This is a genomic window from Neobacillus sp. BF23-41 (assembly GCF_041106275.1).
In genome coordinates this window covers 115,343-173,013 of sequence record NZ_JBGBPR010000001.1, presented here as the reverse complement: position 1 = coordinate 173,013, position 57,671 = coordinate 115,343, and the positions used below count along the sequence as shown (strand labels likewise).

52 protein-coding genes (2 of these 52 running past the window's edge) are annotated in these 57,671 nt (G+C 38.3%); all 52 read left to right on the top strand.

Annotation, left to right across the window (positions count from 1 at the left end; genetic code table 11):
* Positions 1–1,201, top strand: the 3' portion of a protein-coding gene (hslU, locus tag AB7942_RS00720) for an ATP-dependent protease ATPase subunit HslU (RefSeq protein ID WP_369445448.1). It extends 203 nt beyond the left edge of the window; only the last 1,201 of its 1,404 coding nucleotides appear in the window; its start codon lies off the left edge, out of view; it ends in the stop codon at positions 1,199–1,201.
* 122 nt (positions 1,202–1,323) lie between these two features.
* Complete coding sequence (gene codY / locus AB7942_RS00715) at positions 1,324–2,103, top strand: GTP-sensing pleiotropic transcriptional regulator CodY (protein ID WP_335712556.1); 780 nt, start codon at positions 1,324–1,326, stop codon at positions 2,101–2,103.
* 195 nt (positions 2,104–2,298) lie between these two features.
* Positions 2,299–3,003: a 30S ribosomal protein S2 gene (rpsB, locus tag AB7942_RS00710; protein WP_088086379.1), complete on the top strand. Its 705-nt coding sequence runs from the start codon at positions 2,299–2,301 to the stop codon at positions 3,001–3,003.
* Between the two features lie 132 nt (positions 3,004–3,135).
* The gene (gene tsf / locus AB7942_RS00705) at positions 3,136–4,017 is read left to right on the top strand and encodes a translation elongation factor Ts (protein WP_369445447.1); all 882 of its coding nucleotides are present in this window, start codon (positions 3,136–3,138) and stop codon (positions 4,015–4,017) included.
* Between the two features lie 128 nt (positions 4,018–4,145).
* Complete coding sequence (gene pyrH, locus AB7942_RS00700; protein ID WP_088086381.1) at positions 4,146–4,871, top strand: UMP kinase; 726 nt, start codon at positions 4,146–4,148, stop codon at positions 4,869–4,871.
* Positions 4,871–5,428, top strand: a complete 558-nt coding sequence (gene frr / locus AB7942_RS00695; RefSeq protein ID WP_369445446.1) for a ribosome recycling factor — start codon at positions 4,871–4,873, stop codon at positions 5,426–5,428. The genes pyrH and frr overlap by 1 nt, the downstream gene beginning before the upstream one ends.
* A 274-nt stretch (positions 5,429–5,702) precedes the next feature.
* On the top strand, positions 5,703–6,479 hold the full coding sequence (locus AB7942_RS00690) for an undecaprenyl pyrophosphate synthase (RefSeq protein WP_088086383.1): 777 nt from the start codon (positions 5,703–5,705) through the stop codon (positions 6,477–6,479).
* 25 nt (positions 6,480–6,504) lie between these two features.
* Positions 6,505–7,299 carry a phosphatidate cytidylyltransferase gene (locus AB7942_RS00685; protein ID WP_369445445.1) on the top strand — a complete coding sequence of 265 codons (795 nt, stop codon included), beginning with the start codon at positions 6,505–6,507 and terminating at the stop codon, positions 7,297–7,299.
* A 36-nt stretch (positions 7,300–7,335) separates the two neighbouring features.
* Positions 7,336–8,478, top strand: a complete 1,143-nt coding sequence (dxr, locus tag AB7942_RS00680; protein ID WP_369445444.1) for a 1-deoxy-D-xylulose-5-phosphate reductoisomerase — start codon at positions 7,336–7,338, stop codon at positions 8,476–8,478.
* Positions 8,479–8,538: 60 nt separating this feature from the next.
* Positions 8,539–9,798 (top strand): RIP metalloprotease RseP, encoded by a 1,260-nt coding sequence (gene rseP, locus AB7942_RS00675; protein WP_369445443.1) that lies wholly within the window; start codon positions 8,539–8,541, stop codon positions 9,796–9,798.
* A 185-nt stretch (positions 9,799–9,983) separates the two neighbouring features.
* Positions 9,984–14,309 (top strand): PolC-type DNA polymerase III, encoded by a 4,326-nt coding sequence (locus AB7942_RS00670; RefSeq protein ID WP_369445442.1) that lies wholly within the window; start codon positions 9,984–9,986, stop codon positions 14,307–14,309.
* Between the two features lie 318 nt (positions 14,310–14,627).
* Positions 14,628–15,098 (top strand): ribosome maturation factor RimP, encoded by a 471-nt coding sequence (rimP, locus tag AB7942_RS00665; protein ID WP_098933006.1) that lies wholly within the window; start codon positions 14,628–14,630, stop codon positions 15,096–15,098.
* Between the two features lie 36 nt (positions 15,099–15,134).
* A complete protein-coding gene (nusA, locus tag AB7942_RS00660) occupies positions 15,135–16,256 on the top strand; it encodes a transcription termination factor NusA (protein WP_088086389.1) in 1,122 nt (373 codons plus the stop codon).
* 19 nt (positions 16,257–16,275) lie between these two features.
* Positions 16,276–16,548 (top strand): RNase P modulator RnpM, encoded by a 273-nt coding sequence (gene rnpM, locus AB7942_RS00655; protein ID WP_088086390.1) that lies wholly within the window; start codon positions 16,276–16,278, stop codon positions 16,546–16,548.
* An 8-nt stretch (positions 16,549–16,556) separates the two neighbouring features.
* Positions 16,557–16,859: a YlxQ family RNA-binding protein gene (locus AB7942_RS00650; RefSeq protein WP_088086391.1), complete on the top strand. Its 303-nt coding sequence runs from the start codon at positions 16,557–16,559 to the stop codon at positions 16,857–16,859.
* Positions 16,860–16,878: 19 nt separating this feature from the next.
* Positions 16,879–19,203: a translation initiation factor IF-2 gene (gene infB / locus AB7942_RS00645; protein WP_369445441.1), complete on the top strand. Its 2,325-nt coding sequence runs from the start codon at positions 16,879–16,881 to the stop codon at positions 19,201–19,203.
* Entirely contained in the window at positions 19,200–19,481 is a 282-nt protein-coding gene (locus AB7942_RS00640; protein ID WP_088086393.1) for a DUF503 domain-containing protein, read from the top strand. The genes infB and AB7942_RS00640 overlap by 4 nt, the downstream gene beginning before the upstream one ends.
* Before the next feature lie 17 nt (positions 19,482–19,498).
* Complete coding sequence (rbfA, locus tag AB7942_RS00635; protein WP_088086394.1) at positions 19,499–19,870, top strand: 30S ribosome-binding factor RbfA; 372 nt, start codon at positions 19,499–19,501, stop codon at positions 19,868–19,870.
* Positions 19,871–19,927: 57 nt separating this feature from the next.
* On the top strand, positions 19,928–20,863 hold the full coding sequence (gene truB / locus AB7942_RS00630; protein WP_369445440.1) for a tRNA pseudouridine(55) synthase TruB: 936 nt from the start codon (positions 19,928–19,930) through the stop codon (positions 20,861–20,863).
* A gap of 15 nt (positions 20,864–20,878) precedes the next feature.
* Positions 20,879–21,844, top strand: coding sequence for a bifunctional riboflavin kinase/FAD synthetase (ribF, locus tag AB7942_RS00625; RefSeq protein WP_369445439.1), 966 nt, complete (start codon positions 20,879–20,881; stop codon positions 21,842–21,844).
* 159 nt (positions 21,845–22,003) lie between these two features.
* The gene (gene rpsO, locus AB7942_RS00620) at positions 22,004–22,273 is read left to right on the top strand and encodes a 30S ribosomal protein S15 (RefSeq protein ID WP_026566475.1); all 270 of its coding nucleotides are present in this window, start codon (positions 22,004–22,006) and stop codon (positions 22,271–22,273) included.
* 243 nt (positions 22,274–22,516) lie between these two features.
* Positions 22,517–24,631, top strand: a complete 2,115-nt coding sequence (gene pnp / locus AB7942_RS00615; protein ID WP_335711719.1) for a polyribonucleotide nucleotidyltransferase — start codon at positions 22,517–22,519, stop codon at positions 24,629–24,631.
* A 180-nt stretch (positions 24,632–24,811) separates the two neighbouring features.
* Entirely contained in the window at positions 24,812–25,738 is a 927-nt protein-coding gene (locus tag AB7942_RS00610; protein ID WP_369445438.1) for a polysaccharide deacetylase family protein, read from the top strand.
* Positions 25,739–25,840: 102 nt separating this feature from the next.
* Entirely contained in the window at positions 25,841–27,079 is a 1,239-nt protein-coding gene (locus AB7942_RS00605) for a M16 family metallopeptidase (RefSeq protein WP_098933000.1), read from the top strand.
* Between the two features lie 154 nt (positions 27,080–27,233).
* Positions 27,234–27,476 (top strand): YlmC/YmxH family sporulation protein, encoded by a 243-nt coding sequence (locus AB7942_RS00600; protein WP_088086400.1) that lies wholly within the window; start codon positions 27,234–27,236, stop codon positions 27,474–27,476.
* 167 nt (positions 27,477–27,643) lie between these two features.
* Positions 27,644–28,546, top strand: a complete 903-nt coding sequence (gene dpaA, locus AB7942_RS00595) for a dipicolinic acid synthetase subunit A (protein ID WP_335711722.1) — start codon at positions 27,644–27,646, stop codon at positions 28,544–28,546.
* On the top strand, positions 28,543–29,142 hold the full coding sequence (gene dpaB / locus AB7942_RS00590; protein ID WP_026566481.1) for a dipicolinate synthase subunit B: 600 nt from the start codon (positions 28,543–28,545) through the stop codon (positions 29,140–29,142). The genes dpaA and dpaB overlap by 4 nt, the downstream gene beginning before the upstream one ends.
* Positions 29,143–29,337: 195 nt before the next feature.
* The gene (gene asd / locus AB7942_RS00585) at positions 29,338–30,387 is read left to right on the top strand and encodes an aspartate-semialdehyde dehydrogenase (protein WP_369445437.1); all 1,050 of its coding nucleotides are present in this window, start codon (positions 29,338–29,340) and stop codon (positions 30,385–30,387) included.
* Between the two features lie 33 nt (positions 30,388–30,420).
* Positions 30,421–31,665 (top strand): aspartate kinase, encoded by a 1,245-nt coding sequence (gene dapG / locus AB7942_RS00580; protein WP_369445436.1) that lies wholly within the window; start codon positions 30,421–30,423, stop codon positions 31,663–31,665.
* Positions 31,666–31,761: 96 nt separating this feature from the next.
* Positions 31,762–32,637: a 4-hydroxy-tetrahydrodipicolinate synthase gene (gene dapA / locus AB7942_RS00575; RefSeq protein WP_369445435.1), complete on the top strand. Its 876-nt coding sequence runs from the start codon at positions 31,762–31,764 to the stop codon at positions 32,635–32,637.
* A gap of 188 nt (positions 32,638–32,825) precedes the next feature.
* Positions 32,826–34,493, top strand: coding sequence for a ribonuclease J (locus AB7942_RS00570; RefSeq protein ID WP_098932997.1), 1,668 nt, complete (start codon positions 32,826–32,828; stop codon positions 34,491–34,493).
* 138 nt (positions 34,494–34,631) lie between these two features.
* Entirely contained in the window at positions 34,632–35,387 is a 756-nt protein-coding gene (locus tag AB7942_RS00565) for a ClpP family protease (RefSeq protein ID WP_088086406.1), read from the top strand.
* On the top strand, positions 35,384–35,623 hold the full coding sequence (locus AB7942_RS00560) for a YlzJ-like family protein (RefSeq protein WP_335397314.1): 240 nt from the start codon (positions 35,384–35,386) through the stop codon (positions 35,621–35,623). Before AB7942_RS00565 ends, AB7942_RS00560 begins: the two co-directional genes overlap by 4 nt.
* A gap of 116 nt (positions 35,624–35,739) precedes the next feature.
* Entirely contained in the window at positions 35,740–38,088 is a 2,349-nt protein-coding gene (locus tag AB7942_RS00555; RefSeq protein WP_369445434.1) for a DNA translocase FtsK, read from the top strand.
* A 409-nt stretch (positions 38,089–38,497) separates the two neighbouring features.
* Entirely contained in the window at positions 38,498–39,223 is a 726-nt protein-coding gene (locus AB7942_RS00550; RefSeq protein ID WP_335711475.1) for a GntR family transcriptional regulator, read from the top strand.
* 85 nt (positions 39,224–39,308) lie between these two features.
* Complete coding sequence (locus AB7942_RS00545) at positions 39,309–40,391, top strand: BMP family lipoprotein (protein WP_369445433.1); 1,083 nt, start codon at positions 39,309–39,311, stop codon at positions 40,389–40,391.
* A gap of 207 nt (positions 40,392–40,598) precedes the next feature.
* Entirely contained in the window at positions 40,599–42,134 is a 1,536-nt protein-coding gene (locus AB7942_RS00540) for an ABC transporter ATP-binding protein (protein ID WP_098932994.1), read from the top strand.
* Positions 42,127–43,173, top strand: coding sequence for an ABC transporter permease (locus AB7942_RS00535; RefSeq protein ID WP_088086412.1), 1,047 nt, complete (start codon positions 42,127–42,129; stop codon positions 43,171–43,173). The genes AB7942_RS00540 and AB7942_RS00535 overlap by 8 nt, the downstream gene beginning before the upstream one ends.
* A 1-nt stretch (position 43,174) precedes the next feature.
* Positions 43,175–44,134, top strand: coding sequence for an ABC transporter permease (locus AB7942_RS00530; RefSeq protein WP_088086413.1), 960 nt, complete (start codon positions 43,175–43,177; stop codon positions 44,132–44,134).
* A gap of 190 nt (positions 44,135–44,324) precedes the next feature.
* A complete protein-coding gene (yfmF, locus tag AB7942_RS00525) occupies positions 44,325–45,605 on the top strand; it encodes an EF-P 5-aminopentanol modification-associated protein YfmF (RefSeq protein WP_369445432.1) in 1,281 nt (426 codons plus the stop codon).
* Entirely contained in the window at positions 45,606–46,898 is a 1,293-nt protein-coding gene (gene yfmH / locus AB7942_RS00520; RefSeq protein ID WP_369445431.1) for an EF-P 5-aminopentanol modification-associated protein YfmH, read from the top strand.
* Between the two features lie 71 nt (positions 46,899–46,969).
* Complete coding sequence (ymfI, locus tag AB7942_RS00515; RefSeq protein ID WP_369445430.1) at positions 46,970–47,689, top strand: elongation factor P 5-aminopentanone reductase; 720 nt, start codon at positions 46,970–46,972, stop codon at positions 47,687–47,689.
* 78 nt (positions 47,690–47,767) lie between these two features.
* Complete coding sequence (locus tag AB7942_RS00510) at positions 47,768–48,025, top strand: DUF3243 domain-containing protein (RefSeq protein WP_088086417.1); 258 nt, start codon at positions 47,768–47,770, stop codon at positions 48,023–48,025.
* 163 nt (positions 48,026–48,188) lie between these two features.
* A complete protein-coding gene (locus AB7942_RS00505; protein ID WP_088086418.1) occupies positions 48,189–48,980 on the top strand; it encodes a DUF3388 domain-containing protein in 792 nt (263 codons plus the stop codon).
* A gap of 21 nt (positions 48,981–49,001) precedes the next feature.
* Positions 49,002–49,901 carry a helix-turn-helix domain-containing protein gene (locus AB7942_RS00500; RefSeq protein ID WP_369445429.1) on the top strand — a complete coding sequence of 300 codons (900 nt, stop codon included), beginning with the start codon at positions 49,002–49,004 and terminating at the stop codon, positions 49,899–49,901.
* A 51-nt stretch (positions 49,902–49,952) separates the two neighbouring features.
* Positions 49,953–50,537 carry a CDP-diacylglycerol--glycerol-3-phosphate 3-phosphatidyltransferase gene (gene pgsA, locus AB7942_RS00495; RefSeq protein ID WP_088086420.1) on the top strand — a complete coding sequence of 195 codons (585 nt, stop codon included), beginning with the start codon at positions 49,953–49,955 and terminating at the stop codon, positions 50,535–50,537.
* Positions 50,538–50,575: 38 nt separating this feature from the next.
* On the top strand, positions 50,576–51,829 hold the full coding sequence (locus AB7942_RS00490) for a competence/damage-inducible protein A (protein WP_369445428.1): 1,254 nt from the start codon (positions 50,576–50,578) through the stop codon (positions 51,827–51,829).
* Positions 51,830–52,282: 453 nt separating this feature from the next.
* On the top strand, positions 52,283–53,326 hold the full coding sequence (recA, locus tag AB7942_RS00485) for a recombinase RecA (protein WP_088086422.1): 1,044 nt from the start codon (positions 52,283–52,285) through the stop codon (positions 53,324–53,326).
* A 483-nt stretch (positions 53,327–53,809) separates the two neighbouring features.
* Positions 53,810–55,369, top strand: coding sequence for a ribonuclease Y (gene rny / locus AB7942_RS00480; protein ID WP_335439753.1), 1,560 nt, complete (start codon positions 53,810–53,812; stop codon positions 55,367–55,369).
* Positions 55,370–55,478: 109 nt separating this feature from the next.
* The gene (locus AB7942_RS00475; protein WP_088086424.1) at positions 55,479–56,276 is read left to right on the top strand and encodes a TIGR00282 family metallophosphoesterase; all 798 of its coding nucleotides are present in this window, start codon (positions 55,479–55,481) and stop codon (positions 56,274–56,276) included.
* 323 nt (positions 56,277–56,599) lie between these two features.
* A complete protein-coding gene (gene spoVS / locus AB7942_RS00470; RefSeq protein WP_026566505.1) occupies positions 56,600–56,860 on the top strand; it encodes a stage V sporulation protein SpoVS in 261 nt (86 codons plus the stop codon).
* A gap of 495 nt (positions 56,861–57,355) precedes the next feature.
* On the top strand, positions 57,356–57,671 hold the beginning of the coding sequence (locus tag AB7942_RS00465) for a 2-oxoacid:acceptor oxidoreductase subunit alpha (protein WP_369445427.1). Its footprint extends 1,421 nt past the window's final position; the window shows 316 of its 1,737 coding nt (coding positions 1–316); its start codon is at positions 57,356–57,358; the stop codon falls past the right edge of the window.

The window sequence follows — 57,671 nt, the reverse complement described above, 5'->3', positions numbered from 1 at the left end:
AATTGCCAGAAGGATTGCCAAAATTGTGGGTGCCCCTTTTATTAAGGTGGAAGCAACAAAGTTTACTGAAGTAGGCTATGTTGGGCGAGATGTAGAATCCATGGTTAGAGATCTTGCGGAAACCTCTGTTCGTTTAGTAAAAGAGGAACGGATGCAAAGTGTGAAGGAACGTGCAGAAGAGAATGCCAACAGCAGGCTAGTTGATTTACTTGTGCCATCAGCCAAAAAAACGAGTAACTATAAAAACCCGCTTGAAATGTTATTCGGAGGCGGGAATACATCAACTGAACCAGAAACACATCAAGAGGATTTTTCGATTTCTGAAAAACGAAAAATTGTCAAAGAAAAATTAGCACTTAGTCAACTAGAGGATGAAATCGTTACGGTTGAAGTAGATGAGCAAGCTCCATCCATGTTTGATATGCTGCAAGGCTCAGGGATTGAACAAATGGGAATGAATATGCAGGATGCTCTAAGCAGCTTTATGCCGAAAAAACGCAAAAAGCGAAAATTGACTGTCCGTGAAGCTCGCAAGGTGCTGACTAGTGAAGAGGCTTCTAAGCTTATTGATATGGATGAAGTAAATTCTGAGGCCATTTATCGTGCGGAACAAGCTGGAATTATTTTTATCGATGAAATTGATAAAATCGCTAGTAAAAATTCGGGAGGCTCTTCTGCAGATGTATCCAGAGAAGGGGTTCAAAGAGATATTTTGCCTATAGTTGAAGGTTCAACAGTAGTGACCAAATATGGGTCAGTAAAAACCGACCATGTATTATTTATTGCTGCTGGAGCATTTCACATGGCGAAACCTTCCGATTTAATTCCAGAACTTCAAGGGCGTTTCCCAATTCGTGTAGAATTAACAAAGCTAACTGTGGAAGATTTCTTCAGAATCTTAATCGAACCAGATAATGCCCTTATTAAGCAATATCAGGCATTATTGGAAACAGAAGGTATACAAATTGAATTTTCTGACGATGCTATTCGTAGAATTGCCGAAGTTGCATTTGAAGTGAATCAAAATACAGATAATATTGGTGCAAGACGTCTTCATACGATTCTCGAAAAGCTTTTAGAAGACTTATCTTTTGAAGCTCCAGAAATTTCGATGGAGAAGATAACTATTACACCACAATATGTCGACGATAAACTTGGTGCTATTTCGAAAAATAAAGATTTAAGTCAGTTTATCTTATAAAAATGAACGTCTGATAATCCCATGTATGAAGAAATGTTCATTTTTAAATACCCTAAAATGTAGTATTTGAAGATTAATTAATAATTTAATATTGGTTGTAGTTAATTAGGAGGAAGAAACAGATGGATTTACTTACAAAAACTAGAAGGATTAACGTATTATTGCAAAAGGCAGCAGGAAAACCGGTTAACTTTAAGGAAATGTCCGAGACATTGAGTGAAACAATTGAAGCAAATGTGTACATTGTCAGCCGTCGCGGGAAACTACTTGGTTTTTCAATTTATCAGCAAATTGAAAATGAAAGAATGAAAAAGATGTTTGAGGATCGTCAATTCCCTGAGGAATATACAAATGGTTTATTTAATATTCAAGAAACCTCATCAAATCTTGATATTGAAAGCCAATATACTGCTTTTCCAGTAGAAAACAGAGATTTATTTAAAGAAGGTTTAACTACGATTGTTCCAATTATTGGCGGCGGGGAACGCCTTGGCACGTTAATTCTTGCAAGATTACAAGAAAAGTTCCACGATGATGATCTAATCCTTGCAGAATATGGTGCAACAGTTGTAGGTATGGAGATTTTACGAGAAAAGTCTGAAGAAATTGAAGAAGAAGCTAGAAGCAAAGCAGTAGTTCAAATGGCTATTAGTTCATTATCATATAGTGAACTTGAAGCGATTGAACATATCTTTGAAGAATTAAATGGCCGTGAAGGCTTATTGGTTGCTTCGAAAATAGCTGATCGTGTTGGTATTACTCGTTCTGTTATCGTTAACGCACTAAGAAAACTTGAAAGTGCAGGGGTAATTGAATCACGTTCACTAGGGATGAAAGGAACATATATCAAAGTTTTAAATGATAAGTTTCTGATGGAACTTGATAAATTAAGATCTAATTAATCATAACTAATCCCCAGCTAACTGGGGATTTTGTTTTTTATTAAACAAATGCTTGATTGTTATTATTACATATGCTATATTATTTCATGGTGTTAATACACACGCTCATTGATTTAATCAGATGGTGCTGTTCATAACAGTTTCTGTTTAAAGATGAGGTGAGCGGAGGAAAACAAACCATTAGGAGGAAAAATCATGTCAGTCATTTCTATGAAGCAATTGCTTGAAGCTGGTGTACACTTCGGACACCAAACTCGCCGTTGGAACCCTAAAATGAAGAAATATATCTTCACAGAGCGTAACGGTATCTATATCATTGACCTTCAAAAAACAGTTAAAAAAGTTGAAGAAGCTTATAACTGGGTAAAGGAACTTGCTGGTAACGGCGGAACAGTTCTTTTTGTTGGTACAAAAAAACAAGCTCAAGATTCTGTTAAAGAAGAAGCGGGCCGTTCTGGTATGTACTATGTTAACCAACGTTGGTTAGGTGGTACTTTAACAAACTTTGAAACAATTCAAAAGCGTATTGGCCGCTTAAAAGATATCGAAAGAATGTCTGAAGACGGAACTTTTGAAGTATTACCTAAAAAAGAAGTTGTTCAATTAAAGAAACAACAAGAGCGTCTAGAGAAATTCTTAGGCGGTATCAAAGATATGAAACAACTTCCAGATGCACTTTTCATTATTGACCCTCGTAAAGAGCGTATCGCGGTTGCAGAAGCTAAGAAATTGAACATTCCTATCGTAGGTATTGTTGATACAAACTGTGATCCAGACGAAATCGATGTAGTTATTCCTGCGAATGACGATGCGATTCGTGCGGTTAAGCTTTTAACAGGTAAAATGGCAGATGCTATCCTTGAAGCTAAACAAGGTGAAGAAGTACAAGTTCAGGCTTAATTAAATCAAAAGGTGATAAGAGGGAGACCCTTTATCACCTTTTTTTAAAGAAGGTTTTTATTGGAAAGTTTTAGAATAGCTGTCATTGGCTAAGATATGGATACATAGTAAAATAAAGGAGGAATTTACATTATGGCAATTACTGCTCAAATGGTTAAAGAACTACGTGAAAAAACTGGTGCAGGTATGTTGGATTGTAAAAAAGCACTAACTGAAACTGATGGAGATATGGATAAAGCAATTGATTTCTTACGCGAAAAAGGGATTGCATCGGCTGCTAAGAAGGGTGACCGAATTGCTGCAGAAGGTTTAACATATGTTGTAACTGAAGGTAACGATGCAGTTATTCTAGAAGTAAACTCTGAAACTGACTTTGTTGCAAAAAATGAAGCGTTCCAAGCTCTTGTAAAAGATCTAGCTGCACATCTTCTAAAGAACAAGCCTGCAACTGTTGAAGAAGCATCTGCTCAAACAATGGAGAATGGCGCTACTGTAGCAGATCATATCAATGCTTCTATTGCTAAGATTGGTGAAAAATTAACACTTCGCCGCTTTTCTGTTACATCAAAAACAGACAATGATGCATTTGGAGCATATATTCATATGGGTGGCCGCATTTCTGTCCTATCAGTACTTGAAGGTACAACAGAAGCGGATGCTGCGAAGGATGTTTCAATGCATATCGCAGCACTAAAACCAAAGTATGTTTCTCGTGACGAAGTTTCTCAAGAAGAAGTTGAGCATGAGCGTCAAGTATTAACACAACAAGCACTTAACGAAGGCAAGCCTGCAAAAATCGTTGAAAAAATGGTTGAAGGCCGTCTTGGAAAATATTTTGAAGATGTTTGTGTACTTGATCAAACTTTCGTTAAAAACCCTGATCAAAAAGTACGTCAGTTTGTTGAATCTAAGGGTGCTACAATCCGTGAGTTCGTCCGTTACGAAGTCGGAGAAGGTATCGAAAAACGTGAAGATAACTTTGCTGAAGAAGTTATGAATCAAATTAAAAAATAATCAAAAACTATTCTCTAGCATAAAAACAAAATAGTTTTTAAGGGAATGTTAATGAAATAGGTTTTTAAATAGGGGACACGGTGTGTTCCCTTTTTTAAAAAGAATTAATTACATAAATGGAGGTTTATATGAGCGGTCCTAAGTACAAACGCGTAGTATTAAAGTTGAGCGGAGAAGCACTTGCTGGTGAATCGAGCTTTGGAATTAAACCTTCTGTGATCAAATCGATTGCTATTCAAGTTAAAGAAATAGCAGAGCTTGGTGTAGAAGTTGCTGTCGTTGTCGGTGGCGGTAACATTTGGCGCGGAAAAATTGGCAGTGAAATGGGTATGGACCGGGCAACCGCCGATTATATGGGGATGCTTGCAACGGTTATGAATTCTTTAGCACTGCAAGATAGTTTGGAGCACTTAGGAATTGAATCACGGGTGCAAACCTCTATTGAAATGCGCCAGGTGGCAGAGCCTTATATTCGACGCCGTGCAATTAGACATTTAGAAAAAAAACGGGTAGTCATTTTTGCAGCGGGTACAGGAAATCCATATTTCTCAACGGATACAACCGCTGCACTCCGAGCAGCGGAAATCGATGCTGAAGTAATCTTAATGGCGAAGAATAATGTCGATGGAGTGTATTCTGCAGACCCTCGATTAGATGCAAGTGCTACTAAATATGAAGATTTGTCTTTCTTAGATGTTCTTAAAGAAGGATTAGCAGTTATGGACTCTACTGCCTCCTCCTTATGCATGGATAATGATATTCCATTGATTGTTTTCTCGATTATGGAGCAGGGGAATATTAAACGAGCTGTTATGGGGGAAAAAATAGGAACAATTGTTAGGGGGAAACATTAATGCCAAAACAAGTCATCTCTACCATTAAAGAACGTATGACAAAAGCCATTCAGTCATATTCGCGTGAGCTTGCCAGCATCCGTGCGGGGAGAGCAAGCGCTTCGTTATTGGACAGAATTACAATTGATTATTATGGTGCACCAACACCTGTCAACCAAATGGCTGGAATTTCAACACCTGAAGCTAGGCTTATTGTTATTCAACCATATGATAAAACCACCCTTGGAGATATTGAAAAAGCAATTCTTAAATCTGATTTAGGATTAAATCCTAGCAACGACGGTATGGTAATCCGCCTTGCTATTCCACAATTGACTGAGGAGCGCCGCAAGGAGTTAGTAAAATTAGTCAAAAAGGAATCAGAAGAAGCAAAGGTAGCTATCCGTAATATCCGTCGAGATGGTAATGACGAATTAAAGAAGCTAGAGAAGAATGGTGAAATTACAGAGGATAGTCTTCGCGGTCATTCGGAGGATATCCAAAAACTTACCGACGAATATATTAGTAAAGTTGATCAAATTACAAAAGACAAAGAAAAGGAAATTTTGGAAGTTTAATTAATAAATAAGAACCCTCTGTTTAGGGGGTTTTTCACTATTTTATTATGTATTTTGGGGATTTTTGATTGTTCCCTGAAAGTTGTCTGAACATTATTCTTAATCTCTGTTTTTTTACATAAGTTAAATATTAGAGATATCTTTTTGCTTTTTTGGTATGATAAAAACATGCTACCCCGAAATGTCCATTACATAACAACACACATGCTTCAATGGAATTGATATATGATTTAATTTTCGGAGGAAATGATTAACTAATTGGAGGAGCAATGTTATGTTTAATAAATTAAGGCTTGGGAAGAACCGAAATAACACTTCCACACTCCGAAATAAAATAGAGGAAATAAAAAAATCGCCTGTTCCTGAGCATGTGGCGATTATTATGGATGGCAACGGACGTTGGGCTAAGAAACGGGCATTACCACGTATTGCTGGTCACCATGAGGGCATGAAGGTTGTTCGGAAAACAACGAAATTAGCAAATAAGCTCGGCATTAAAACCTTAACATTGTATGCATTTTCAACTGAGAATTGGAAAAGGCCAAAAAATGAAGTCGAATATATTATGAGTCTGCCTGATGAATTTTTAGGAACATTTTTGCCGGATTTAATTGAGGAAAATGTTCAAGTGAAAATGATGGGCTATAAAAATCAACTTCCAGTACATACACTGCGTGCAATAGAAAAAGCTATAGAAGAAACAAAAAATAATGATGGATTAGTATTAAACTTTGCATTAAATTACGGGAGCAGAGCTGAGATTCTTGATGCTGTGAAGCAAGTCTTAAATGACAGCAAAAGTGGTAAACTAAACGAGACGGAGTTAGACGAAAAAGTCTTTTCTTCCTACTTAATGACTGCTAATTTTACAGACCCAGATCTTTTAATCCGAACTAGTGGTGAAATCCGCTTGAGTAACTTTATGCTTTGGCAGTTGGCTTACTCAGAGTTTTGGTTTACAGATGTCTTATGGCCAGACTTTAATGAAGAACATTTACTTGAAGCAATTGAAACGTTCCAGAATCGACAGCGTCGGTTTGGTGGCATATAGAACAACAAAGGTGATGAAATATTAGATGAAGCAAAGAATCATTACAGGAGTCGTTGCAGCTGCACTATTTTTACCAATTGTCTATTATGGTGGATTTCCACTTGTAATATTAACCTACTTTTTAGCGACGATCGGATTGTATGAGTTATTAAAAATGAAAAAACTTACTATTTTTTCGGTTAATGGTGTGTTAGCACTTTTATTTCTGTGGGTGTTGCTCTTTCCCGAAAAATATTATCCCATATTAGATTCCTTTTATTATTCAAAAATAGAGATATGTATTGCATTAGTTCTTTTGTTATTAACTTACACCGTTATTACCAAAAATCAATTTACATTTGAAGACGTTTCTTTTTCTATCCTATCAGCCATTTATGTAGGTATTGGCTTTTACTTTTTCTTTGAAACGAGGCAGGATGGGGGACTTGTCTATATTTTGTATTCTTTATTTATGATTTGGGCTACTGATTCAGGTGCTTATTTTATTGGAAAAGCTCTTGGTAAAACAAAGCTATGGCCCGAAATTAGCCCGAATAAGACAGTTGAAGGGTCGATTGGCGGAATCGCCTGTGCAGTTATTGTGGCTGTCATCTTTGTTCTCCTCTCAAACATTAACGTCGGTCTATTAACATTAATGGGAATTACAATCGTCCTTTCCGTTTTTGGACAAATTGGTGACTTAGTTGAATCAGCCTTTAAGCGTCATTTTAATGTCAAAGATTCTGGTACAATCTTGCCAGGTCATGGTGGAATTCTTGATCGATTTGACAGCCTATTATTTGTTTGGCCCTTGTTACATTTTTTTCACCTTTGGTTATAGAGCGCGTGCGCTTCACATTTAGGAGTTGACTTTTTATTGAAAACCATTAGCTTATTGGGTGCAACCGGATCGATAGGAACCCAAACCTTAGATATTATCCGTGAGCATCCATCTGAATTTAAATTAGCAGCCTTTTCTGTGGGTAAAAATATCGATTTGGCTCGAAAAATGATTGTTGAATTTCAGCCTGAGCTTGTTTCTGTACAAGACTATCATGACTGTAATACATTAAAAGCAGAATTTCCTAATATTAAATTCACTTTTGGTCAGGAAGGACTAATCGAGACAGCAGTTTATGAAAAAGCCGATATTCTTGTCAACGCAGTTCTTGGCAGTGTGGGGTTAAACCCGACTTTACAAGCGATTGAATGTGGGAAGATAATCGCGATTGCCAATAAAGAAACACTGGTTACTGCAGGTCATTTAGTTATGGATGCGGCTAAAAGAAATAATGTACCACTCCTTCCGGTCGATAGTGAACATTCTGCCATTTTTCAAGCCTTGCAGGGGGAAAAGGAGAAAAACATTGAAAGATTAATTCTAACTGCTTCCGGCGGGAGCTTTCGTGACCTCCCCAGGCAAGAATTGAAAAATGTTACCGTGGAGCAAGCACTAAACCATCCAAATTGGTCGATGGGGGCAAAAATCACAATTGATTCGGCATCAATGATGAACAAAGGTTTAGAAGTAATTGAAGCACATTGGCTTTTCAATATGCCATATGAAAAAATTGATGTACTGCTTCATAAAGAAAGCATCATCCATTCAATGATTGAGTTTCACGATAGCAGTATCATTGCTCAGCTTGGAACGCCAGATATGAGAGTGCCAATTCAATATGCGCTCACCTATCCTGATCGTTTGCCATTGCCTTCATCAAAACGTTTGGATCTGGCAAGGATTGGGAAATTGCATTTCGAGGAAATGGATGCTGCGAGATTCCGCTGTCTTGGTTTTGCTTATGAGGCTGGGAAAAAAGGTGGATCGATGCCAACGGTATTGAATGCAGCGAATGAAGTGGCCGTGGCAGCTTTTCTAGAAGGGAAAATTCGGTTCTTGCAGATTGAAGATTTGATTGAGAAAGCCCTAACCGCCCACCAAATCACGGAACACCCTAGCCTAACTTCAATCCAAGAGATAGACAAAGAAACAAGAGAATATGTTCATTCACTCCTGTAAGAAAAACGGAAGCGCAAGTAAAAGAATCTCTCTTATCCTGAAAAAAAAGGTGGTTTTATTTTGACTACAGTTATTGCCTTTATAGTGATTTTTGGCGCACTCGTATTCTTTCATGAATTAGGTCATTTGATTTTCGCAAAAAGGGCTGGTATATTATGCCGTGAATTTGCAATTGGTTTTGGCCCAAAAGTATTTTCCCATAAACGAGCGGAGACAACCTATACCATTCGGTTACTTCCGATTGGTGGATTTGTGCGCATGGCTGGCGAAGACCCAGAAATGATTGAAATAAAGCCTGGTTATCGTATTGGCTTGTTGTTTGATAAGGATGAAAAAGTAAATAAAATCATCTTAAATAATAAAGAGAAGTATCCTAATTGTCGGATCGTTGAAGTGGAATATGCTGATATCGAAAAGGATTTAGTTATTAAAGGATTTCCTGAAGATGAAGATGAAGTATTAAAAACCTTTATCATTGACCCAAAAGCAGTCATCGTGGAAAATGGAATCGAGTCACAGATTGCTCCAATTGACCGTCAATTCGGATCAAAAACATTAGGACAAAGAACGATGGCTATTTTTGCTGGTCCGATGATGAATTTTGTACTTGCATTCATTTTATTTATTATTATTGCTTTTATACAGGGGGTACCTACGAATGAACCTAAGTTAGGTGAAATAACTCCTGATGGGGCAGCGATGGCTGCTGGTCTTAAAAAAGGTGATCTCATCCAGACGATTAATGGTTCAGAAATTTCGAGTTGGTCTGATGTAGTGGAGGTCATTAGGAAAAATCCAAATGAAAAGCTCGACTTTTCTATTCGCCGTGACAATAAGGATTTAGATATCACGGTAACCCCAATTGAAAAAACGGTTGAAGGAAAGAAAATTGGGCTTATTGGTGTTTATAGTCCTGTTGAAAAGTCTCCTATACAAGCAATTAAGGCAGGTTTCACAGAAACCTATTTTTGGACGAAGCAGATTTTTGTAATGGTTGGTAAATTAGTCACTGGCCAATTTTCAATTGATGCACTTTCTGGTCCCGTTGGTATTTACCAAGCAACAGATTCTGTAGCTAAATCGGGTATTTATTATTTAATGAAATGGGCAGGGATTTTAAGCATTAACTTAGGTATTATGAACTTATTACCTATTCCCGCTCTTGACGGTGGAAGATTAATGTTTTTTGCTGTCGAAGCTGTTAGAGGCAAGCCGATTGACCGTCAAAAGGAAGGTATGGTTCATTTTATTGGATTCGCTCTCTTAATGCTGCTCATGCTTGTTGTAACTTGGAATGACATTCAAAGGTTTTTCTTGTAATATGTAAACTTTAATTTATTTTGGGGGCCGTTAATACGGTCCCTATTCTTGTGTTTAAAGAAAACTATTTAACTAAAATGGAGAAATTTTTCTGTCGAATAAAGCCGAATCATTTTGAGTCATATGATATAATTACTTTTTGACGAGATAAAAAAAGCGATATTTAATAGATGGGAGAGAGAACGATGAGCGAACATGCCCTAGGCAAAAAAGAGCGATTCCAACTCTTGCTCCAGCAGCTGCAATTGATCGAGGATGCTGTTGTAGTGCATTTCAATAATGCGCAAATTGAAAGGTTATTAGTGGAAAAAAAAGCTAGAAAGTGGCATTTTCAATTTTTATTTGAAAATATACTTCCCTATAATGTTTATGTAATGTTTACGTCACAGCTTGAACGGACATTTTCAAACATTGCAACGATTTCCTTCCATATAAATGTAACAAATCAAATTATTTCACCGGAATTATTACGAGATTATTGGAGTTATAGCATTCAGCAAATTGATGGAATTGCTCCGCCGCTTTTAAAACTATTACATGAACAACTTCCCGAAGTGAACGGTAATAAGCTTACAATTTCAGTTCGTAATGATACTGAGGGACAAGCACTAAAGCGGAAATATGGCGAGACGATCGCTAAAATCTATCAATCATTTGGATTTCCCAATTTATCGATTGAGACAGTAATAAAAAGTAACGAGAAAAATGAAGAATATCAACAATTTCTTCTTGCTAAGCAAAAGGAAGATCAAGAACGCGGACTTCAAGCAATGGTTGAATTGCAGAGAAAAGAAGCTGAAAAGGATCAGGCATCTGGTGATCTTCCATCTGGACCGCTTACTATTGGTCTTACCATTAAGGATAATAATGATTTCCGAAGTCTGATTGATATTGTTGATGAAGAAAGACGAATAGCTGTAGAAGGGTTTATCTTTGATGCGGAAATACGTGAACTCAGGAGCGGCCGTTCCCTGCTGACCTTCAAAATAACTGATTACACAAGCTCTATTATGGTAAAAATGTTTTCACGCGATAAAGAGGATGCAGCCCTGTTCCAGCTTGTCAAAAAAGGAATGTGGGTAAAAGTTCGAGGCAGCATTCAGAATGATACCTTTGTTCGTGACCTCGTGATGATTGGAAATGATATTAATGAAATTAAGCCTGTTGGCCGAAAGGATACTGCACCCGAAGATCAGAAACGTGTAGAACTCCATCTTCATACACCAATGAGTCAAATGGATGCAGTCACACCTGTTAGCGCACTGATTGCACAGGCAAAAAAATGGGGACATAAAGCAATTGCAGTAACCGATCACGCGGTTGCACAATCATTCCCTGAAGCGTATGGTGCTGGGAAGAAAAATGATATTAAAATTCTCTATGGGGTTGAAGTAAATTTAGTGGATGATGGGGTGCCAATTGCCTATAATGATGCACATCGTCAACTAGCTGAGGATACCTATGTTGTATTTGACGTTGAAACTACGGGACTATCAGCGGTGTACAATACAATTATTGAGCTTGCTGCTGTGAAAATACATGACGGTGAAATCATTGACCGCTTCGAATCCTTTGCCAATCCTCATCACCGTTTATCGGCAACAACGATCAACCTCACTGGAATTACCGATGATATGGTCCAAACCGCCCCAGAAATTGAGGTAGTTCTTCGGAATTTTAGTGAATGGGCTGGTGATGCTATTCTTGTAGCCCATAATGCTTCCTTTGATATGGGTTTCCTCAATGTCGGATATAGAAAAATAGGCTTTGAAAAGGCAAAGAATCCTGTTATTGATACACTTGAACTTGGACGATTTCTCTATCCAGAGATGAAAAACCATCGTTTAAATACACTAACTAAGAAGTTTGATATTGAATTAACCCAACATCACCGCGCCATTTATGATGCAGAGGCAACCGGTTATCTACTATTGAAAATGTTAAAGGATTCCCTCGAAAAAGGAATTGAATACCATGACCAGTTTAATGATAATATGGGGAAAGGAAATGCCTACCAACGGGCACGTCCTTATCACTGTACACTTTTAGCCCAAACACAAGCGGGATTAAAAAACCTTTTTAAACTCGTATCTATATCACACCTTGAATATTTTTATCGAGTTCCTAGATTACCAAGATCTGTTTTGCAAAAATACAGGGAAGGGATTTTAGTGGGCTCCGGTTGTAATAAAGGTGAGGTATTTGAAGGGATGATGCAAAAATCCCCAGAGGAAGTGGAAGGCGCTGCACGTTTTTATGATTATCTTGAAGTCATGCCGAAAGAAGTAAATGCACCGTTGATTGAAATGGAATTGGTGAGCGATGAAAAAGCAATGGAAGATATTATTGCGAAAATCATTACGCTTGGTGATAAATTAGGATTGCCAGTTGCTGCAACTGGAAATGTCCATTACCTTAATGAAAATGATAAAATTTATCGAAAAATATTAATTAATTCCCAGGGTGGAGCTAACCCGCTAAATCGCCATGAACTTCCCGATGTTCACTTTAGGACAACTAATGAAATGCTTGATGCTTTTTCATTTTTAGGAAAAGAGAAGGCAAAAGAAATTGTTGTAACTAACACGAATAAAATTGCGGATATGATTGAAGTCATTAAACCAATTAAAGACGATTTGTATACACCGAAAATTGAAGGCGCCGATGAAGAAATGCGTGAAATGAGTTATGCAATGGCGCGGAGAATTTACGGTGACAACTTGCCGGAAATAGTGGAAGCCAGGTTAGAAAAGGAATTGAAAAGTATTATTGGGCATGGATTTGCCGTAATTTATTTGATTTCTCATAAGCTTGTTAAAAAGTCCTTGGATGATGGTTACCTTGTAGGCTCAAGGGGATCTGTGGGTTCATCACTTGTAGCTACAATGACAGAAATTACCGAGGTAAATCCACTACCACCTCATTATGTGTGTCCAACCTGTAAGCATTCAGAGTTTTTTAATGATGGTTCTGTCGGTTCAGGCTTTGATTTACCTGATAAGGATTGTCCACAATGTGGTGGAAAATACCATAAGGATGGGCACGATATTCCGTTCGAAACGTTTCTTGGCTTTAAAGGGGACAAAGTTCCTGATATCGATTTAAACTTCTCTGGTGAATACCAGCCGCGGGCCCATAATTATACAAAGGTCCTGTTTGGTGAGGATAATGTATTCCGCGCTGGGACGATTGGTACAGTCGCAGACAAGACCGCTTTTGGATATGTTAAAGCATATCAACAGGATAACAATCTACAACTGCGTGGTGCCGAAGTAGAACGCCTTGCTTCAGGCTGTACGGGTGTTAAAAGAACAACGGGTCAACATCCAGGTGGTATTATTGTTATACCTGATTACATGGATGTTTATGATTTTTCACCGATTCAATTCCCGGCAGATGATAGAAATTCAGAATGGAAGACAACACATTTCGATTTCCATTCCATCCATGATAATGTCCTAAAGCTAGATATCCTCGGACATGATGACCCGACCGTGATTAGGATGCTTCAGGACCTGAGCGGAATGGATCCGAAAACAATCCCTACAGATGATCCTGAAGTCATGAAAATCTTCAGCGGGACGGAGTCATTAGGCGTAACTGAAAAGCAGATCATGTGTAAAACTGGAACACTTGGTATTCCAGAGTTTGGAACTCGATTCGTTCGGCAAATGCTTGAGGATACGAAACCAACAACGTTCTCTGAACTTGTTCAAATATCGGGGTTATCACATGGTACCGATGTATGGCTTGGGAATGCCCAAGAATTAATCCATAATCGAACATGTAATCTTAGTGAAGTTATTGGCTGTCGTGATGATATCATGGTCTACCTAATTTATCAGGGACTGGACCCATCCTTTGCTTTTAAAATTATGGAATCAGTTCGTAAGGGTAAAGGCTTAAGTGAAGAAATGGAAGCAGAGATGCGGAAAAACGAAGTTCCAGAATGGTATATCGACTCTTGTAAGAAAATTAAATACATGTTCCCAAAGGCCCATGCTGCTGCATATGTACTTATGGCAGTTAGAATTGCATATTTCAAGGTACATCTGCCGCTGCTTTATTACGCCGCTTATTTTACTGTCCGCGCGGAAGACTTTGACATTGAAGCAATGTCGCGCGGTTCAGAATCGATACGTGCAAAAATAGAAGAAATAAATGCAAAAGGCCTAGAAGCATCAAACAAAGAAAAAAACTTATTAACGGTTTTGGAACTAGCACTTGAAATGACTGAAAGGGGCTTTGTTTTCCAGAACTACGATTTATATAAATCTTCATCATCTGAATTCATCATTGAAGGCAATACCTTAATACCGCCGTTTAATTCGATTCCAGGCTTAGGAACGAATGCGGCCTATAATATTGTCAAGGCAAGGGAATCAGGAGAATTTTTATCCAAAGAAGATTTACAGCAACGAGGAAAGGTATCTAAGACGATCCTTGAATATTTAGACAAACAAGGGTGCCTATCATCCCTTCCAGAGCAAAACCAGCTTTCTCTGTTTTAAGTTGGATTATCATCTAGCTCCAGCGTCTACGGGCTCGAGTCATAAGCCAATCGCTTTGGAAGGTAAAAAGCGCCTTCTGTCAGCTCTTGTCTTATACTGGCCGCCCCAGATCAGGGCGCTTCCGCTTTTGGGCGCTATTTGCATTAAAATGTTGGTTATGGTATAGTTTTATTGGAAATACTAAGAAATACTCTCGTGATCAAGAGTGGGGAAACCCGCTCTTTCGTTTTTGTATAAATCTTTTTTCTTAGTAACTTGATAAAACTCTCCGTGAACTACATACAATATGGGTGAAATTTTCGGAAAAGGAGGTAAAGCATGAGCAAGGTAACGGAAGTTGTAGAAGAGCTGGCTACGCCTATTTTTCAAGAACTTGGTTTGGAATTAGTGGAAATTGAGTATGTGAAGGAAGGGAAAAGCTGGTTTCTTCGCGTATATATCGATAAAGACAACGGTGTTGATATTGAGGATTGCGGACTCGTTAGCGAAAAACTCAGCGAAAAACTCGATGAGCTTGATCCGATTCCCCATAACTATTTTCTTGAAGTTTCTTCACCTGGAGCAGAGCGTCCATTGAAAAAGGATAAAGATTTCCAAAAGGCAATAGGTAAAAGTGTCTTTATCAAAACTTATGAACCGATTGATGGGGAGAAAAGCTTCGAAGGGACATTATTAGAATTTGATGGTCAACATTTAAAAATCGAAATGAAGATTAAAACCCGGAAGAAGACAATTGAAATTCCCTATGAAAAAGTAGCCAACGCGCGATTAGCTGTTACTTTTTCGTAATGAAATTATAGATAAAGGATAGGGGGATACACAAAGATGAGCAGCGAATTATTAGATGCTCTTACAATACTGGAAAGAGAAAAAGGTATTTCCAGAGATGTTTTAATTGAAGCGATCGAAGCAGCTCTTGTTTCAGCATATCGCCGAAATTTTAATCAAGCCCAGAATGTTCGGATTGATTTAAATTTACAGACAGGATCTATGCGCGTTTTTGCTAGAAAAGAAGTGGTCGATCAAGTATTTGACCCTCGTCTCGAAATTTCCTTAGAGGATGCTAGACAAATCACACCAAATTACCAAGTTGAAGATATTGTCGAAATGGAAGTTACACCCAAGGACTTTGGGCGGATTGCAGCTCAAACTGCCAAGCAAGTGGTTACTCAACGTGTAAGAGAAGCAGAACGCGGAATTATTTATTCGGAATTTATTGACCGTGAAGAAGATATTATGACTGGTATTGTTCAAAGACTCGATTCTAAATTCATTTATGTAAGTCTCGGGAAAATCGAGGCATTATTACCTGTAAACGAGCAAATGCCAAATGAACGTTATAAGCCTCATGATCGAATTAAAGTATTTATTACAAAAGTTGAAAAGACCACCAAGGGGCCGCAAATATTCGTATCTCGGACACATCCTGGTCTCTTAAAACGTTTGTTTGAAATTGAAGTTCCTGAAATTTATGATGGAACCGTTGAAATTAAGTCAGTTGCCCGTGAGGCAGGGGATCGCTCGAAGATTTCTGTCCACTCGGATAATAATGAGGTAGATCCAGTTGGATCTTGTGTTGGACCTAAGGGTGCGAGGGTTCAAGCGGTTGTTAATGAATTAAAGGGTGAAAAAATTGATATTGTTAAGTGGTCAGCGGACCCAGTAGTGTTTGTGGCAAACTCACTTAGCCCGTCAAAAGTATTAGATGTTATGGTTAACGAGAATGAAAAAGCAACAACAGTTGTTGTTCCTGATTATCAGCTATCATTAGCAATCGGGAAACGAGGACAAAATGCCCGCCTAGCAGCAAAACTAACAGGCTGGAAAATTGATATTAAATCAGAAACTGAAGCACGTGAGATTGGAATTTATCCACGTGAAGAAACCATTAGGCTTTTTGATGATCAAGTTGATACTGATTTCGATTATGAAGAAGAGTTGGACTAAAAAGTGAGGTGAATGATGAATGAACAATCAGAAAAAAGTTCCTATGCGCAAGTGTGTTGCAACCGGTGATATGAAACCGAAAAAAGAACTTGTTCGCATCGTTCGCTCAAAGGAAGGGGAGGTATCCATCGACCTGACGGGGAAGAAATCCGGAAGGGGTGCCTACCTTTCAAGGGACAAGGAAGCTGTCTTACTTGCCAAGAAAAAAAATACCCTATCTAATCACTTACAGGTTTCTATAAATGATTCGTTATACGAAGAGCTACTTGAGCTTATAGAGAAGGAGAATTGACAATCCAAATGAAACAAAATCAATGGATGTCATTGCTTGGCTTGGCCAATCGAGCACGCAAAATCATATCAGGTGAGGAGCTTACCGTGAAGCAGATTCAAAGCGGAAAGGCGCATCTCATTTTATTATCCGCAGATGCTTCTGCAAATACGACAAAAAAGATTACTGATAAGTGTAATTCGTATGAGGTTCCATATAAAATTGTGGAAAATCGTCATCTTCTTGGCCAAGCGATTGGCAAGGAAGCCCGCGTTGTTGTAGCTGTACTGGATGATGGATTTGCTAAAAAAATGGTAACGTTGCTCGATTAAATCTAGCGGGGGTGAAAAGATGAGTAAAATACGTGTATATGAATATGCAAAAAAACACAACATTTCAAGTAAAGATATCATCACAAAACTAAAAGAAATGAATATAGAGGTCTCCAATCATATGGCAACAATAGAAGACGCAGAAGTTAAAAAGCTTGACGAAACATTCAGTAAAAAGGATAACAAGGCTCCACAGCAAAACACAGAGAATAAACAAAATGGACAGCAGCAACAACGAACAAACTCTCGTCCAACTCAAACGCAGCGTCAAAACCAAAGACCTGCACAGTCAACGCAAAGGCCGCAAGTTCAGACGAAAACTCCTAAAGCATTTGAAGAAGCTGCTGATAAAAATGCCGCTCCTAGCAAGGTAAAAGTTGTTTCTCCTCCAAAGACGGTCGAAGGCAAAAAGCAAAACCAGGAATATCAATCCAAAGAAAATAAGGTTTTCAGCAATGCTGATAAAGCTAAAGCCAAGCCTTATAATAATAATCAAAATCGTAATAATAATAATAATAATAATAAAAATAAGAAAAAAACTCATACGCCAGTTCAACAAGCCCAGCCACAGAAGAAAAAAGAGAAGGAGCTTCCAGCGAAAATTACTTTCAGTGAATCTCTAACTGTGGGCGAATTAGCAAAGAAAATTTACCGTGAGCCTTCAGAGATTATTAAAAAGCTCTTTTTATTAGGTGTCATGGCCACAATTAATCAAGTCTTAGATAAAGATGCGATTGAATTGATTGCAAGCGAATATGGGGTTGAAGTGGAAGAAGAAATTAAAGTAGATACAACAGATCTTGAAGTATACTTTACTGAAGATTCAGATGATTCTCAAGAGGAAAGACCTTCTGTTGTAACAATAATGGGTCACGTTGACCACGGTAAAACAACCTTGCTAGATTCCATCCGTAACACAAAGGTTACAGAGGGTGAAGCGGGGGGAATTACCCAGCATATTGGTGCCTATCAAGTGGTTGAAAACGGGAAAAAGATTACCTTCCTTGATACACCAGGACACGCTGCCTTTACGACAATGCGTGCACGTGGCGCTAAAATAACTGATATTACCATCCTAGTAGTAGCTGCAGATGATGGTGTTATGCCGCAAACTGTTGAAGCGATTAACCATGCAAAAGCTGCCGAGGTTCCAATTATTGTAGCAGTTAATAAAATGGATAAAGAAGCTGCAAATGCTGACCGTGTAATGCAAGAGTTGACTGAACATGGATTAGTATCAGAAGCATGGGGTGGAGATACTATCTTTGTACCACTTTCTGCAAAAACGGGAGAAGGCATTGACACCCTTCTAGAAATGATATTACTCGTTAGTGAAGTAGAAGAATATAAAGCGAATCCAAATCGCAAAGCCGTTGGTACTGTTATCGAAGCACAATTAGATAAAGGTCGTGGATCCGTTGCAACCTTACTAGTCCAAAACGGTACATTAAAAATTGGGGATCCAATTGTTGTTGGTCATACCTTTGGCCGTGTCCGTGCAATGGTGAATGACAAAGGACGCCGTGTCAAAGAGGCAGGTCCTTCAACTCCTGTTGAAATAACTGGACTTAATGACGTGCCACAGGCTGGAGATCGTTTCGTTGTATTTGAAGACGAAAAAACTGCACGTCAAGTTGGAGAATCACGAGCTCAAACAGCACTGGTAGCCCAACGTGGTGAAAAATCCATTGTTAGTCTAGAAACGCTTTTTGATCAATTAAAGCAAGGTGAAATGAAGGATTTAAACATTATCCTTAAAGCGGACGTTCAAGGGTCTGCTGAAGCCGTTGCCGCTTCTCTTCAAAAAATAGATGTTGAAGGTGTTAACATCAAAATTATTCATAGCGGTGCTGGAGCGATTAATGAGTCGGATATTAGTCTTGCTGCTGCGTCTAATGCCATCGTCATTGGTTTTAACGTTCGCCCTGATGTAAATGCGAAACGTGCAGCAGAAGCGGAGAAAGTTGACGTCCGTCTTCACCGTATAATTTATAAAGTGATTGAAGAGATTGAAGCAGCAATGAAAGGTATGCTTGATCCTGAATTCCAAGAAAAAATAATTGGTCAAGCAGAAATCCGTCAAACCTTTAAAGTTTCAAAGGTAGGAACAATTGCTGGTTCATATGTAACGGATGGTAAAATTACCCGCGACAGCGGTATTCGTTTAATTCGTAACGGTGTTGTCACTTTTGAAGGAAATATTGATGCGTTAAAACGATTTAAAGATGATGTAAAAGAAGTTGCCCAAGGTTACGAATGTGGTATTACAATTAAAAACTTTAATGATGTTAAAGAAGGAGACATCATTGAAGCATATGTAATGGAAGAAATTGAACGTAAATGATCATCGGTGTGGCCGAATGTGAATGTATGATCTATGATGCTCATTCTTTAAAAGAGAAACGGGCTGTCCTTCAACGAATCCTTACACGCTTAAAACAGAAATTTAATGTTTCTGTATCAGAAGTTGGCTTTCAGGATATGTGGCAACGAACGAAAATTGCCATAGTTGTCGTAACTTCCACGCGTGTATCGACGGAACATGAGTTGCAAAATGCTTTGAAATTAATCGACTCATTTCCAGAAATAGAGAGAACGATCACCGAGATTGAATGGCTTTAAGTTAAGAGGTGAATGTGATGAGCCACAGAGCAAATCGTGTTGGAGAACAAATGAAAAAAGAACTAGGTGACATCATCGGTCGCAAAATCAAAGATCCACGTATTGGTTTTGTGACGGTTACCGACGTTGAAGTAACAGGAGATTTACAACAGGCGAAAGTGTATATTTCCGTATTAGGTGATGAAGAGCAAAGGGAAAATACCTTAAAAGGGCTGGCCAAAGCAAAAGGTTTTATTCGGACCGAAATTGGCCACCGTATTCGCCTTCGTAAAACACCTGAAATCATCTTTGAATGGGATGAATCTATCGATTACGGGAATCGAATTGATACACTTCTTCATCAACTGCATAAGGATGAAAAGCCTTTAGAAAAAAGTGAAGAAGAATAATTGGATAGACATTGTCTATCCTTTTTTTTCGATAATTTTTTGATTGGAGGATTTTAATTGGAAGGAATATTACCGTTATATAAGCCTGCGGGTTTGACATCCCATGATTGTGTGTTTAGATTGCGGAAGATTTTAAAAACAAAAAAGGTAGGGCATACGGGTACTCTTGATCCAGACGTAACAGGAGTGCTTCCAATTTGTATAGGGAAAGCAACAAAAGTTGCTGAATACATAACCGATGCTGGTAAATCGTATGAGGGAGAAGTAACAATTGGTTTTTCGACGACTACTGAAGATGCTTCTGGTGAAATAGTGGAGCAGAAACCAGTGGATCGGACCATTCGACGAGAAGAGATTCTCCAAGTTTTTCATTCAATAACCGGTGAAATTGAACAAACACCGCCTATGTTCTCGGCAGTAAAAGTGGGAGGGGTTCGTCTTTATGAATATGCACGGAAGGGTATAGAAGTCGAACGCCCCACTAGAAAGGTAACGATTTATTCCATCGAATTATTAGATGACCGAGATGAATTTATCGGTGAAACTGTACAGTTTAGGTTTAAGGTCAGTTGCAGTAAAGGAACGTACATCCGGACCTTAGCGGTAATGATTGGTGAAATTCTGGGCTTCCCTGCACATATGTCCTTTTTACAAAGAGTTCAATCTGCTGCTTTTTCATTGGAGGATTGTTTGACGTTTGATGAAATTGAAAAACATATGGAGGCTGGGACAATTTCAAGTATATTAAGGCCTTTAGAAACAGCACTTTCTCATTTGCCGAAATTACGAATTAATGATAAAGTAGCAGAGAAAGTGAAAAATGGCGCATTATTACAAATGCCAGAGCATTTAAAAACTAGTAACGGACCGATTGTCACTGAAACTGCTGAAGGACTAGCTCTTGCTATTTATTCAAAACATCCAAGCAAGCCAGACCTCTTTAAACCAGTTAAAGTGTTACGTAATGATTTAGAAGAAAAAGGTACGGTATAGAAAAGGTGAGTTTCATTGGAAGTAATTAAGCTTAGATTTCCATACGATATAACAAATGTTGAATTTCCGCCCCTAACAATGGCAATGGGCTACTTTGATGGAGTGCACCGTGGCCATCAACAGGTAATTCTTGAGGCAAAAAAGCATGCTGAAGAAAAAGGAATTTGCAGTGCGGTCATGACATTTGACCCCCATCCTTCGGTAGTATTAGGAAAAACGGAACAGCAGATACAATATATTACTCCATTATCTGAAAAAATAAAAATTATCGAAGAACTTGGTATTGATTATTTATTTATCATTAACTTTACTTCTGAATTTGCCAATTTGCTTCCACAGGAATTCATTGATCAATATGTTATTAGACTAAACGTAATGCACGTAGTTGCTGGTTTTGATTTTACCTATGGGCGTATGGGAAAGGGGACGATGGAAACATTGCCCTTCCATTCAAGAGATCAATTTTCTTATTCGGTCGTTCCAAAGTTTACTCAAGGTGATCAAAAGGTTAGTTCAACTAGAATTAGAACCTTGCTTAAAGAAGGAAAAACAGACGCGCTTTTATCACTTCTTGGACGATTTTATACAACATCGGGCATAGTCATTCATGGTGATAAACGAGGCAGGACGATTGGCTTTCCAACGGCGAATGTTGACTTAAATGACGATTACATGATCCCGCCGACTGGTGTATATGCAGTAAGAATGAAAGTTGAAACCCAATGGTACAATGGAGTCTGTAATATTGGTTATAAACCCACCTTTAATAAGGAAGCCTTACATCCTTCTGTTGAAGTTCATTTATTTGACTTTAATAAAGATATCTATGGTGAAGAAGTGGTCATCGAGTGGCATCTTCCCTTACGTAAGGAACAAAAGTTTTCAGGGATTGAAGAGCTCGTTGCACAAATTGAAAGAGATAAGCAAAATTCACTAGATTATTTTAATAAACAAGACAATCTTCCACATTCTCACTTATAAAAGGCGTTTTTCCTACAATAAACTTCGTTATAGCCTTGCTTTTTGATGTGAAAAGTTGTATTCTTATTAACGTATTAAAAATAACCTCTACTTGGCAAGACGAATCACCAACGCTTGCTCGGTACCAGGGGATTTGTAAAATTTAGGAGGTGAATCCGGATGGCAATCACTCAAGAACGTAAAAATGAACTTATCAATGAGTTTAAAACTCATGAAAGCGACACTGGATCTGCAGAAGTTCAAATCGCTGTCCTTACAGAATCAATCAACAATTTGAATGAGCACTTACGTACTCATAAAAAAGATCACCACTCACGTCGCGGTCTTTTGAAAATGGTTGGTAAACGTCGTAATCTTTTAACATTCCTACGTAACAAAGATGTTCAACGTTACCGTGTGTTAATTAATAAGCTTGGTCTACGTCGTTAGTTTACAGAAGCGGGATTATTCCCGCTTTTTTATTAGCTTTAAAAAGAGGAAAAGAAAATAAAGAATTTTTTATACATATTTTTAAGTCATGACTTTTTTGTGCATACTAATAAGGTGATTTCGCATTTAAACTATAGCTTTCTAAGCTTTTTAATAATAGTTAGATTTAGTATGATGAGTACAGCGGAAGTGAAAATTTTCGCATCGTCCTCCTAAGTGATTTAGATAGAGAGGGGTAAAAATATGGAACAATTGAAACATGAATATTCCATGGTTTGGGCAGGCCGTAAATTAACTGTCGAAATTGGACAATTAGCAAAGCAAGCAAACGGTGCAGTCTTGGTACGCTATGGAGATACAGCAGTATTGAGTACAGCAACAGCCTCAAAGGAACCAAAAAACTTAGACTTTTTTCCATTAACAGTTAACTATGAGGAACGTTTATATGCTGTCGGAAAAATCCCAGGTGGCTTTATTAAACGCGAGGGTCGTCCGAGTGAAAAGGCAATTTTGGCAAGCAGACTAATTGACAGACCGATTCGTCCGCTATTTGCTGATGGCTTTCGTAATGATGTACAAGTTATTAGTATTGTCATGAGTGTGGATCAGGATTGTTCTACTGAAATGGCTGCAATGTTCGGATCTTCGTTAGCACTTAGTACATCAGATATTCCTTTTGAAGGACCGATTGCTGGTGTTATCGTAGGCCGGGTTAACAATGAATTTGTTATTAATCCAACTGTAGAACAAGCTGAAAAAAGTGATATCCATTTAACGGTTGCTGGTACTAAAGATGCAATCAACATGGTAGAAGCAGGTGCGTTAGAGGTTCCTGAAGAAACTATGCTAGAAGCAATTATGTATGGCCATGATGAGATTAAACGTTTAATTGAGTTCCAAGAGAAAATTGTTGTTGAAATTGGCAAGCCAAAAAGAGAAATCAATCTTTACGAAATAGATAAGGAACTTGAGGCAGAAGTAAGGGAAATATGCGAAGCTGATATGGTAAAAGCCATTCAGGTCCAAGAAAAGCATGCCCGTGAAGATGCCATTAAAGAAGTCAAAAACCAAGTGATTGCCAAATTTGTGGAACAAGAAGCTAAAGATGAAGATATGAAGCAAGTAAAGCAGATATTGGACAAGATTGTAAAAGGTGAGGTTCGCCGCTTAATAACAGTGGAGAAGGTTCGTCCTGATGGCCGAAAAATTGATGAAATCCGTCCGCTTTCATCACAAATAAGTATTTTACCACGTACCCACGGTTCTGGACTTTTCACACGTGGACAAACTCAAGCCCTAAGCATTTGTACTCTCGGCGCAATGGGTGATGTACAAATTCTTGATGGTCTTGGAATTGAGGAAGAAAAGCGCTTTATGCATCATTATAACTTCCCTCAATTCAGTGTTGGTGAAACTGGCCCAATCCGAGGACCAGGTCGTCGTGAAATTGGTCACGGTGCCCTTGGTGAACGTGCCCTTGAACCGATTATTCCATCTGAAAAGGATTTCCCATATACCATTCGACTTGTATCTGAGGTACTTGAATCTAATGGTTCCACTTCGCAGGCAAGTATTTGTGCTAGTACATTAGCGATGATGGATGCAGGTGTTCCGATTAAGGCTCCTGTAGCAGGAATTGCAATGGGACTTGTAAAATCTGGAGAACATTATACTGTTTTGTCTGATATTCAAGGAATGGAAGACCATCTTGGGGATATGGATTTTAAAGTAGCAGGTACTGCTAAAGGGGTTACTGCACTTCAAATGGATATTAAGATTGAAGGTCTCTCCCGTGAAATCTTAGAAGAAGCACTACAACAGGCAAAAGTTGGCAGAATGCACATTTTAGATTCGATGCTTGCTACTATTACTGAACCAAGAGCAGAACTTTCTCAGTTTGCGCCTAAGATTTTAACCATGTCAATTAACCCTGATAAGATCAGGGATGTTATCGGACCGAGCGGTAAACAAATCAATAAGATTATTGAGGAAACTGGCGTTAAGATTGATATTGAGCAGGATGGTACCGTATTTATTGCCTCTACAAATCAAGAAATGAACCAAAAGGCAAAGAAAATCATCGAAGATATTGTTCGTGAAGTTCAAGTAGGCGAAATGTATCTTGGTAAGGTAAAACGAATTGAAAAATTTGGAGCCTTCTTGGAAATCTTTGCTGGTAAAGATGGTCTCGTTCATATATCTGAACTAGCCGAAGAACGTGTAGGTAAAGTGGAGGATGTTGTTAAGATCGGTGACGAACTTCTAGTGAAAGTAACCGAAATTGATAAACAGGGCCGTGTAAACCTTTCACGTAAAGCTATTTTAAAGGAACAGCGTGAAAAGGCTGAAAATCAATAACAAGAGACTCGGGACATTTATTCTGAGACGATAAGGAAGTCAGGGGACAAACCCTGGCTTTTTCCATGTATGATCGTTTTATAAATTCTCTCTATGTTCTTTAGAATCAGCCGCTAACAGTATCCTGAAGTTCTACCTTGTCCCTCTTATACATAATCTGTATGGAAAGGGGGAAGTTAGATGAAAAAGGTATTTATCCTCATTGGTATTTGTTTAGCAGTTTGGATCACCGTGGGTAATCCTTTTATAAAAAAGGAATCAGCTCTGCCAACAGCAAAAGAGTCAGACCCTCTTTATCAAAGTATTGTTAAAAATGCCCATACATATGAAATACCGCCTATAGATGCGACTATTGATAGGGTCTGGAAGGCAATTCCGGGCTATAGTGGGCGAGAGGTTAACATTGCAGCTTCCTATAAGCATATGAAGGACAAAGGTGTTTTTAATGAAAAGAACCTTGTCTTTACCCAGAAAAAGCCAAAGGTTCACCTCGAAGATTTGCCGCCAGCTCCAATTTATAAAGGAAACCCTAATAAACCAATGGTAACGTTTATTATTAATGTAGCGTGGGGGAATGAATATTTATCGGAGATGCTTGCTACTCTAAAAAGACATAATATAAAGGTTAGTTTTTTTTTAGAAGGAAATTGGGTCAAAAAAAATCCCGATCTTGCTAAAATGATAGTCAGTTCTGGTCATGAAGTGGGGAATCATTCCTATTCTCATCCTGATATGAAACAATTGACGGCTGGAAAAGCAAGGGAACAAATGGTGAAAACGAATGAAATTATAGAAGCAGCTACAGGAGTGAAATGTGTTTGGTTTGCCCCGCCTAGTGGCAGTTTTCGGGATGAGACAATAAAAGTTGCCAACGAATTAAAAATGATGACGGTTATGTGGACCGTTGATACGGTTGACTGGAGAAAACCATCACCAGCTGTACTTATAAATCGTGTAATGACAAAAATTAATAATGGCTCAATGGTCCTTATGCATCCAACAGAAGCAACTGCGAAATCGCTCGATCGCTTAATCACGCAGATCAAACAAAAAAACCTTGAAATTGGAACAGTTTCTGAGTTAATGAGCGAAGAAAGAGTTGAGTAATAATCACAGTAAGATATACTGAAAATTGGAGAAAAAACATTTTACTAAGTATAATGATAGATGGAGTAATAGCAGCTTCTGTATATAGACTGGAGGAAGTCGATGATTAATAAATATACTTGCCAAAATGGAGTTAGAATTGTTTTAGAAAATATCCCTACTGTACGTTCAGTTGCAATAGGCGTATGGATTGGTACGGGTTCAAGAGATGAGAACCCACAAAACAATGGTATTTCGCATTTTCTGGAACATATGTTCTTTAAAGGTACTACCACAAGGTCTGCTAAGGAAATTGCCGAATCCTTTGATAGTATTGGCGGACAGGTGAATGCGTTTACTTCAAAGGAGTATACCTGCTATTATGCAAAAGTCCTTGATACACATTCTCAATTTGCACTAGATGTGTTAGCTGATATGTTCTTTAACTCCACTTTTGTGGAAGAGGAACTAAACAAAGAGAGAAATGTAGTCTTAGAAGAAATAAAAATGTACGAAGATACTCCAGACGATATTGTTCATGATTTACTTAGCAGAGCAGTGTATGGAGATCATCCACTAGGATATCCAATCCTAGGCACAGAGGAAATACTTAATACGTTTACTGGCCAAACGTTAAAGGAATATATTCATGAAAGGTATACTCCTGAAAATGTTGTTATCTCAATCGCAGGCAATGTATCTGAAACATTTATTAAAGAAGTCGAAAAGTATTTTGGATCCTATAAAGGTGCTAACAACCAAGCAATTGAAAATATTCCTACCTTCCATTCCAATCGACTTTCACGAAAGAAAGATACGGAACAGGCTCATTTATGTATTGGTTTTGAAGGATTAAAGGTTGGGCATGAAGACATCTACAGCTTAATTACTTTAAATAATATATTGGGCGGCAGCATGAGCTCGAGATTATTTCAGGAAGTCCGTGAGCAAAGGGGCTTAGCATATTCAGTTTTCTCTTACCATTCAGCTTATCAAGATAGTGGGATTGTGACGGTTTACGGTGGAACAGGTGCTAAACAGCTGAATGTACTATTTGAAACCATCCAAGAAACACTTAATAAATTAAAGCAAGAAGGGATTACTGAAAGGGAATTAACTAATAGTAAAGAGCAGCTTAAGGGCAGCTTGATGCTAAGTCTTGAAAGTACAAATAGCAGGATGAGTCGTAATGGTAAAAATGAACTTTTATTAAAACGTCATCGTTCACTGGATGAAATTATTGATCAGATTGATGGAGTTACCAAAAAAAGTGTGGACGAAATGACAAAGGCCGTTTTTACAGACAACTATTCCGTGACTTTAATTAGTCCAGACGGAGAATTTCCGAATACATTATCGTAAATGAAAAGAGGTATTCCATGCTGATGGATTACCTCTTTTTTTGTTGTCCTAGATAATAAAGGTCCACTTAACAGCGCTTGTGCATTTCTTAGTCTAAATAGGGACTTCCACTTATAAACTATTAATAAGGGGCAAATGAAGGGGGGATCTTGTATTGAGGTTAAGTGAATTAAGCGGAAAGGAAATTGTTGACGTAAAAAAGGCAGAACGGCTAGGTGTACTTGGACAAACCGATTTAGAGATTAATGAAGGCACCGGACAAATTCAAGCACTGCTAATACCTTCAATAAAATGGTTTGGTTTCCGAAAACAAGGGGAAGAAATCAGGGTTCCTTGGCAGCACATTAAAAAGATAGGATCAGATATGATAATAATCGATGTACCGGATGAAGATTAATACCCTTCAGCATAAAAAACCCAAGCGAGTGTCAACTTGCTTGGGCTTTTTTATTTAGTACGTATGGAAAACTCACCGAATGAAGTTAACCTACATAAGATGGTGAAGTGATATACAGAAAAGGAATTCTTAGTAGGATTTTTAAAAAGAAGAAGGTGAATGTTTTCATGCTGACAGGGATGCAGATTGCCGTGATTGGCGGGGATGCCAGACAGCTGGAAATCATCCGCAAGTTAACTGAATTAGATGCGAGATTATCGCTTATTGGTTTTGAACAGCTTGATCATGCTTTTACAGGTGCGGTCAAGGAAAAGCTGGATGAGGTGGACTTTTCAACAGTGGATACCCTGATCTTGCCAGTTCCTGGTACAAATTTAGAAGGGCAGGTAGAAACAATCTTTTCAAATGAAAAGGTTATTTTGACAGGGGATTTACTCTCTAAGACTCCAGAACATTGTGCGATTTATTCAGGAATCAGCAATGCTTATTTAAATGGGATTACCAAGCAAGCTAAACGGACTCTTATTCAGTTATTTGAAAGGGATGATGTGGCCATCTATAATTCAATCCCTACAGTAGAAGGGACGATTATGATGGCGATCCAACACACTGATTTTACAATACATGGGTCGAATATTACGGTTCTAGGGTTAGGCAGAGTTGGTATGAGTGTGGCGAGAACATTTGCAGCCCTTGGAGCAAAAGTTAAGGTAGGGGCTAGGAAAAGTGAACATTTGGCAAGAATCACTGAAATGGGCTTAACACCGTTTCATTTGAAGGATTTGGAAAATGAAGTAAAGAATACTGATATATTAATTAACACAGCACCACATTTAATCGTAACAGCGATGGTTATTTCTAAAATGCCATCACATACGCTCATTATTGACCTTGCATCAAAGCCGGGAGGAACTGATTTTAGATATGCGGAGAAAAGGGGAATAAAAGCATTGCTTGCCCCGGGATTGCCAGGGATTGTTGCACCAAAAACAGCCGGGCAAATTCTGGCAAATGTTCTTGCTCAACTGCTCCAAGATGATTTACGAAAGCGAAAGGGGAAAGTAAAATGAGTTTAAAGGGGAAAAGAATTGGCTTTGGCTTAACTGGCTCTCATTGTACGTACGATGCAGTATTCCCTGAAATAGAAAAATTAGTTCAAGCTGGTGCTGAAGTAATGCCAGTGGTAACTTTTACAGTTAAAAATACAGACACCCGGTTTGGTAAAGGAGAGGATTGGATCCAGCGAATTGAAGATTTAACAGGAAATAAAGTCATTGATTCGATCGTCAAAGCTGAGCCGCTGGGACCCAAAATCCCTCTTGATTGTATGGTCATTGCTCCATTAACCGGTGTATCAATGAGTAAATTTGCCAACGCAATGAACGATAGTCCAGTATTAATGGCTGCGAAAGCAACTTTGAGAAATTTAAAGCCCGTTGTACTCGGAATCTCGACTAACGATGCACTTGGATTAAATGGAGTAAACTTAATGAGGCTAATGGCAACAAAGAATATTTATTTTATTCCCTATGGCCAGGATGACCCAATAAAAAAGCCAAATTCAATGGTAGCAAGAATGACATTACTCACAGAAACAGTTGAAGCTGCGATCGAAGGGAAACAAATTCAACCAGTGTTAGTAGAAAGATATAAAGATTCTGACTAATTCTCCTCCCCTCATTCATCAAAAAAGGTTATTTCTTTAAAGGAATATGGTAAAATAAATTATTCTATCATCAGTGGGGAGTTTCATTACCCACTGATGAGATAATAAAAAATATGATTAACATGCTGGCAACTATATAAAGGCCAATTCCTTTTTGAAATATAATGACCAGCTAGTATGGAAGGGGAACCTGTAATGAATCAACAAAATGGATTTCACGTTGCTGTTGTTGGAGCAACAGGAGCAGTAGGACAACAAATGATTCACACTTTAATAAAAGAGAACTTCCCAATCAGAAAACTTACTTTATTATCATCAGCACGTTCAGCTGGTAAAAAAGTGGAGGTTAATGGTCAGGAATATATCATTGAAGAAGCAAGGCCTGAGAGTTTTGAAGGGGTCGAGATTGCCTTATTCAGTGCGGGCGGTAGTGTATCAAAGGAACTTGGTCCAGAAGCTGTTAAACGTGGTGCTATCGTGGTGGACAACACTAGCGCTTTTAGAATGGATGAGAATACACCATTAGTCGTTCCTGAAGTGAACGAAGCGGACCTTCACCATCAAAATGGTATTATTGCTAATCCCAATTGTTCTACCATCCAAATGGTTGTAGCACTTGAGCCAATCCGTCAACAATTTGGTTTGAAAAAAGTTATTGTCTCAACATATCAAGCTGTTTCAGGATCTGGTGCCGCTGCTGTAGAGGAATTAATGGAACAAACTCGTTCAATCTTAAACGGTGAAGCATATGAACCTAAGATTTTACCTGTCAAATCAGATAAAAATCACTATCAAATTGCTTTTAATGCGATTCCACAAATTGATAAATTTCAAGACAATGGATATACATTTGAAGAAATGAAAATGATTAATGAAACAAAAAAAATCATGCACTTACCAGAATTACAGGTTTCCGCTACTTGTGTAAGACTACCAGTAGCAGTAGGTCATTCTGAATCTGTTTATTTTGAAATTGAAGCGGATGACATAAGTGCGAATGACATTAAAGCATTATTAAAAGATGCCCCCGGTGTTATTTTGCAAGATGATCCGGAAAATCAACTATATCCTATGCCTGCGAATTGCGTTGGGAAAAATGATGTATTTGTTGGACGGATTAGAAAAGACATTGATGAGCCTCGTGGTTTCCATATGTGGGTGGTTTCTGATAACTTACTCAAAGGAGCAGCTTGGAATTCTGTTCAAATCGCAGAAAGTTTAGTTAAATTAGGTATTGTAAAATAAAGTTACATCAAAAAGGCAGGTTTTGGTGTCACCATGAAAATTATTGTTCAAAAATTTGGCGGTACATCTGTAAAAGATGAAAAAGGTAGGAAATATGCGGAAGGCCATATCGAGAAAGCTTTAGCGGATGGCTATAAAGTGGTTGTCGTTGTCAGTGCGATGGGAAGAAAAGGTGACCCTTATGCTACGGACACATTACTTTCATTAATCGATGGGAACTTAAGCAAAATCTCAAAACGGGAACACGACTTATTATTGTCCTGCGGAGAGATTATTTCTAGTGTCGTTTTTGTAAGTATGTTATTGGAACATGGTATTAATGCTGTTGCATTAACTGGCGCTCAAGCAGGCTTCCGAACAAACAATGACCACACAAATGCAAAAATCAATGAAATGAAATGTGACAGGTTGCTAACTGAGTTAGAGAAAAATGATGTTGTTGTGGTTGCCGGTTTTCAAGGAGCTGCAAAAAATGGCGATATTACCACAATTGGCCGTGGCGGAAGTGATACCTCAGCTGCAGCCTTAGGTGCTGCCCTTAATGCAGAATGGATAGATATCTTTACCGACGTGGAAGGAATTATGACAGCCGATCCACGCATTGCAGAAAATGCACGACCACTTCCCATAGTAACTTATACAGAAGTGTGTAATATGGCTTATCAGGGTGCAAAGGTCATTCATCCACGAGCAGTTGAAATCGCAATGCAGGCAAAAGTACCAATTCGGATTCGCTCAACCTACTCAGATAAATTAGGAACCTTGGTAACCTCATTAAATAAAAATAATCGTGGCAGTGACATAATGGAACGAGTTGTAACTGGAATCGCTCACGTTTCAAATGTTACGCAAATAAAGGTATTCGCTAAAAAGGATCAATATTACTTGCAGGCAGAAGTATTTAAGGCAATGGCCAATGAAGGAATCAGTGTAGATTTTATCAATATTTCGCCAAACGGAGTAATCTATACAGTAACAGAGGAAATGACCGATCGAGCAATACAGGTTTTAAACGAATTAGGTCATGATCCTGTCGTAGAGCGTCATTGTGCAAAAGTTTCTGTTGTTGGTGCAGGGATTGCCGGAGTTCCTGGAGTTACTTCGAAAATCGTAACGGCCTTATCGGATCATGGAATTCGTATACTACAATCTGCAGATAGTCATACTACGATTTGGGTACTTGTAAAGCAGGAGGACTTGGTTAAATCCGTAAATGCCCTTCATGATGCTTTTCAATTAGAAGAAGAGTCATTTGAATTTAATCTTTCAGATTTATAGATGATTTCACCAATTCAATGGTAAATCCTTATATTGAATTCGGAAGAGAAAATGAGTGTTTTTAGTATGCTGGATTGTATTGAGAGGAGTAAGAATATGGTTCATTTTGGGCGAGTATCGACGGCAATGGTTACCCCTTTTGATAAAAAAGGACATATTGATTTTGCCAAGACCACGCAATTAGTGAATTTTTTAATTGAAAATGGAACAGAGTCACTTGTGGTTGCTGGAACCACTGGTGAATCACCAACGTTAACTAAGGAAGAAAAGTTGGCATTATTTGATCATGTTGTAAAAACGGTAAAAAAGCGGATTCCCGTAATCGCAGGAACAGGAAGCAATAATACTTATGCATCTGTTGAATTGACAAAAAAAGCTGAGCAACTTGGCGTGGATGCTATAATGGTTGTCGCACCCTATTATAATAAACCAAATCAGGAAGGTCTATATCAGCATTTTAAAGCCGTTGCAGAAGCTACATCCCTGCCGGTTATGGTCTACAACATCCCTGGCCGGTCAGCAGTTAACATCCTTCCCGAGACGATCATTAGACTTTCTAAGTTATCTAATATTGTTGCAGTCAAAGAGGCAAGCGGGGATTTAAATGCAATGACACACATCATTGCCAATACAGATGATGATTTTGTATTATATAGTGGGGACGATAGCCTGACAATCCCTGTTCTTTCCATTGGCGGTGCAGGCGTTGTTTCGGTTGCTTCACATGTGATTGGAAATCAATTACAAGAAATGGTAAAAGCATTTTTTAATGGTGAGAATGAAAAGGCTGCAAGATTGCATCAGCATCTCCTCCCTTTCATGCAAGGTTTATTTACTGCTCCTAGTCCTGCGCCTGTTAAAACAGCCTTACAGGTAACTGGATTAGACGTTGGATCAGTTAGGCTTCCTCTCGTAGGGCTAACAGAACAAGAACGTGCAGCGTTAATTACTTTATTAAATAAGTTATACTGACTACCTAAAGCCAACCGAAGGATCATTCGGTTGGCTTATTTTTGTTTAGAATTATCATTATTATTATAAATGTTGGAAAGGTTTTCAGAAATCTAGTATAATAACTCTAACTGATCTCGATCGGAAATTAAAAAGCGGAAGCGCATGTTAACGGCGTATACTCGTTTCAACTTAGGAGGATTTACAATTTGGTACAGAAAATAAATAATTCCATTAAGTTAATTACACTTGGTGGTATAGGAGAAATCGGAAAGAATATGTATCTTGTTGAGGTGGACAAGGACATATTTATCATAGATGCCGGCTTAATGTTCCCCGAGGAAGAAATGCTTGGCATAGATATAGTAATTCCGGATATTACATACTTAAAAGAAAATAAAGACCGGGTAAAAGCAATTTTCTTAACTCATGGCCATGAAGATCATATAGGAGCTTTATCGTATGTACTTCGTCAATTAGATATCCCTGTCTATGGAACCAAGCTAACACTTGCCCTTGCAAATGCTAAACTTAAAGAACAAGATTATTTTGGTAAAACAAATTTTATTGAGGTGGATTCGGATACGATTATTAACTTGGATGCTGTTGATGTAAGCTTCTTTAAAACCAATCATAGTATCCCTGATTCTGTTGGTGTTTGTATACATACCTCTGAAGGGATCATCGTTTATACTGGTGATTTTAAATTTGATCAAGCGGCTACAAAGCTTTATAAACCAGAAATTGGGAAGATGGCATCTATCGGAGAACAAGGGGTATTATGTTTGTTGTCTGATAGTACAGAAGCAGAAAAGCCGGGGTACACCGCATCTGAAGCAATTGTTGAGCGTGAAATGTCAAATGCTTTCTATAATGCACCGGGGAGGATTATTGCTGCTTGTTTTGCTTCAGATATAAATAGAATCCAGCATATTTTTAATGCAGCAAATGAGAATGGACGTAAAGTCGCAGTGGTAGGGAAAAGTCTAGAAAGAATTTATCATATTGCCCTTGATTTAGGATATTTAGAAGTAGCAGAGGATTTAATCATTCCTATTAGTGAGATAAAAAATTATCAAGACCGAGAAATAGTCGTATTAATGACTGGAAGTCAAGGTGAACCTATAGAGGCATTGCAGAAAATGGCAAAGCAAATTGATAAAGTGGTTAATATTCAAAAGGGAGATACCGTTTTAATCGCAGCTTCACCTCTTAGGGGTAGTGAAGTATTTTTATTCAAGACTGTTGATATGCTCTTTAGAGCCGGGGCAAATGTTATATCAGGTAAAAGAACCATCCATGTATCGAGTCATGGAAGCCAAGAAGAATTAAAATTTATGATTAACTTGATGAAGCCCAAATATTTAATCCCTGTTCACGGTGAATACCGGATGCTAAAGGCACATCGAAAATTGGCTATGGAATGTGGACTTACCGATGAACAAATCTTTATTCCAGACCGTGGCGATATCCTTGAAATGAAAGAAGGGAACCTTGCCCTTGCTGGCAAGGTTCCATCTGGGAATATACTCATTGATGGTATTGGTGTTGGTGATGTTGGAAATATAGTCCTTCGCGACCGACGACTATTATCGCAGGATGGAATTCTTATTGTGGTAGTGACCTTAACAAAACAAGATCGGAAAATAGCTGCGGGACCAGAGATTATCTCAAGAGGGTTTGTTTATGTTCGCGAATCCGAAAAATTGATGGATGATTCAACAAAACTAGTTCGAGACATTGTAGAAAGAAATATAGCTAAAGATTCCTTTGAATGGTCAAGTTTAAAGCAGGATATTAGAGAAGAATTAAACCGAAATTTATATGAAAAAACAAAAAGAAGACCAATGATTCTTCCGATAATTATGGAAATCTAAAAAGCTAACCTAAATATCATAAATGCTATATTACTCATATTAAAATGCACTGGGCAATCCAGTGCTTTTTATTTTAAGCATGAAATCACCTCCTACAGGTAAATACTAAACTATATCATGCTTGAAGGGAGTATTAGGATGAATAACGACATACAAAAAAACGAATCTGAAAACCAAGAAGGCGGTGAGCCTCAAAAAGAGGATAAACCTTCTTCTGCATTGATAGAAAAAATTCAGCAGCTAGGACAAACCAATGTTCCACAGCTTTCAACTGATTCTAAAATTCATTGTCTGACCATTATCGGTCAAGTCGAAGGACATCTAGCACTGCCGCCACAAAATAAAACAACAAAATATGAACATTTAATTCCTCAACTCGTTGCAATAGAACAAAATCCAAAAATTGAGGGGGTCCTTATTATTTTAAATACGGTTGGTGGCGATGTTGAGGCGGGTCTAGCGATATCCGAAATGCTAGCTACCCTATCAAAGCCGACTGTTTCAATTGTATTAGGAGGAGGGCATTCGATAGGGGTCCCGATTGCTGTTTCTTGTGACTACTCCTTTATTGCGGAAACCGCAACAATGACGATCCATCCGATCCGATTGACTGGCCTGGTGATTGGCGTTCCAGCAACCTTTGAATATATGGATAAAATGCAAGAGCGGGTTGTCAATTTTGTAACAAAGCATTCCAAAATTACCGAAGAAACATTTAAAGATTTAATGTTTGCTAAAGGTAATTTAACCAGAGATATAGGTACAAATGTCATTGGAGTTGATGCCGTAAAAACAGGTCTCATCGATGAAGTTGGCGGACTTGGGCAGGCAATGAAAAAGTTAAATGAATTGATAGATCTTCATAAAGAAAAGAATGAAGTGTTGATTCAATGATTCTTTATACGATGATGCCACCAGAACTCATTTTTCCATATGAGGCCAGTTCACCTAGCAATCAACAAATGGCAAGCTATCAAGGAATTCCACTCTTAGTCGAGTCTATAGATGGGCAAAATGTTCAAGTTATCCGAATTCTGAGCACGGATCCACAGCATTATATGGATAATCAAATATGCCCAGGCGCAAAAATTTCTTTCGCGAGCCTGGAAGGATTGTCCGCATTGGAATAGTAGATTATGGTATAATCAGGGTAAGATAAAAGAGCAGCCTGAATGGCTGCTTTCTTCCTTTTAACTCCTTTTACTAAAGGATTAAATATACCATAATGAAACAACAAGGTGATTAGATGGCAAAGAAAAAAAGAAGACAACCAAAAAAGAGAGATAACCATTTGAAAAAGACCGTTCAATTTGAATTATCCGCACTGGCTCTTTTAGCTATTGCGATCATATCAATAGCTAAGCTTGGTGCAGTTGGGAAGGCAACCGTTATCTTCTTCCGTTTTTGGATGGGAGAATGGTATATGCTCAGTTTAATTGGGCTTGTTGTGTTAAGCGTTTATTTGATGTGGAAACGGACTATTCCTTTTTTCTTCCATATTAAATTGGTTGGAAGTTATTTTATTACTTCTGCTATTCTGCTTTTAAGCCATGTCACCCTATTTCATTTGCTAACAAATGATGGGAAATTTAAAGATCCAAGTGTTATCAGTAATACATGGGAATTGTTTATGATGGAACTTAGAGGTGAAACAAGCACCACCGATCTTGGCGGGGGAATGCTTGGGGCAGTTTTATTTGCCTTATTCCATTATTTATTCGCTGAAACAGGTACTAAAATTATTGCATTTATTTTCATATTAATTGGAATTATCTTACTTACCGGTAAATCATTTGGAGATTTCATCGGGAAAATCATGATTGTGATGGTTGATTTTTCAAAAAGTCAATGGGATGCCTTTAAAACGGATATGACAGATTGGAAACAAAAACAACGAGAGCGAAAAGCAGAAAGAATCACACAGAAAAGAAAAGAGCAGGAAAACCGTGAACAAAATCAGCCTGTCTTAAATGCAGAAACTCAACCACTCCAAGAGGAAATTAGAACATCTGAGCCAATTATATCAAGTTTTGCCGATAGGGCATATGTGGAAGAAGATGTAAAGGATAAGAATCACCAAGAAGAAACAAAGGCTGGAAAAGGAACTTCTGAAGAAAATGAGGATAGTATCCCGCCGATCACCTTTACGGAAGTAGAGAATATTGCCTATGAGCTGCCACCACTTCGATTGCTTAATTTGCCAAAGAAAACAGATCAGAGTGGAGAATATGAACAAATTCATGCAAATGCGGCAAAACTAGAGAGGACATTTCAAAGCTTTGGCGTGAAAGCACGAGTAACACAGGTCCATTTAGGACCAGCTGTAACAAAATATGAAGTTCATCCTGACGTAGGTGTAAAGGTAAGTAAAATTGTCAGTTTAAGTGATGACTTAGCCTTAGCACTAGCTGCTAAGGGGATAAGAATTGAAGCGCCAATTCCTGGTAAATCCGCAATTGGAATTGAAGTTCCTAACTCGGAGGTTGCTGTAGTTTCGCTTCGCGAGGTATTAGAAGCAACACAAAATGACAAGCCTGACTCCAAGCTTTTAATTGGCTTAGGCCGGGACATTACAGGTGAAGCTGTTTTAGCTGAATTAAATAAAATGCCCCATTTACTTGTTGCAGGTGCAACTGGAAGCGGAAAAAGTGTTTGTATAAATGGCATTATCACGAGTATTTTAATGCGAGCAAAGCCCCATGAAGTGAAACTAATGATGATTGACCCGAAAATGGTTGAACTCAATGTTTATAATGGAATTCCTCATTTGTTAGCACCTGTTGTAACGGATGCAAAAAAAGCATCACAAGCTTTGAAAAAAGTAGTAAATGAAATGGAAAGACGGTACGAATTGTTTTCCTACACGGGTACACGTAATATTGAGGGCTATAATGACCACGTAAGAAAGCATAATTTAGAAGAAAATGATAAACAGCCATTACTGCCCTTTATTGTGGTAATTGTTGATGAGTTGGCTGATTTAATGATGGTGGCCTCGTCGGATGTAGAAGATTCGATTACCCGCCTTGCTCAAATGGCGAGAGCAGCGGGAATTCACTTAATCATTGCCACGCAGCGACCATCGGTTGATGTAATTACTGGGGTAATAAAGGCAAATATTCCATCCAGAATTGCCTTTGCAGTGTCAAGTGCCACCGATTCAAGAACAATTTTAGATATGGGTGGTGCGGAAAAACTTTTGGGAAGAGGGGATATGTTGTTCCTTCCGGTTGGAGAATCCAAACCAGTTCGTGTTCAAGGTGCGTTTCTGTCAGACCAAGAAGTCGAGGACACGGTTGAATTTGTTATTTCCCAACAGAAAGCACAATACCAAGATGAGATGATCCCTGATGACATTCCTGAAGTAACAGGTGCGGTCGATGATGATATATATAATGATGCAGTTGAGTTAATTATTGAAATGCAAACAGCATCTGTTTCCATGTTACAAAGACGGTTCCGTATTGGCTACACAAGAGCTGCAAGGTTAATTGATGAAATGGAAGCACGCGGTATCGTTGGTCCATATGAGGGCAGTAAGCCACGTTCTGTTTTACAGCCAAAACCTAAAGATAAAGAAGAACAAAGTTCATAATTGAATAAGAAGTTATCATTTAAAGTATTATTGAAAGTCCGGAACAGGTTAATTAACTTCTATAACACAGCCTTTATTATGTTGAAGTATACAACTCATAATAAAGGCTTTTTTTATACTATGAATAATGAGTCAAATAAAATAATAAAATAGTAGGAGGTTACAACAATGTAGAACTTGATACTAAAGTCTCATCATAATAAATATAACACCTGCATATATCCTCTTGGATTCTAAATAGACGATGGGTGAAAATTCCTTGTTATATTTGTGACATTACCTTTTAGCCTTTTTCGACAAATTTTTTAATAGCTATTTATTTATCCGAAAAAAAGTGTTAATATAATTTCGATTAGTAGAAATGATATCAGATGTCTGATGTCTAAGGAATAAGGCTGGAGGAAACAGCATGTCTATAAAATCAGATAACCGGCATTTATACTTACAAGTAATCGATCGGTTAAAGCAAGATATCGCTGATGGGGTTTATAAAGAAAAGGAAAAATTACCTTCTGAGTTTGATCTTGCTAAACAGCTCGGTGTAAGCAGGGCCACCCTTCGAGAAGCATTGCGAATACTTGAAGAAGAAAACGTTATCATTAGACGCCACGGTGTTGGAACTTTTGTTAATGTTAAGCCATTGTTTACTTCAGGGATTGAACAACTTAATAGTGTCACTGCCATGATAAAGCAAGCTGGAATGATACCAGGAACAATTTTCCTTAGTTCATCAACGCAAGGTCCGACCGAAGAGGATGTTCGTCGTTTCTCTTGTTCTACAAGTGAGGAGATTTTCGTGATGGAGAGGGTAAGAACCGCAAATGGAGAACCGGTCGTCTACTGTGTCGACAAGGTACCAGAACGCATATTGCCAGAAACTTTTTCCCATACAGAAGAATCTATCTTCAGTATTTTGGAAGATAAGGCAAACCGAAGGATTACATACGCGGTTGCTCAAATCGAGCCAATTGGCTATCATGAAAAAATTTCCCCAATTCTAGAATGCGACCCAGAAACTGCTTTGTTAGTTTTAAAACAAATGCATTTCGATGAAATGGATGAACCAATCCTGTTTTCGGTAAACTATTTTAAAGCGGACAAGTTTAGTTTTCATGTTTTAAGGAAAAGAATTTAATTTTTTAGCCTTTTTGAAAACGCAACCAGTCTTGCTATAAAAACATTTTTACTAAATCAAACCATATTCATAGGGGGTCAATACCATGAAGAAGCGTAAAATTGGAATGGCTTTATCACTAGTTCTAGCTGCTGGTACACTTTTGGGGGCATGTGGAAAAAGTGATGATAAAAGTAAAGAACCCGCTACAGGTGGAGAAAAGGCAAATAAATTCTCTGTAGCAATGGTAACTGATGTTGGTGGTGTTGATGACAAATCATTCAACCAATCTGCATGGGAAGGTCTTCAAAAATTCGGTAAAGACAATGGCTTAACAAAAGGTAAAGGTGGATATGATTACCTTCAATCAAAGTCTGATGCTGATTATTCAACTAACTTAAATACTCTTGCACGTCAAGATTTTGATTTAGTTTATGGTATTGGTTTCTTAATGCAAGCGGCAGTAGAAGAAATTGCGAAGCAACAAAAAGATTCAAACTTCGCAATTATTGATGCTGAAGTTAAACAACCAAACGTTGCAAGTGTTCTTTTCAAAGAGCAAGAAGCAGCATTCCTTGCTGGTGTAGCAGCTGCACTTCAAACAAAATCTAACCATATTGGATTCATCGGTGGGATGGAAATCCCAGTTATCGAACGTTTCGAAGCTGGCTTCTTAGCAGGCGTTAAAGCTGCAAAACCTGAAGTGAAAGTGGATGTTCAGTATGCAGGTGCATTTGATAAAGCAGAATTAGGTCAAAATATCTCATCTAAAATGTATTCTTCAGGTGCGGACGTAGTGTTTCATGCTGCTGGTGGTACTGGGAACGGTCTATTCAAAGAAGCAACTGACAGAAAAGCAAAAGATCCTAGTAAAGAAATTTGGGCTATCGGTGTAGACCGTGACCAAAACGACATGGGTCCAGATATTGTTCTTACATCTGCACTAAAACGTGTTGACGTTGCGGTACAGGATTTATCTAAAAAAGCAATGGATGGCAATTTCCCAGGTGGTGAAGTTGCATTATACGGTTTAGCTGAAGATGGAGTAGGCGTAGCGCCAATCAACGCAAAAGCAGATAAAAAAGATGCGATTGAAGCTGCAGTAAAAGAATGGGTTGAAAAGATTAAATCAGGTGCAGTAAAAGTTCCAGGAACTCGAGCTGAATTAAAGACTTTTAGTGTAAAATAATTTTTTGTGAGGAATAAGCGGGATTTAATTAGTGCTCGCTTATTCTTTTCTAAGGAATCCTAACTGAAGTGTAGAATAAATATTCTACTTTTCATTTAAGATTTTAGTGGGGAGGAATTCCCTGTTTTTTTAAAATTCGGAAAGGTCTGACCTCTTACTACTGTTGGTCAATTTTTCCTTTTACCTTATCACAGGGAGTGAGAAAAGATGGAATATGTAATTGAAATGCTAAACATCCGTAAAGAGTTTAATGGCTTCGTTGCGAATGATAACATAACCCTTCAATTAAAAAAGGGTGAAATCCATGCCTTGCTTGGAGAAAATGGTGCAGGAAAATCAACCTTGATGAATGTTCTCTTTGGTTTATATCAGCCAGAACAAGGTGAAATCCGTGTGAAAGGGAAACCGGTTAACATTGCAAACCCTAATATCGCTAATGATCTTGGAATTGGAATGGTCCATCAGCACTTTATGTTGGTTGATACCTTCACTGTCACTGAAAATATTATCCTTGGTAGAGAAATAACCTCAGCTGGTCGAATTGATCTTAAAAAGGCAGAACAACAAGTTCGTGAAATTTCAGAGCGCTATGGTCTAGCGGTTGACCCGCAAGCGAAAATATCCGATATTTCGGTGGGGATGCAGCAACGGGTTGAAATCTTAAAAACACTCTATCGTGGGGCAGAAATTCTTATTTTTGATGAACCTACAGCCGTATTAACACCACAAGAGATTAAAGAATTAATCCAAATTATGAAAACGCTTATTAAAGAAGGCAAATCTATTATTCTCATTACCCATAAACTTAAAGAGATTATGGAAGTTTCAGACCGTTGTACCGTTATTCGTAAAGGTAAGGGGATTGGAACTGTAACCGTAAGCGAAACAAACCCTAATGAACTTGCAAGCCTAATGGTTGGACGTGAGGTTGTCTTTAAAACGGATAAAAAGGAAGCAACTCCAAAACAAGAAGTACTTGAAATCAAGGATTTGGTTGTTAAAGACCCTCGTGGTGTTATGGTTGTTAATGGTCTTAATCTTTCTATCCGTGCTGGGGAGATTGTCGGAATCGCTGGAGTTGATGGAAATGGACAATCTGAATTTATTGAAGCAATTACAGGATTACGAAAAGCTGAAACTGGCAGTGTAAAATTAAATGGCAAAGAATTGATCAATCATACTCCAAGGCAAATTACTGAATCTGGCGTAGGTCATATTCCTCAGGATCGCCACAAACACGGGTTAGTATTGAATTTCCCAATTGGAGAGAACATGGTTTTACAAACGTATAATAAAAAGCCATTCTCAAAGAACGGAATCTTAAACTTTAGTGAAATCTATAAAAAGGCTAAATCGCTAATAAGTGAATTTGATGTTCGTACACCAAGTGAATACACATTGGCACGTGCCCTTTCTGGTGGTAATCAACAAAAAGCGATTATTGGACGTGAAATAGACCGTAACCCTGACCTACTCATTGCGGCACAGCCAACTCGCGGTTTGGATGTTGGGGCAATTGAATTCATTCATAAGCGCTTAATCGAGCAGCGCGATAATGGGAAAGGTGTCTTGCTTGTATCCTTTGAATTGGATGAAATTATGAATGTTAGTGACCGTATTGCGGTTATTTATGAGGGGAAAATCGTGGCTGTTGTTAATCCAAAGGAAACGACTGAGCAGGAACTTGGATTGTTGATGGCTGGATCGAATAGAAAGGAAGCGGGTGAACAAAACCATGTCTAAACGGTTTAAAAGTATTTTAACACCAATTATTGCTGTTTTATTAGGCATCATTGTTGGAACAATTATCATGTTATTTAGTGGGTACAATCCAATTGCGGCCTTTACTGCACTATGGAATGGCGCATTTGGAGATATCTATTATATCGGGGAAGTAGTAAGACAGTTTACCCCATATATTTTAGCCGGATTAGCTGTTGCTTTTGCTTTCCGAGTGGGCTTATTTAATATCGGTGTTGAGGGGCAATTCTTAGTAGGCTGGCTTGCAGCAGTTTGGGTAGGGGTAGCTTTTGACCTGCCTCGTATTATTCATTTACCACTTGCTATCTTAGCTTCCATAGTTGCAGGTGCACTTTGGGCATTTATTCCTGGTCTATTAAAAGCACGTTTTCGTGTGCATGAAGTAATTGTAACCATTATGATGAACTATGTAGCCTTACATGTATCGAATTATCTTATTCGTAATGTAATCACAAATCATGGGGACAATTCAGGTCCTATTCATAAATCGGCAACGTTACGATCTGGCTGGTTAGAAAGTCTAACTGACTATTCTAGACTTCACTGGGGTATTATTCTTGCTATTATATCTTGCTTTATAATGTGGTTTTTATTAGAAAGAACAACAAGAGGGTTTGAATTAAGGTCAGTAGGTTTTAATCAACATGCCGCACAATATGCGGGCATGAACGTGAATAGAAATATTATCCTTTCAATGGTTATTTCCGGAGCATTTGCTGGCTTAGCTGGTGCTATGGAAGGACTAGGAACATTCGAATATGCCGCTGTTAAGGGTGGATTCTCAGGCGTTGGTTTCGACGGAATTGCTGTGGCATTACTAGGTGGTAATACTGCTCTAGGTGTATTTTTCTCAGCGATACTATTTGGTGTTCTAAAAGTAGGAGCACTAAACATGCCGCTTGAAGCTGGAGTACCAAATGAATTAGTTGATATCATTATTGCGTTAATCGTATTCTTTGTTGCATCAAGCTATATAATAAGAGTATTTCTTGACCGATTCAGTAAGAAGGAGGGGAAGTAAGTTGAGTTTAATGGATATTTTAATCATTCTTATTCCATCTACTTTATTATGGGCTGCTCCTCTTGTCTTCACTGCATTAGGCGGTATTTTCTCGGAGCGTTCTGGGGTAGTTAATATTGGACTTGAAGGTTTAATGGTAATTGGGGCATTTTCGGCGATCGTGTTTAACTTAACTACATTTGATACATTTGGAAGTGCTACACCTTGGATAGCATTATTAATAGCAATGGCTGCAGGAGCAATCTTTTCCTTATTACACGCGGTTGCGGCAATTACCTTCCGGGCGGACCATACGGTTTCCGGTGTGGCGATTAACTTACTCGCAACAGGACTTACCCTTTTTCTTGTAAAGCTCATTTATGATAAAGGTGAAACTGGAATTATCAGTAAGGGGTTTAGCAAAATTGATATTCCTGTTTTAAAGGATATTCCAGTTATCGGTAAAATCTTCTTCCAAAATACGTATTGGACATCGTTTTTAGCAATTTTGGTTGCCATTTTAGTGTGGTTTATCGTTACCAAAACACCATTTGGTCTCCGCCTACGCTCAGTCGGTGAACATCCGATGGCGGCAGACACTATGGGTATAAATGTCACCAAAATGCGTTATTTGGGCGTCATCCTTTCTGGAGCTCTTGGTGGTCTCGGTGGTGGAGTTTATGCACAATCCATTACGTCTAACTTCAGCCACTCGACAATCAGTGGTCAAGGTTTCATGGCGTTAGCCGCAATGATTTTCGGTAAATGGCATCCACTTGGTGCATTAGGTGCTGCAATCTTCTTCGGTTTCGCGCAAAGTATCAGTATCATTGGATCAAGTTTACCTTTCTTAAAGGAAATTCCAAATGTATACTTGTTAATTGCTCCATATGTGTTAACAATATTAGCTTTAACTGGATTCATCGGTCGTGCCGATGCACCAAAAGCTAGTGGAACCCACTACATCAAAGGAAATCGATAATAGGTTGAAAAAAGAACCCCTGATTTTATTTCAGAGGTTCTTTTTTTTGAAACAAAGAGTATTTGCTTGTAATGACCAAGCATGTCAAATTATAGTAATAAGTATAGGTTTTATTTCAAAGGAAAAGATATAAAGAAAAATGTTTACATATTGTTAAGTATGACCTTTGAATAGTTAAGGAGGAATGTAAATGGCCACTGCTACAGAAAAAATAACACCGCTTAAGGGGTATAACTTACACTTTATACCAACAGAAAAATATAAAACGAATACATTGATTTGGAAGATGAAAGCACCATTAACAAAGGAGGATGTTACCAAACGCGCTCTTCTCCCTCAAGTATTGCAAAGCAGCACTAAAAAGTACCCTACAACCACGGCACTTCGTTCGTATCTCGATGAATTATATGGTGCCACCTTTTATGTTGACCTCTCGAAAAAAGGTGAAAACCATATAATGAGTTTCTCTATCGAAATTGCCAATGAAAAATTCTTAAGTGATCCAAGCCCATTATTAAAAAAAGGGTTCGAATTGTTAGCCGAAATATTAACCAAACCAAATATTAAGGGTAATGCATTTGACCATGATACTGTAGAAAAGGAGAAGCGGACACAAAAACAAAGGATCCAATCAGTTTTTGACGATAAAATGCGCTACTCGAATGTCCGACTAATACAAGAAATGTGTAAAGGTGAACCTTATGCCTTAGAGGTAAATGGAGATGCAGCAGATGTAGATGCCATAACAGCTGAGAATCTATATGAATATTATAAAAACGCTTTTATTAATGATGAAATGGATTTATATATCATCGGGGATGTAAATGAAGAAGAGGTAAAGAATTATGCTGCTGAACTTTTACATTTTGAGGATAGAAAACCGAAAAAGTTAGTACCACAGGAAATAAACAGAAATATTCAGGTACAGGAAATAAAAGAAGAACAAGATGTAAAACAAGGTAAATTAAATATTGGTTATCGGACAAATATCGTCTATGGGGACCCAGATTATTTTGCCTTGCAGGTGTTTAACGGCATTTTTGGGGGGTTCTCGCATTCCAAATTATTTATTAATGTGCGGGAAAAAGCAAGCCTTGCTTATTATGCAGCGAGCCGTCTTGAAAGTCACAAAGGCTTGATGATGGTTATGTCAGGCATTGATTTAAAAAATTATGACCAGGCAGTTGGCATTATCCATGATCAATTAGAGGCAATGAAAAATGGTGATTTCACAGACCAAGAGCTCGTACAAACCAAGGCAGTGATTCAAAATCAAATTCTTGAGACGATAGACACATCAAGAGGACTTACGGAAATTCTATATCATAACGTCGTGGCCGATGCAAATATTAATTTGGATACATGGCTTCAAGAAATGCAAAAGGTTACGAAAGAAGAAATTGTAGAAGTTGCAAAAAAAATCGAAATTGATACCATATACTTCTTAACTGGAACGGAGGCAGGCAAATAGATGGAGAAAATAACTTTTGACCAGCTTCAGGAAGAGCTTTATCATGAAAAACTAGCCAATGGACTAAATGTATATATCTTGCCTAAAAAGGGTTTTAATAAAACCTTTGCTACCTTTACGACGAAATATGGTTCTGTTGATAATACATTTGTTCCATTAGGCAAAGAGGAGTATGTTAAAGTACCAGACGGCATAGCCCACTTCTTAGAACATAAGCTTTTTGAAAAGGAAGACGGTGATGTTTTCCAGCAATTTAGCCGTCAAGGGGCATCCGCAAATGCTTTTACCTCCTTTACACGGACTGCTTATTTATTTTCAAGCACCTCTGATGTTGAAAAGAACCTTGAAACACTCGTTGATTTTGTTCAGGATCCTTATTTTTCTGAAAAAACGGTCGAAAAAGAAAAAGGGATTATTGGGCAAGAAATCACAATGTATGATGATAATGCAGATTGGCGCTTATACTTTGGATTAATCCAAAATCTATATCAGAACCATCCAGTTAAGATTGATATAGCAGGTACCATTGAGTCTATTTCACATATTACAAAAGATTGGCTATATGAATGCTATAACACCTTCTATCATCCGAGCAACATGCTTTTATTTATTGTTGGCCCAGTGGACCCCAACACTTTCATGAACCAAGTGAAAGAAAATCAAGCAAAAAAAGAATACAAGGATATGCCTGAAATCAAGCGCAAATTTGAAACAGAACCCCCACAAGCAGCTGAAAAGAAACAAGTACTTGAAATGAATGTTCAAACGTCAAAATGCTTACTGGGTATTAAAGCACTTCATGTCGACCAAACAGGCGATGAATTGCTTAAAAATGAATTAACAATGAATGTATTACTGGATCTATTGTTTGGAAAAAGCTCAGAAAATTATAATCAGTTGTATAATGAAGGATTAATTGATGAAACCTTTTCCTTTGATTACACGCAGGAACAAGGCTTTGGGTTTGCGATGATTGGCGGGGATACAGGTGAACCTGATAAGCTGGCTGAAACACTAGAAAAAATGCTTCTGAAGGCTAAAAGCCAAATGATTTTTGATGAAGAACAATTGGAAAGAGCGAAAAGAAAGAAGATAGGGGCATTTCTACGAGCGATTAATTCACCTGAATATATTGCAAATCAATTTACTCGCTATGCATTTAATGATATGAATCTTTTTGATGTTGTTCCAACACTTGAAAAAATCACCTTAAATGATATACAATCACTAGCATCTGAGGTGATCTCGGAAGAACGCTTTTCAGTTTGCCAAGTAGTTCCAAAGAAAAAATAGAAAAGTGAAAGCGTCGTAACACGGCGCTTTTTCTTCGTATAAAAGTTTTTTATTAGAGAGAGAGTGAAGAAATGAAATATGCACTGATCACTGGGGCAAGTGGTGGAATAGGACAAGCCATTGCGCTTAACCTCGCTGAAAAAGGCTATCATTTGTATCTGCATTATAATAAAAATGAACAATCGATTCGAGACCTAATCGAAAAACTGCTGCCATTCGGTGGAGAGTATATTCCTATCCAAGCAGACTTTGGCGGCCCTAATGGTTATAAGAAAGTCTACTCTGAGGTTTTTTCGCTAGACGCCATCATCCATTGCGGTGGAAACAGTCAATATGGGCTTCTTATTGATTTGCTACAGTCTGAAGCAGAGGCATTAATGAATGTTCACGTACTAAATCCATTAATGCTGACCAAAGAGCTCCTGCCGAAATTACTTGTTAAAGGTAAAGGGAACATTGTCGTGATTACATCCATTTGGGGTCAAACAGGTGCGGCCTGTGAAGTGGTCTATTCTACCGCAAAGGGTGCACAAATTGCCTTCGTAAAGGCATTAAGTAAAGAATTAGCATTGAATGGCATTCGCGTTAATGCGATCGCCCCTGGTGCGATCGCGACACCAATGATGGAAGGTTTTTCACAAGAAGAGATGGACCAGATTTCTTATGAGATACCTATGGGAAGACTTGGTCAGCCAGAAGAAATAGCGAGGAGTGTCGCTTTCTTGCTCTCAGATGAATCTTCCTATATGACCGGGCAAGTCCTTGCGTTAAATGGTGGTTGGTATACATAAAATTCACAAGTTATTCATGTATAGTTCCCTTCACTTCATCGCAAAATAAACTTGTACTAATTTAAAGGAGGGAAAACAATGTCTGTTTTAGATAACTGGAAACAGTGGGAGGACTTTCTTGCTGAACGTCTTCACCATGCACAAAATGAAGGTATGAGTGAGGGAGCAATTAATAATCTTGCCTTTCAAATTGGTGATTATTTATCAAGCCAAGTAGAGCCAAAAAACGAGCAAGAAAGAATTCTTGCTGATCTTTGGTCTGTTGCTGATAAAGAAGAACAACAAGCTATTGCAAATATCATGGTTAAATTGATTCAAAATAATGGCGCCCGCTAAAAGAGAGGAGGTTTCTCCTCTCTTTTTGTATGTATAAATCTATAAACTCCATTAAAAAACGAATATCTGTGTTTTTACTTTCATCTTCATCCAAAATCATTTATTATAGGGGTTAGATGAGGAAATGCAGAAAAGTGTCGAAACTTCTTTATAGGAGGTTTATATCGTGAAAAAAGAATGGTATTTAGAATATGAGATTCAAAAGAACCGTCCAGGGCTATTGGGTGACATTTCATCCCTATTGGGTATGCTTTCAATTAATATTGTGACGATTAATGGTGTGGATGAAGGAAGACGTGGTTTGCTCATTTTAGCAAAAGACGATGATCAAATTAAACGACTAGAGTCAATTTTACATACTATGGACACAATAAAACTAATTAAACTTAGGGAACCAAAACTGCGTGACAGGCTTGCAGTTAGACATGGCCGATATATTCAAAGAGATGCTGATGATAAAAAAACCTTTCGCTTTGTAAGGAATGAACTTGGCTTATTAGTTGATTTTATGGCAGAATTATTTAAGCAGGAGGGCCATAAACTGATTGGTATTCGTGGAATGCCACGGGTCGGTAAAACAGAATCATTAGTTGCAGCGAGTGTTTGTGCAAATAAACGTTGGTTATTTGTTTCATCGACACTGTTAAAACAAACAATCCGCAATCAATTAATTGAAGATGAGTACAACGAAAATAATCTATTTATTCTTGATGGAATAGTATCAACAAAACGAGCAAATGAACGTCATTGGCAGCTTGTCAGAGAAATCATGCGTCTACCGTCAGTAAAAGTAATCGAGCACCCTGATGTCTTTGTACAAAATTCAGAATACACACTCGATGATTTTGATTATATTATTGAGCTTAGGAATGACGCGGAAGAAGAGATTACATATGAAGTCGTTGATCAGCATAACATGTTCTCCGGATCAGATTTTGGTGATTTTGATTTTTAATAAATTGGAAGGTGTTAACAGTTGACTGAATTAGGGAATCGACTAAAAGAAGCCCGATTAGCTAAAGGATTAAGCTTGGATGATGTCCAATCCATGACCAAAATTCAAAAGCGGTATTTAATTGGTATTGAAGAAGGTAATTATGCGAGCATGCCTGGAAATTTCTACGTGCGTGCATTTATTAAACAGTATGCAGAGGCTTTAAGTCTCAATCCTGATGAAATCTTTGAAACCTATAAAGGCGAAATTCCTGCTACCTATAATGATGACTTACCCCAGCAATTGTCTAGAGTGAAAACACACAAAACAATTACTGAAGGTAATTCCAAAATATTTGATATTCTGCCAAAGGTATTAATCGGTGTTTTTGTAATTGGTGCAGCAAGCCTTTTATATTACTTTATATCGAATCATGCTGGTGGAAATTCAAATGAATCAATTAGTAATCAGAATGAACCCGTTAAAATTGTTACATCGAAGAATCTTGAAAAAGAAAAAGCAGATGATAAAGATAATCAGAAAGTAAATGAGGAACAGAAGGATAATACAGTACAGGAAGAGGAACAAACAACGGTAGAAGAAACACCTAAACAAGAAATTACAGCAGTTCAAAGCAGCGGCAGGAATTCAACCTATGAATTAAAAAATGCAGATAAATTTATTGTGAAGTTGGTTTCTAAAGGTCAAACCTGGGTTAGTATTAAAAATGGGAAAGGGAAATCCTTTTTTCAAGGAACACTAAAAACAGGTACAACTGAGAGCCAGACAGAAGATTTATCAGCAGAAAGTATGGCTGTGATCAGGGTTGGAAATGCTGCTGACACTGAAATTTATGTGAATGACCAAAAGCTCGAGTATGCAGTCCCAGCGACTGCGAATGTTCAGAACATAACGATTCAATATGTTCTGAAAGACGAATAGTCATCTGTAGATGACTATTTTTCACTTTTAATAAATAAACGGAGGAAAACTATGAATATTCCGAATAGAATAACGGTATCAAGAATATTATTAATTCCAATATTTTTGATTATTATGCTTGCCCCTTTTAAATGGGGCGACATGCAACTTCTTGGGACCGTCCTTCCAGTTACCCATTTTGTCGGTGCATTGATCTTCATTTTAGCCTCTGCAACTGACTGGGTTGACGGACATTATGCCCGTAAATATAACCTTGTCACTAATATGGGGAAATTTCTTGACCCATTAGCTGACAAATTACTCGTATCGGCTGCACTTATCGTTTTAGTTGAACTGAATGATGTTTATGCACCTTCATGGTTAGTTATTATTATTATTAGCAGGGAGTTTGCAGTAACAGGTTTACGCCTCTTGCTTGCAGGGGAAGGCGAAGTTGTTGCGGCTAATATGCTCGGCAAAATTAAAACATGGGCGCAAATTGTCGCGATATCATCGCTTTTATTACATAATATAATTTTTGCAATGATACCATTCCGTTTTGATATAGTGTCATTATGGGTGGCTTTAATTTTTACTATCTGGTCTGGATGGGATTATTTTGCAAAAAATAGTCATGTCCTTAAAAATTCAAAGTAAACTTAATTCTACTATGTTGTAAAGGAAGATGTATTGGTATGAATGCTGAGATTATTGCAGTTGGTTCGGAGTTATTGCTCGGTCAAATTGTGAATACGAATGCGAGATTTCTGTCTCAGCAATTAGCTGGGCTTGGTATTAATGTCTATTTTCATACAGTTGTTGGTGATAATCCTGACAGGCTAAAGTCTGCAATTGAAATAGCCCAAAAGCGTGCAGAGATTATAATATTTTCTGGCGGGCTTGGGCCTACAAAGGATGATTTGACGAAGGAAACGATTGCTCGTCAGCTTGGTAAAGAACTCGTTATCGATGAAACGGCGTTAGCATCGATTGAACTTTTTTTTAATCGGACCAATCGGGTCATGACAGAAAATAATCGAAAGCAGGCACTCGTATTAGCAGGATCTCACATTCTCCCAAATGATCATGGGATGGCGCCGGGCATGGTTGTAGAATCCGGCGGTCATACGTATATGCTGCTGCCTGGCCCGCCAAAGGAAATGGAACCGATGTTTCTCCAGTATGGGTCACAGGCTCTTTCTACAAGAAACAAGTCCAACGAGAAAATTGTCTCAAGGGTGTTAAGGTTTTTTGGAATTGGAGAAGCAGCTCTGGAAACAGAAATTATTGATTTAATTGATGCGCAAAGCAATCCAACGATAGCCCCGCTTGCAGGAGATGGGGAGGTTACTTTACGACTGACAGCAAAACATGTGGACGAAAATGCAGCACAGGCTATGCTGGATGAACTAGAAAAGACGATAAATCAGCGTCTTGGTGCATTTTTATATGGCTATGATAATACGTCGCTTTTGATAGAAGTAATGAAATCTTTAAAAGAAAGAAACTTAACGATTACTGCCGCTGAGAGTTTAACAGGAGGACTATTCCAGCAAGAGTTAACATCAATTTCGGGTGCAAGTTCAGTGTTTTACGGTGGTGTAGTTTGTTATTCAAATGAAGTGAAACGACAGCTATTACATGTACAGGAAGAAACGCTTAAAACACATGGTGCGGTAAGTGAACAATGTGCTAGAGAGCTGGCCGAAAATGCTTCAAAGGTATTTAAAACCGATATTGGGATTAGTTTTACGGGTGTTGCTGGTCCTGAAGAACTTGAAGGCAAGCCAGTTGGTACAATTTATGTAGGGATTGCAATTAAGGGAAGGCCGACAATTGTAGAAAAGATCACCCTTGGCGGAACAAGGGAAGCGAACCGGAGCCGTGCAGTGAAATTTGGCTGCTATTTTCTCCTTCGAATTTTAAAAGAGTCACAGAATGCTAATTAGCGTTCTGTGACTTTTTTGACAAGATAAGAAGGTTTAAATTTCGACTTTGAAAATTGTCCAGCTCCAGCGCCCTAGCGGCTAGTGTCCTTCGCTCTCCGCCCTACGATAAGTCAAGCACGAATGCGCCTTCGGCTCTTCGTGTCCTTTATCTCAGTTGGAGCGCTCCAGGCCATACGCCGCTGAACAGGGCGCTAGAGCTTTTCTTAATAAACTAGGATTAGAAAAAAGTCTGACAATAGAGGAAATTATCCTTTTCGGACTACTAAAAATGCAAAATGATACAAAAGTCAGGGGGATTTTCCTTTTTTTACACCGATTTTGTTTTGAAAATAAACGAATGAATGTTCGTTTTTTTACTCGACAAATATCCGAAAAGCGGTTATATTATTAGTAGGAATTAATTTAATAGATTATAGCAATTTGCTTGTTTTTATATAAGGGAGGAAAAGATTCGTGAGTAATGATCGTAAAGCGGCCTTAGAAATGGCGTTAAAGCAAATAGAAAAGCAATTTGGTAAAGGTTCTGTCATGAAAATGGGAGAGAAAACAGATACGAGGATTTTAACGAGTCCGAGTGGCTCGTTAGCACTTGATGCAGCACTTGGAGTGGGTGGATATCCTAGAGGGCGTATTATCGAAGTTTATGGTCCTGAGAGCTCAGGTAAAACCACGGTTGCTTTGCATGCGATTGCTGAAGTTCAAGCAAATGGCGGACAAGCAGCATTTATAGATGCTGAACATGCCCTTGACCCAGCGTATGCCCAAAAATTAGGTGTTAACATTGATGAGTTATTGCTATCACAGCCAGATACGGGTGAACAAGCGCTTGAAATCGCAGAAGCATTAGTACGAAGTGGTGCAATTGATATTATTGTAGTCGACTCAGTAGCAGCATTAGTTCCAAAAGCGGAAATTGAAGGCGAAATGGGAGATTCTCACATGGGCTTACAGGCTCGTTTGATGTCGCAAGCCCTACGTAAATTATCTGGAGCCATCAATAAATCGAAGACCATCGCCATCTTTATTAACCAAGTTCGCGAAAAAATTGGCGTTATGTTTGGAAACCCCGAGACAACACCAGGTGGACGTGCATTGAAATTCTATTCCACCGTCCGTATTGAAGTTCGTCGTGCAGAGGCGTTAAAGCAGGGAAATGATATTGTAGGTAATAAGACAAAGATAAAAATAGTTAAGAATAAAGTCGCTCCTCCTTTCCGTACTGCTGAAGTAGATATCATGTATGGTGAAGGGATTTCTAAAGAAGGCGAAATCATTGATCTAGGCGCAGAATTAGATATCGTTGAAAAGAGCGGATCATGGTACTCCTATAATTCTGAAAGATTAGGTCAAGGCCGTGAAAATGCAAAGCTATACTTGAAGGAAAATCCAGATGTTCGCCTCGAAATTCAAGGGAAAATCCGTGAACATTATGGTTTAGATGGTGAAAAATTTGTCACTGAGAAAGACGATGATGAACAATTTGAATTAATAGACTAATGTAGATGAGCAAAGCTATTTATGGTTTTGCTCTTTTTTACATAATGTTATTTTTATACAAATTTTTATTTGTTAGGCTGTGTTAAAGGTCATTTTTGATTTTTTAGCAAGTTGATTGGAGCAGAAGGCACGAAGACTCCTGCGGGAGGCCGAGGCCGAGGAGGCGGATAGTACCCGAGGAACGCGAAGCGCCTGAAGCGGAGATCAACAGCCGAGTTTAACAGATTTATTTGTTAAACTCCAATGGATTTTAGCCTTTAGGATGAATAAATGATGTCCTATTCTAAATATTTCAAAAAGCCAATAGGACTAAGCCTTGACAATGAATATTCCCACCTTTACAATTAACATGTATATTTTACATTTTTGGTATTATTACAATTCGAAAAAAGCCTTGGTGCTTGCTGTATGTTGAGTCTAAACAATGTACATGCCGACACTTAAAAAATGTAACAAAAGTTCATAGCAAGAGGAGGTGTAACGATGGAACCAATTACAATCATCTCCATTTTGCTTGGCCTTATCGTCGGTGCCGTTGTTGGCTATTTTGTTCATAAATCCATTGCTGATGCAAAAGTAGCAGGTGCAAAGAATGCTGCAGAGCAGATTCTTGAAGATGCTAAACGTGATGCTGATTCATTGAAAAAGGAAGCTTTGCTAGAAGCAAAGGATGAAATTCACAAGCTTCGGACTGAAGCAGAGCGTGAGGTTCGTGAACGAAGAAATGAAATGCAAAAACAAGAAAACCGTTTACTGCAAAGAGAAGAGAATTTAGATCGAAAAGAGGAAACGTTAAACAAGCGTGAAAATCTTTTAGAAAAGAAGGATGATTCTCTAAACCAAAGACAACAGCATATTGAAGAGATGGAAAGCAAAGTGGACGAGTTAGTACGAAAACAACAAACTGAACTCGAACGAATATCGAGCTTAACGCGCGAGGAAGCAAAAACAATCATTATTGATCGAATGGAGCAGGAACTTACCACTGACACTGCGATAATGATCAAGGAAAGCGAAAATCGTGCAAAAGAGGAAGCCGACAAGAAAGCAAAGGAAATACTTTCGTTAGCAATCCAGCGTTGCGCTGCTGACCATGTTGCGGAAACGACTGTCTCTGTCGTCAACCTGCCAAATGACGAAATGAAGGGCCGTATTATTGGCCGTGAAGGAAGAAATATTCGTACGCTTGAAACGTTAACAGGAATTGATTTAATCATTGATGATACTCCTGAAGCTGTAATTCTATCAGGTTTTGATCCTATTCGTCGCGAAACGGCTCGCTTAGCACTGGAGAAATTGGTCCAAGACGGGCGTATCCATCCGGCACGAATTGAGGAAATGGTAGAAAAATCACGTCGCGAAGTAGATGAGTATATCCGTGAAGTGGGTGAGCAAACCACCTTTGAAGTGGGTGTTCATGGACTCCATCCAGATCTGATCAAAATTCTTGGTCGCTTAAAATTCCGTACTAGTTACGGGCAAAACGTATTAAAGCATTCAATGGAAGTTGCGCAACTGTCTGGTTTACTTGCCGCTGAACTTGGCCAAGATGAAACTTTGGCACGTCGTGCGGGCTTGCTTCATGATATTGGGAAAGCCATCGACCATGAAGTAGAAGGCAGCCATGTTGAAATTGGTGTTGAACTTGCAACTAAATACAAGGAACATCCGGTAGTAATCAATAGTATTGCTTCCCATCATGGGGATACAGAGGCTACATCTATCATAGCCGTTTTAGTTGCAGCAGCAGATGCCTTATCAGCTGCAAGACCAGGTGCACGTAGTGAGACGCTTGAAAACTATATTCGCCGTCTTGAAAAGTTAGAGGAGATTTCGGAATCCTATGAAGGTGTAGAGAAATCCTTTGCCATTCAAGCAGGTCGAGAGGTACGTATTATAGTTAGACCGGATTCAGTTGATGATCTTGCTGCTCATCGATTAGCACGCGATATTCGTAAGCGCATTGAAGAAGAGCTTGATTATCCAGGTCATATTAAAGTTACAGTTATTCGTGAGACACGGGCTGTTGAATACGCAAAATAAAGCGGTGCGCATGCACCGCTTTATTTTTTGCAGCACCTTATCCGATTAAATAAAGTCTGAATGTGATACAATTTATACAATAACAATTTTTTTAACGAAAGGGACCAAAATGAATCTACTTTTTATCGGTGATGTTGTCGGTTCACCAGGCCGGGACATGGTGAAGGAATATTTGCCAAAATTAAAAGAAAAATATCGTCCTCACTTTACTATTATCAATGGGGAGAATGCAGCAGGAGGCAAGGGGATTACTGAAAAAATCTATCGTGAATTCTTAGGGTATGGGGCACAGGCGGTAACACTGGGTAATCACACATGGGATAATCGTGAAATTTTTGAATTTATCGGTTCTGCAAAAAATATGGTTAGACCAGCGAATTTTCCAGAAGGAACACCAGGGAAAGGTATGGCTTTTTTTAAAGTCAATGATTTAGAAGTTGCTGTAATAAATCTGCAGGGTCGAACCTTTATGGCTCCATTGGATTGTCCTTTTAAGAAAGCTGACGAATTAGTTGAAATTGCCAGGGAGAGAACCCCATATATTTTTGTGGATTTTCATGCGGAAGTAACAAGTGAGAAACAGGCAATGGGTTGGTATTTAGATGGAAGGGTCTCTGCCGTTGTGGGGACACATACACATGTTCAAACGGCCGATAACCGGGTTTTACCGGGAGGCACAGGATATTTATCTGATGTAGGGATGACAGGGCCGTATGATGGCATTTTAGGGGTGGAGAGAGAAGCAGTCCTTAAAAGGTTCCTAACCAGCCTGCCAGTCCGGTTTGAAGTGGCAACCGCAGGAAGAAATCAATTAAGTGCAGTTATGATTGAATTAGATCGTAAAACAGGCTTAACAAAAAAGATACAGCCCATTTTAATAAATGATGACCATCCGTTTTACTCTTAAGAGCAAATTTCATTTGCTCTTATTTTTTTGTTACTAAATATCTTTGAACAGTGTCTAGCTCATGCGCCTAGCAGCTAGTGGACTTCGCTCTTTTCCCTACGATAAGTCAACATCGAATCGCTTCGCTCTCCGTGTTTCCTTTATCTCAGTCAAAGCGCTCCAGTCCATACGCTGCTAACCGGGCGCCTCCGCTTTTCTAATTTTTTCGTCCAAGCCGGAATATGTTTTTTGACAAATGAATATAGTAGCAGTGGAATGTTATAACCTGATTTGTTCATGAAACTGCTCATGCGGGATCGGGATTTTCTAAGGAGGAGCTAGAAATGGATATATTAAAAGTTTCAGCAAAATCTAATCCTAATTCTGTAGCTGGTGCGCTTGCCGGGGTTCTGCGTGAAAGAGGTGCAGCGGAAATACAGGCAATTGGGGCGGGTGCATTGAATCAAGCCGTAAAGGCAGTAGCGATTGCTCGAGGATTTGTAGCACCTAGCGGAGTTGATTTAATCTGTATCCCTGCGTTTACCGATATTTTAATTGACGGGGAAGAACGCACAGCTATCAAGCTAATTGTAGAACCACGTTGAAAGAGATAGACTATTTATAGGAGACCAAACAAAAGGACATTTACCTTTACCTGCTTGTTTTGCAAGCAGGTATTTTTTAGGTTTTATTTCTCACTAATTGGTATTAAATGATATTTACTTATTAAAGTATTATTCTACCATAACCTTTAATAATTTTTAAAATTCAAATCATGAATGTGCATAGCTTGAATTAATATTGCAAAACGCCGTATAATGCGGATAAATCATGTTTTTTTATTTGTTATCTTGTAGAAAGCAAGTATATTTCAAATAATAAAAAAATATTCATATTTTAGACATTATTTCGCTTTAAAGGGTTGCAATTTTTAGTTCATAGGTCTAGAATTGTAAGCGTTTAGTACATATCCTTTCTACTTTTTATTAGTCTTTTTATATAAAATGGGCTAATTTCTAGTGATTTACTCGGAATAGTGCTAAACTAATAAATGGATCATCAAAACTACTTATTTTTACATATCCAAAGGGGTGTAAGTCATGATCAATCAACTTTCATGGAAAGTTGGAGGACAACAAGGGGAAGGTATTGAAAGTACTGGGGAAATCTTTGCTATTGCACTGAATCGCCTGGGATATTACTTGTATGGTTATCGTCACTTTTCTTCACGTATTAAAGGTGGTCATACCAACAATAAAATCAGAGTTAGTACTACAGAAGTTCGTTCTATTTCTGATGACTTAGATATCCTTGTAGCATTTGACCAGGAAACTATTGATGTAAATTACAAAGAATTACACAGTAATGGAGTAATCCTTGCTGATGCAAAATTCAATCCAAAGAAGCCGGAAGATA

Coding starts and splice junctions, on each gene's coding strand:
- codY (WP_335712556.1), top strand. CDS start 1,324: ATGGATTTACTTACAAAAACTAGAAGGATTAACGTATTATTGCAAAAG.
- rpsB (WP_088086379.1), top strand. CDS start 2,299: ATGTCAGTCATTTCTATGAAGCAATTGCTTGAAGCTGGTGTACACTTC.
- tsf (WP_369445447.1), top strand. CDS start 3,136: ATGGCAATTACTGCTCAAATGGTTAAAGAACTACGTGAAAAAACTGGT.
- pyrH (WP_088086381.1), top strand. CDS start 4,146: ATGAGCGGTCCTAAGTACAAACGCGTAGTATTAAAGTTGAGCGGAGAA.
- frr (WP_369445446.1), top strand. CDS start 4,871: ATGCCAAAACAAGTCATCTCTACCATTAAAGAACGTATGACAAAAGCC.
- AB7942_RS00690 (WP_088086383.1), top strand. CDS start 5,703: ATGTTTAATAAATTAAGGCTTGGGAAGAACCGAAATAACACTTCCACA.
- AB7942_RS00685 (WP_369445445.1), top strand. CDS start 6,505: ATGAAGCAAAGAATCATTACAGGAGTCGTTGCAGCTGCACTATTTTTA.
- AB7942_RS00670 (WP_369445442.1), top strand. CDS start 9,984: ATGAGCGAACATGCCCTAGGCAAAAAAGAGCGATTCCAACTCTTGCTC.
- rimP (WP_098933006.1), top strand. CDS start 14,628: ATGAGCAAGGTAACGGAAGTTGTAGAAGAGCTGGCTACGCCTATTTTT.
- nusA (WP_088086389.1), top strand. CDS start 15,135: ATGAGCAGCGAATTATTAGATGCTCTTACAATACTGGAAAGAGAAAAA.
- rnpM (WP_088086390.1), top strand. CDS start 16,276: ATGAACAATCAGAAAAAAGTTCCTATGCGCAAGTGTGTTGCAACCGGT.
- AB7942_RS00650 (WP_088086391.1), top strand. CDS start 16,557: ATGAAACAAAATCAATGGATGTCATTGCTTGGCTTGGCCAATCGAGCA.
- infB (WP_369445441.1), top strand. CDS start 16,879: ATGAGTAAAATACGTGTATATGAATATGCAAAAAAACACAACATTTCA.
- AB7942_RS00640 (WP_088086393.1), top strand. CDS start 19,200: ATGATCATCGGTGTGGCCGAATGTGAATGTATGATCTATGATGCTCAT.
- rbfA (WP_088086394.1), top strand. CDS start 19,499: ATGAGCCACAGAGCAAATCGTGTTGGAGAACAAATGAAAAAAGAACTA.
- rpsO (WP_026566475.1), top strand. CDS start 22,004: ATGGCAATCACTCAAGAACGTAAAAATGAACTTATCAATGAGTTTAAA.
- pnp (WP_335711719.1), top strand. CDS start 22,517: ATGGAACAATTGAAACATGAATATTCCATGGTTTGGGCAGGCCGTAAA.
- AB7942_RS00610 (WP_369445438.1), top strand. CDS start 24,812: ATGAAAAAGGTATTTATCCTCATTGGTATTTGTTTAGCAGTTTGGATC.
- AB7942_RS00605 (WP_098933000.1), top strand. CDS start 25,841: ATGATTAATAAATATACTTGCCAAAATGGAGTTAGAATTGTTTTAGAA.
- dpaA (WP_335711722.1), top strand. CDS start 27,644: ATGCTGACAGGGATGCAGATTGCCGTGATTGGCGGGGATGCCAGACAG.
- dpaB (WP_026566481.1), top strand. CDS start 28,543: ATGAGTTTAAAGGGGAAAAGAATTGGCTTTGGCTTAACTGGCTCTCAT.
- asd (WP_369445437.1), top strand. CDS start 29,338: ATGAATCAACAAAATGGATTTCACGTTGCTGTTGTTGGAGCAACAGGA.
- dapG (WP_369445436.1), top strand. CDS start 30,421: ATGAAAATTATTGTTCAAAAATTTGGCGGTACATCTGTAAAAGATGAA.
- dapA (WP_369445435.1), top strand. CDS start 31,762: ATGGTTCATTTTGGGCGAGTATCGACGGCAATGGTTACCCCTTTTGAT.
- AB7942_RS00565 (WP_088086406.1), top strand. CDS start 34,632: ATGAATAACGACATACAAAAAAACGAATCTGAAAACCAAGAAGGCGGT.
- AB7942_RS00560 (WP_335397314.1), top strand. CDS start 35,384: ATGATTCTTTATACGATGATGCCACCAGAACTCATTTTTCCATATGAG.
- AB7942_RS00555 (WP_369445434.1), top strand. CDS start 35,740: ATGGCAAAGAAAAAAAGAAGACAACCAAAAAAGAGAGATAACCATTTG.
- AB7942_RS00550 (WP_335711475.1), top strand. CDS start 38,498: ATGTCTATAAAATCAGATAACCGGCATTTATACTTACAAGTAATCGAT.
- AB7942_RS00545 (WP_369445433.1), top strand. CDS start 39,309: ATGAAGAAGCGTAAAATTGGAATGGCTTTATCACTAGTTCTAGCTGCT.
- AB7942_RS00540 (WP_098932994.1), top strand. CDS start 40,599: ATGGAATATGTAATTGAAATGCTAAACATCCGTAAAGAGTTTAATGGC.
- AB7942_RS00535 (WP_088086412.1), top strand. CDS start 42,127: ATGTCTAAACGGTTTAAAAGTATTTTAACACCAATTATTGCTGTTTTA.
- yfmF (WP_369445432.1), top strand. CDS start 44,325: ATGGCCACTGCTACAGAAAAAATAACACCGCTTAAGGGGTATAACTTA.
- yfmH (WP_369445431.1), top strand. CDS start 45,606: ATGGAGAAAATAACTTTTGACCAGCTTCAGGAAGAGCTTTATCATGAA.
- ymfI (WP_369445430.1), top strand. CDS start 46,970: ATGAAATATGCACTGATCACTGGGGCAAGTGGTGGAATAGGACAAGCC.
- AB7942_RS00510 (WP_088086417.1), top strand. CDS start 47,768: ATGTCTGTTTTAGATAACTGGAAACAGTGGGAGGACTTTCTTGCTGAA.
- pgsA (WP_088086420.1), top strand. CDS start 49,953: ATGAATATTCCGAATAGAATAACGGTATCAAGAATATTATTAATTCCA.
- AB7942_RS00490 (WP_369445428.1), top strand. CDS start 50,576: ATGAATGCTGAGATTATTGCAGTTGGTTCGGAGTTATTGCTCGGTCAA.
- rny (WP_335439753.1), top strand. CDS start 53,810: ATGGAACCAATTACAATCATCTCCATTTTGCTTGGCCTTATCGTCGGT.
- AB7942_RS00475 (WP_088086424.1), top strand. CDS start 55,479: ATGAATCTACTTTTTATCGGTGATGTTGTCGGTTCACCAGGCCGGGAC.
- spoVS (WP_026566505.1), top strand. CDS start 56,600: ATGGATATATTAAAAGTTTCAGCAAAATCTAATCCTAATTCTGTAGCT.